Origin of the sequence: Halobacteriovorax sp. RZ-2, assembly GCF_043196685.1 — a bacterium.
In the GTDB taxonomy this organism is placed as follows: Bacteria; Bdellovibrionota; Bacteriovoracia; order Bacteriovoracales; family Bacteriovoracaceae; genus Halobacteriovorax_A.
Genome location: NZ_JBEBMR010000004.1, coordinates 287,896 through 344,869 on the forward strand (window position 1 = coordinate 287,896; position 56,974 = coordinate 344,869).

63 protein-coding genes and 2 tRNA genes (2 of these 65 running past the window's edge) are annotated in these 56,974 nt (G+C 35.9%); 34 read left to right on the plus strand and 31 right to left on the minus strand.

From position 1 onward, the window contains the following. Positions 1–1,195 carry the 3' portion of a hypothetical protein gene (locus ABMA78_RS15730; protein ID WP_392861446.1) on the plus strand. It extends 773 nt beyond the left edge of the window, so 1,195 of the gene's 1,968 nt are visible here — the last part of the coding sequence; the start codon falls outside the window, past its left edge; its stop codon occupies positions 1,193–1,195. Positions 1,196–1,229: 34 nt separating this feature from the next. Here ABMA78_RS15730 and ABMA78_RS15735 read toward each other — a convergent pair whose 3' ends face one another. Continuing rightward, positions 1,230–2,690: a hypothetical protein gene (locus ABMA78_RS15735; RefSeq protein WP_392861448.1), complete on the minus strand. Its 1,461-nt coding sequence runs from the start codon at positions 2,688–2,690 to the stop codon at positions 1,230–1,232. A 127-nt stretch (positions 2,691–2,817) separates the two neighbouring features. Between ABMA78_RS15735 and ABMA78_RS15740 the strand changes: the two genes are divergently transcribed. The 5 genes from ABMA78_RS15740 to ychF all read left to right on the plus strand — a co-directional run bounded on the left by ABMA78_RS15740 (position 2,818) and on the right by ychF (position 7,463). Further along, a complete protein-coding gene (locus ABMA78_RS15740; RefSeq protein WP_392861449.1) occupies positions 2,818–4,620 on the plus strand; it encodes a transglycosylase domain-containing protein in 1,803 nt (600 codons plus the stop codon). 71 nt (positions 4,621–4,691) lie between these two features. Next, positions 4,692–4,767: transfer RNA gene (locus tag ABMA78_RS15745), tRNA-Gln, on the plus strand. A 29-nt stretch (positions 4,768–4,796) separates the two neighbouring features. Continuing rightward, complete coding sequence (locus ABMA78_RS15750; RefSeq protein ID WP_392861450.1) at positions 4,797–5,744, plus strand: ribose-phosphate diphosphokinase; 948 nt, start codon at positions 4,797–4,799, stop codon at positions 5,742–5,744. 11 nt (positions 5,745–5,755) lie between these two features. Beyond that, positions 5,756–6,337, plus strand: coding sequence for an aminoacyl-tRNA hydrolase (gene pth / locus ABMA78_RS15755; protein ID WP_392861451.1), 582 nt, complete (start codon positions 5,756–5,758; stop codon positions 6,335–6,337). Positions 6,338–6,353: 16 nt separating this feature from the next. Next, positions 6,354–7,463: a redox-regulated ATPase YchF gene (ychF, locus tag ABMA78_RS15760; protein ID WP_392861453.1), complete on the plus strand. Its 1,110-nt coding sequence runs from the start codon at positions 6,354–6,356 to the stop codon at positions 7,461–7,463. 40 nt (positions 7,464–7,503) lie between these two features. Here ychF and ABMA78_RS15765 read toward each other — a convergent pair whose 3' ends face one another. Together ABMA78_RS15765 and ABMA78_RS15770 are read right to left on the minus strand one after the other, a co-directional pair. Beyond that, positions 7,504–9,555: a lytic transglycosylase domain-containing protein gene (locus ABMA78_RS15765; protein WP_392861455.1), complete on the minus strand. Its 2,052-nt coding sequence runs from the start codon at positions 9,553–9,555 to the stop codon at positions 7,504–7,506. After that, entirely contained in the window at positions 9,539–10,102 is a 564-nt protein-coding gene (locus tag ABMA78_RS15770; protein WP_392861456.1) for a hypothetical protein, read from the minus strand. Before ABMA78_RS15770 ends, ABMA78_RS15765 begins: the two co-directional genes overlap by 17 nt. Before the next feature lie 149 nt (positions 10,103–10,251). Here ABMA78_RS15770 and ABMA78_RS15775 point away from each other — a divergent pair, with 149 nt between their 5' ends. From ABMA78_RS15775 to ABMA78_RS15790, 4 genes are all read left to right on the plus strand, one after another. Then, positions 10,252–11,394 (plus strand): Mrp/NBP35 family ATP-binding protein, encoded by a 1,143-nt coding sequence (locus tag ABMA78_RS15775; protein ID WP_392861458.1) that lies wholly within the window; start codon positions 10,252–10,254, stop codon positions 11,392–11,394. Between the two features lie 3 nt (positions 11,395–11,397). Further along, a complete protein-coding gene (locus tag ABMA78_RS15780; RefSeq protein ID WP_021267528.1) occupies positions 11,398–11,931 on the plus strand; it encodes a hypothetical protein in 534 nt (177 codons plus the stop codon). 9 nt (positions 11,932–11,940) lie between these two features. Further along, the gene (locus ABMA78_RS15785; RefSeq protein WP_392861460.1) at positions 11,941–12,132 is read left to right on the plus strand and encodes a hypothetical protein; all 192 of its coding nucleotides are present in this window, start codon (positions 11,941–11,943) and stop codon (positions 12,130–12,132) included. A 203-nt stretch (positions 12,133–12,335) separates the two neighbouring features. Beyond that, entirely contained in the window at positions 12,336–13,514 is a 1,179-nt protein-coding gene (locus ABMA78_RS15790; RefSeq protein ID WP_392861462.1) for a hypothetical protein, read from the plus strand. 75 nt (positions 13,515–13,589) lie between these two features. On the opposite strand, the gene ABMA78_RS15795 is transcribed toward ABMA78_RS15790, so the two are convergent. The 6 genes from ABMA78_RS15795 to ABMA78_RS15820 form a co-directional block, all read right to left on the minus strand. Continuing rightward, entirely contained in the window at positions 13,590–14,543 is a 954-nt protein-coding gene (locus ABMA78_RS15795; RefSeq protein WP_392861463.1) for an electron transfer flavoprotein subunit alpha/FixB family protein, read from the minus strand. Between the two features lie 14 nt (positions 14,544–14,557). Then, positions 14,558–15,346 (minus strand): electron transfer flavoprotein subunit beta/FixA family protein, encoded by a 789-nt coding sequence (locus tag ABMA78_RS15800; protein ID WP_392861464.1) that lies wholly within the window; start codon positions 15,344–15,346, stop codon positions 14,558–14,560. 2 nt (positions 15,347–15,348) lie between these two features. Beyond that, complete coding sequence (locus ABMA78_RS15805; protein WP_392861554.1) at positions 15,349–16,491, minus strand: acyl-CoA dehydrogenase family protein; 1,143 nt, start codon at positions 16,489–16,491, stop codon at positions 15,349–15,351. Positions 16,492–16,602: 111 nt separating this feature from the next. Beyond that, on the minus strand, positions 16,603–17,070 hold the full coding sequence (gene folK, locus ABMA78_RS15810) for a 2-amino-4-hydroxy-6-hydroxymethyldihydropteridine diphosphokinase (protein ID WP_392861466.1): 468 nt from the start codon (positions 17,068–17,070) through the stop codon (positions 16,603–16,605). Then, entirely contained in the window at positions 17,070–17,270 is a 201-nt protein-coding gene (locus ABMA78_RS15815) for a hypothetical protein (RefSeq protein ID WP_392861467.1), read from the minus strand. Before ABMA78_RS15815 ends, folK begins: the two co-directional genes overlap by 1 nt. Further along, positions 17,260–18,207, minus strand: a complete 948-nt coding sequence (locus ABMA78_RS15820; protein WP_392861468.1) for a hypothetical protein — start codon at positions 18,205–18,207, stop codon at positions 17,260–17,262. Before ABMA78_RS15820 ends, ABMA78_RS15815 begins: the two co-directional genes overlap by 11 nt. 120 nt (positions 18,208–18,327) lie before the next feature. Between ABMA78_RS15820 and ABMA78_RS15825 the strand changes: the two genes are divergently transcribed. From ABMA78_RS15825 to ABMA78_RS15840, 4 genes are all read left to right on the plus strand, one after another. Further along, entirely contained in the window at positions 18,328–18,990 is a 663-nt protein-coding gene (locus tag ABMA78_RS15825; RefSeq protein ID WP_392861469.1) for a LysM peptidoglycan-binding domain-containing protein, read from the plus strand. 67 nt (positions 18,991–19,057) lie between these two features. Continuing rightward, positions 19,058–19,813, plus strand: a complete 756-nt coding sequence (locus tag ABMA78_RS15830) for a hypothetical protein (RefSeq protein ID WP_392861471.1) — start codon at positions 19,058–19,060, stop codon at positions 19,811–19,813. Between the two features lie 12 nt (positions 19,814–19,825). Further along, positions 19,826–20,767: a phosphotransferase gene (locus ABMA78_RS15835; protein WP_392861473.1), complete on the plus strand. Its 942-nt coding sequence runs from the start codon at positions 19,826–19,828 to the stop codon at positions 20,765–20,767. Beyond that, complete coding sequence (locus tag ABMA78_RS15840) at positions 20,760–21,587, plus strand: NDP-sugar synthase (RefSeq protein WP_392861475.1); 828 nt, start codon at positions 20,760–20,762, stop codon at positions 21,585–21,587. The genes ABMA78_RS15835 and ABMA78_RS15840 overlap by 8 nt, the downstream gene beginning before the upstream one ends. Here ABMA78_RS15840 and ABMA78_RS15845 read toward each other — a convergent pair. Continuing rightward, positions 21,575–21,763, minus strand: coding sequence for a DUF362 domain-containing protein (locus ABMA78_RS15845; RefSeq protein WP_084710518.1), 189 nt, complete (start codon positions 21,761–21,763; stop codon positions 21,575–21,577). The genes ABMA78_RS15840 and ABMA78_RS15845 overlap by 13 nt on opposite strands. Positions 21,764–21,849: 86 nt before the next feature. On the opposite strand from ABMA78_RS15845, the gene ABMA78_RS15850 reads away from it, so the two are divergent. From ABMA78_RS15850 to ABMA78_RS15860, 3 genes are read left to right on the plus strand one after another with little or no spacing between them, the layout of a single operon-like run. Next, a complete protein-coding gene (locus tag ABMA78_RS15850) occupies positions 21,850–22,506 on the plus strand; it encodes a hypothetical protein (protein ID WP_392861476.1) in 657 nt (218 codons plus the stop codon). An 18-nt stretch (positions 22,507–22,524) separates the two neighbouring features. Further along, on the plus strand, positions 22,525–22,962 hold the full coding sequence (locus ABMA78_RS15855; protein WP_392861477.1) for a hypothetical protein: 438 nt from the start codon (positions 22,525–22,527) through the stop codon (positions 22,960–22,962). A gap of 31 nt (positions 22,963–22,993) precedes the next feature. Beyond that, entirely contained in the window at positions 22,994–23,338 is a 345-nt protein-coding gene (locus tag ABMA78_RS15860) for a hypothetical protein (protein WP_392861478.1), read from the plus strand. A 12-nt stretch (positions 23,339–23,350) separates the two neighbouring features. Here the strand turns inward: ABMA78_RS15860 and ABMA78_RS15865 are convergent, their stop codons facing one another. After that, a complete protein-coding gene (locus tag ABMA78_RS15865; protein ID WP_392861480.1) occupies positions 23,351–24,184 on the minus strand; it encodes a TIM barrel protein in 834 nt (277 codons plus the stop codon). A 208-nt stretch (positions 24,185–24,392) separates the two neighbouring features. Between ABMA78_RS15865 and ABMA78_RS15870 the strand changes: the two genes are divergently transcribed. From ABMA78_RS15870 to lspA, 4 genes are read left to right on the plus strand one after another with little or no spacing between them, the layout of a single operon-like run. Continuing rightward, positions 24,393–25,151: a hypothetical protein gene (locus ABMA78_RS15870; protein WP_392861482.1), complete on the plus strand. Its 759-nt coding sequence runs from the start codon at positions 24,393–24,395 to the stop codon at positions 25,149–25,151. After that, positions 25,148–27,025, plus strand: coding sequence for an ATP-binding protein (locus ABMA78_RS15875; RefSeq protein WP_392861484.1), 1,878 nt, complete (start codon positions 25,148–25,150; stop codon positions 27,023–27,025). The genes ABMA78_RS15870 and ABMA78_RS15875 overlap by 4 nt, the downstream gene beginning before the upstream one ends. 11 nt (positions 27,026–27,036) lie before the next feature. After that, entirely contained in the window at positions 27,037–28,539 is a 1,503-nt protein-coding gene (locus ABMA78_RS15880; RefSeq protein ID WP_392861486.1) for a sigma-54-dependent transcriptional regulator, read from the plus strand. Further along, entirely contained in the window at positions 28,536–29,036 is a 501-nt protein-coding gene (gene lspA, locus ABMA78_RS15885) for a signal peptidase II (protein ID WP_392861487.1), read from the plus strand. The genes ABMA78_RS15880 and lspA overlap by 4 nt, the downstream gene beginning before the upstream one ends. A 2-nt stretch (positions 29,037–29,038) precedes the next feature. On the opposite strand, the gene ABMA78_RS15890 is transcribed toward lspA, so the two are convergent. After that, a complete protein-coding gene (locus tag ABMA78_RS15890) occupies positions 29,039–29,479 on the minus strand; it encodes a 4Fe-4S dicluster domain-containing protein (RefSeq protein ID WP_021267740.1) in 441 nt (146 codons plus the stop codon). Between the two features lie 171 nt (positions 29,480–29,650). Between ABMA78_RS15890 and icmF the strand changes: the two genes are divergently transcribed. Together icmF and ABMA78_RS15900 are read left to right on the plus strand one after the other, a co-directional pair. Then, on the plus strand, positions 29,651–32,800 hold the full coding sequence (icmF, locus tag ABMA78_RS15895) for a fused isobutyryl-CoA mutase/GTPase IcmF (RefSeq protein WP_392861489.1): 3,150 nt from the start codon (positions 29,651–29,653) through the stop codon (positions 32,798–32,800). Beyond that, complete coding sequence (locus tag ABMA78_RS15900; protein WP_392861491.1) at positions 32,800–33,354, plus strand: cob(I)yrinic acid a,c-diamide adenosyltransferase; 555 nt, start codon at positions 32,800–32,802, stop codon at positions 33,352–33,354. Before icmF ends, ABMA78_RS15900 begins: the two co-directional genes overlap by 1 nt. Before the next feature lie 7 nt (positions 33,355–33,361). Here ABMA78_RS15900 and ABMA78_RS15905 read toward each other — a convergent pair whose 3' ends face one another. Then, entirely contained in the window at positions 33,362–33,916 is a 555-nt protein-coding gene (locus ABMA78_RS15905) for an FHA domain-containing protein (RefSeq protein WP_392861493.1), read from the minus strand. Positions 33,917–34,003: 87 nt separating this feature from the next. On the opposite strand from ABMA78_RS15905, the gene ABMA78_RS15910 reads away from it, so the two are divergent. Then, positions 34,004–34,339 carry an iron-sulfur cluster assembly accessory protein gene (locus ABMA78_RS15910; RefSeq protein ID WP_021267694.1) on the plus strand — a complete coding sequence of 112 codons (336 nt, stop codon included), beginning with the start codon at positions 34,004–34,006 and terminating at the stop codon, positions 34,337–34,339. Here ABMA78_RS15910 and ABMA78_RS15915 read toward each other — a convergent pair. Continuing rightward, a complete protein-coding gene (locus ABMA78_RS15915) occupies positions 34,336–34,785 on the minus strand; it encodes an FHA domain-containing protein (RefSeq protein WP_392861495.1) in 450 nt (149 codons plus the stop codon). The two genes, ABMA78_RS15910 and ABMA78_RS15915, sit on opposite strands and share 4 nt — an antisense overlap. Positions 34,786–34,938: 153 nt before the next feature. Here ABMA78_RS15915 and ABMA78_RS15920 point away from each other — a divergent pair, with 153 nt between their 5' ends. Then, entirely contained in the window at positions 34,939–36,462 is a 1,524-nt protein-coding gene (locus ABMA78_RS15920) for a CDC27 family protein (protein WP_392861497.1), read from the plus strand. Here ABMA78_RS15920 and ABMA78_RS15925 read toward each other — a convergent pair whose 3' ends face one another. Both ABMA78_RS15925 and ABMA78_RS15930 read right to left on the minus strand, forming a co-directional pair. Next, the gene (locus tag ABMA78_RS15925) at positions 36,463–37,767 is read right to left on the minus strand and encodes an aKG-HExxH-type peptide beta-hydroxylase (RefSeq protein WP_392861498.1); all 1,305 of its coding nucleotides are present in this window, start codon (positions 37,765–37,767) and stop codon (positions 36,463–36,465) included. Positions 37,768–37,887: 120 nt separating this feature from the next. Beyond that, positions 37,888–37,962, minus strand: a tRNA-Asn gene (locus ABMA78_RS15930). Between the two features lie 179 nt (positions 37,963–38,141). On the opposite strand from ABMA78_RS15930, the gene ABMA78_RS15935 reads away from it, so the two are divergent. After that, positions 38,142–38,660: a hypothetical protein gene (locus tag ABMA78_RS15935; RefSeq protein ID WP_392861499.1), complete on the plus strand. Its 519-nt coding sequence runs from the start codon at positions 38,142–38,144 to the stop codon at positions 38,658–38,660. On the opposite strand, the gene ABMA78_RS15940 is transcribed toward ABMA78_RS15935, so the two are convergent. From ABMA78_RS15940 to ABMA78_RS15950, 3 genes are read right to left on the minus strand one after another with little or no spacing between them, the layout of a single operon-like run. Continuing rightward, on the minus strand, positions 38,657–40,168 hold the full coding sequence (locus ABMA78_RS15940) for an aldehyde dehydrogenase family protein (RefSeq protein WP_392861500.1): 1,512 nt from the start codon (positions 40,166–40,168) through the stop codon (positions 38,657–38,659). The two genes, ABMA78_RS15935 and ABMA78_RS15940, sit on opposite strands and share 4 nt — an antisense overlap. A gap of 9 nt (positions 40,169–40,177) precedes the next feature. Further along, positions 40,178–41,179, minus strand: a complete 1,002-nt coding sequence (locus ABMA78_RS15945; RefSeq protein WP_392861501.1) for an arginine N-succinyltransferase — start codon at positions 41,177–41,179, stop codon at positions 40,178–40,180. A 19-nt stretch (positions 41,180–41,198) separates the two neighbouring features. After that, positions 41,199–42,566, minus strand: a complete 1,368-nt coding sequence (locus ABMA78_RS15950) for an aminotransferase class III-fold pyridoxal phosphate-dependent enzyme (RefSeq protein WP_392861503.1) — start codon at positions 42,564–42,566, stop codon at positions 41,199–41,201. A 72-nt stretch (positions 42,567–42,638) separates the two neighbouring features. Here ABMA78_RS15950 and ABMA78_RS15955 point away from each other — a divergent pair, with 72 nt between their 5' ends. The 5 genes from ABMA78_RS15955 to ABMA78_RS15975 are packed head-to-tail and all read left to right on the plus strand — an operon-like array spanning position 42,639 to position 46,452. Continuing rightward, on the plus strand, positions 42,639–43,286 hold the full coding sequence (locus ABMA78_RS15955; protein ID WP_392861504.1) for a tetratricopeptide repeat protein: 648 nt from the start codon (positions 42,639–42,641) through the stop codon (positions 43,284–43,286). A gap of 9 nt (positions 43,287–43,295) precedes the next feature. Next, positions 43,296–43,895, plus strand: a complete 600-nt coding sequence (locus tag ABMA78_RS15960) for a cyclic nucleotide-binding domain-containing protein (RefSeq protein ID WP_392861505.1) — start codon at positions 43,296–43,298, stop codon at positions 43,893–43,895. Next, positions 43,888–44,919 (plus strand): AI-2E family transporter, encoded by a 1,032-nt coding sequence (locus tag ABMA78_RS15965; protein WP_392861507.1) that lies wholly within the window; start codon positions 43,888–43,890, stop codon positions 44,917–44,919. The genes ABMA78_RS15960 and ABMA78_RS15965 overlap by 8 nt, the downstream gene beginning before the upstream one ends. A gap of 51 nt (positions 44,920–44,970) precedes the next feature. After that, positions 44,971–45,708 carry an outer membrane protein assembly factor BamD gene (gene bamD / locus ABMA78_RS15970; RefSeq protein ID WP_392861508.1) on the plus strand — a complete coding sequence of 246 codons (738 nt, stop codon included), beginning with the start codon at positions 44,971–44,973 and terminating at the stop codon, positions 45,706–45,708. A 12-nt stretch (positions 45,709–45,720) separates the two neighbouring features. Continuing rightward, positions 45,721–46,452, plus strand: coding sequence for a lipopolysaccharide assembly protein LapB (locus ABMA78_RS15975; protein WP_103218681.1), 732 nt, complete (start codon positions 45,721–45,723; stop codon positions 46,450–46,452). A 77-nt stretch (positions 46,453–46,529) separates the two neighbouring features. Here the strand turns inward: ABMA78_RS15975 and fliW are convergent, their stop codons facing one another. From fliW to flgF, 12 genes are all read right to left on the minus strand, one after another. Continuing rightward, entirely contained in the window at positions 46,530–47,084 is a 555-nt protein-coding gene (gene fliW / locus ABMA78_RS15980) for a flagellar assembly protein FliW (protein ID WP_392861510.1), read from the minus strand. Between the two features lie 77 nt (positions 47,085–47,161). Further along, positions 47,162–47,395: a carbon storage regulator CsrA gene (csrA, locus tag ABMA78_RS15985; protein WP_021267493.1), complete on the minus strand. Its 234-nt coding sequence runs from the start codon at positions 47,393–47,395 to the stop codon at positions 47,162–47,164. Between the two features lie 116 nt (positions 47,396–47,511). After that, positions 47,512–48,549, minus strand: a complete 1,038-nt coding sequence (flgL, locus tag ABMA78_RS15990) for a flagellar hook-associated protein FlgL (protein WP_392861512.1) — start codon at positions 48,547–48,549, stop codon at positions 47,512–47,514. A gap of 16 nt (positions 48,550–48,565) precedes the next feature. Further along, positions 48,566–50,032 (minus strand): flagellar hook-associated protein FlgK, encoded by a 1,467-nt coding sequence (gene flgK / locus ABMA78_RS15995; protein WP_392861514.1) that lies wholly within the window; start codon positions 50,030–50,032, stop codon positions 48,566–48,568. Between the two features lie 11 nt (positions 50,033–50,043). Beyond that, entirely contained in the window at positions 50,044–50,547 is a 504-nt protein-coding gene (locus tag ABMA78_RS16000; RefSeq protein ID WP_392861515.1) for a flagellar protein FlgN, read from the minus strand. Then, positions 50,547–50,879: a flagellar biosynthesis anti-sigma factor FlgM gene (gene flgM, locus ABMA78_RS16005; RefSeq protein ID WP_392861516.1), complete on the minus strand. Its 333-nt coding sequence runs from the start codon at positions 50,877–50,879 to the stop codon at positions 50,547–50,549. The genes ABMA78_RS16000 and flgM overlap by 1 nt, the downstream gene beginning before the upstream one ends. Next, entirely contained in the window at positions 50,872–51,315 is a 444-nt protein-coding gene (locus tag ABMA78_RS16010) for a hypothetical protein (RefSeq protein ID WP_392861517.1), read from the minus strand. Before ABMA78_RS16010 ends, flgM begins: the two co-directional genes overlap by 8 nt. A 129-nt stretch (positions 51,316–51,444) precedes the next feature. Beyond that, positions 51,445–52,449: a flagellar basal body P-ring protein FlgI gene (locus ABMA78_RS16015; RefSeq protein ID WP_392861519.1), complete on the minus strand. Its 1,005-nt coding sequence runs from the start codon at positions 52,447–52,449 to the stop codon at positions 51,445–51,447. 3 nt (positions 52,450–52,452) lie between these two features. Then, positions 52,453–53,226 (minus strand): flagellar basal body L-ring protein FlgH, encoded by a 774-nt coding sequence (locus ABMA78_RS16020; RefSeq protein ID WP_392861520.1) that lies wholly within the window; start codon positions 53,224–53,226, stop codon positions 52,453–52,455. Continuing rightward, positions 53,223–54,065 (minus strand): flagellar basal body P-ring formation chaperone FlgA, encoded by an 843-nt coding sequence (flgA, locus tag ABMA78_RS16025; RefSeq protein WP_392861522.1) that lies wholly within the window; start codon positions 54,063–54,065, stop codon positions 53,223–53,225. The genes ABMA78_RS16020 and flgA overlap by 4 nt, the downstream gene beginning before the upstream one ends. 17 nt (positions 54,066–54,082) lie before the next feature. After that, positions 54,083–54,928 carry a flagellar basal-body rod protein FlgG gene (gene flgG / locus ABMA78_RS16030; protein WP_392861524.1) on the minus strand — a complete coding sequence of 282 codons (846 nt, stop codon included), beginning with the start codon at positions 54,926–54,928 and terminating at the stop codon, positions 54,083–54,085. A 6-nt stretch (positions 54,929–54,934) separates the two neighbouring features. Then, the gene (gene flgF, locus ABMA78_RS16035; RefSeq protein WP_392861526.1) at positions 54,935–55,720 is read right to left on the minus strand and encodes a flagellar basal-body rod protein FlgF; all 786 of its coding nucleotides are present in this window, start codon (positions 55,718–55,720) and stop codon (positions 54,935–54,937) included. A gap of 182 nt (positions 55,721–55,902) precedes the next feature. Between flgF and xseB the strand changes: the two genes are divergently transcribed. The 3 genes in view from xseB to ABMA78_RS16050 are tightly spaced (at most 37 nt apart) and all read left to right on the plus strand, a layout consistent with a single transcriptional unit that may run on beyond the window. Beyond that, positions 55,903–56,112 carry an exodeoxyribonuclease VII small subunit gene (gene xseB, locus ABMA78_RS16040; protein ID WP_199177562.1) on the plus strand — a complete coding sequence of 70 codons (210 nt, stop codon included), beginning with the start codon at positions 55,903–55,905 and terminating at the stop codon, positions 56,110–56,112. Between the two features lie 37 nt (positions 56,113–56,149). After that, the gene (locus tag ABMA78_RS16045) at positions 56,150–56,884 is read left to right on the plus strand and encodes a hypothetical protein (protein WP_392861528.1); all 735 of its coding nucleotides are present in this window, start codon (positions 56,150–56,152) and stop codon (positions 56,882–56,884) included. Beyond that, positions 56,881–56,974: the beginning of a penicillin-binding protein 1A gene (locus ABMA78_RS16050; protein ID WP_392861529.1), read on the plus strand. 2,648 nt of this gene lie beyond the right edge of the window; 94 of the gene's 2,742 nt are visible here — the first part of the coding sequence; the start codon lies at positions 56,881–56,883; its stop codon lies beyond the right edge, outside the window. Before ABMA78_RS16045 ends, ABMA78_RS16050 begins: the two co-directional genes overlap by 4 nt.

Sequence of the window (56,974 nt, forward strand, 5' to 3'; positions counted from 1 at the left end):
TGAAAGTCTTAAAAATCTAAGAAGTGATTCAGGTGGAAATTATGATGACCTAACGAGAATTCTTTCTGGAATTCAACATCAACTAATTGATGAGGAAGTAAATCAAATGGTTGCAAGAATGGAGCAGATTGAAAGTGATATTTCTCCATCAGTTGAAGATGTAAAAGAAGGTGATAAGTTTGGTGTTAGTAAAGAAGCTAGAAAAAAACTACTTCAAGAATACGCAAGTCACATGAATAAATTTTCTAAGGAATTACTTCCTGCGATGAAGGCCGAGCTAGAGCACTTAATGAAAGAGTATGCAGATCTAGGTGATAGCGAAGCAGATGAGAGACGTAAAGATCAAATCAATGAATCGATTGAGAAAATTAATGATGTAATTGCTAAATTTAATCGTCAAAATGAAAATGGTGCTGAATATAAGAAAGTTGTTGAAGCACTTCGCGAAGGTAATATGCAAACTTCAGGTAGAAAAATTCTATCAGGAATTATTCTTGCTCAAGAATTTTCACACGTAAAACTTGAAGGAACTAATAAGAGAAATGTAGAAGAAGCAGAAAATAATAGTGAAAGAAGTATCACACGTCTTAAGCAGGGAACACTTGCTGACTGGGGTGATGAGGCCCTAATTAGAGCAGGTGATAATTCTCCAATTAAGAGACGTCAGCAAATTCTAAAAGGTATTCAGCAAAGAGCTTCTAAAGATCGTAAAAACTATATGACGAAGCTTAATGCTTATGATGACTATATTCAACAATATGCTCAAGACCTTGCAAGTAGTTACTGTACATCAGGTGGTAGTTATGAAGATTGTATGACTGTTAGAAGTACTTATCTTCCATATATCTATAACCAGTATAGCTCTTGGAAACAAAACTCTTATCAGGATTATAATCAATCATATAATGCAAAATATGGTGCTGCTTATAATGAACAAAAGAGTATCTTAAGTCGCTTTAATGGCCTTTATAGTAATTACAAGTTAAATGCTATGCAAAGTCAGTTAGCTGGAGCAACAGCTAGTAGTCCATTTGATCTTTGGACTGGTGCGGATACTTCTTATTCTTCTGGTATACCAGGGTTAAATTTTGATCTTTCAGGTGCTGGAAATGCTAACTTTAATAATAATTTTAACTTAATGCAACCGCAGCAAAGAACACCAAGTAGTTCAACATGGAGTAATCCATATCGATAAAAAAAGGCTTCCAAATGGAAGCCTTTTTTATTTCTTAAAACTTAATGTCTGCACCAAGATAAATTAGGTAAGTATCATTTGTTTCGTTAGGAGTCGCTGCATTTGAGAATGCGTAGTAGTCTCCAACAAAGAAGTAACCTAGATTTGCATTTAGAGTTACTGAAGTATTCCACTTATAAGAAAAGTTTGAGTCAATTTCAAAACCAAGATCATCTGCTTGATCTGCATTTGCAGTGAATCTCTTATTCTTTTCGTGGTTAATAGCATCTGAACCAGCTTTTGCAACTTGATCAGCTTTTGCCCAAACAACAGAGTTAGTCCAAGACCAAGTTCCTGAATCATAACGATGCGCAAATTTTGCATAAGTTGCGTTTGCAATTCCAGAATTAAATACATTTAAGTCTGTATTAGCAATGGCCGCAAGGTTGTAACGGAACATGATATTTGCAACTTGAAAGTTTGGATTTAAATACATCGCCCCGTAAGTTTGGTTGTCAGCATCTGAACCAGAAACCATACCAAAGTCAAAGTGGAATGAGTGATTTGTATTTAATTTGTAAGTGTTATTAAGTAGGAATGCCTTTGCATCAACTTCTGTATCTGTCACACCTGGATAGATTTCACCCATATCACCAGTCATGAGAGGAACTTCTGCTTCAACTGTGTACTTACCAAAAGTCTTCTTTAAGTAAAGGTCAATCATTGTCACACTAGTTGAACCAAGATCCGTTGGGTTTGTGTCACCATCAACATCTGTTTGAATTCCTGTTGCTGATCCAGAAGTGTTCTTATTGTAAAGAGCACCAAATGTGAATTCCTTATCTAGGTTTTCATATAGAAGAGAAATTCCCATCTCTTTTACACGACCAGTTTTTGTCAGGTTATTTGCCTTAATCTTTGAGTAGTAAGGTGAGAATTTGAAGTTTCCAATTTTGAAATCAATTGTGATCCCATCTCTCATTGAAGCAAATCTTGAACCTGGAGCATTTCCATCATTATAGATTGCACCCATACCCCAGTTAAACTTTTGACGTCCAACTGTATATGTTGCTGTATCAGAATAAAATACTGCATTGGCCTGAGTTAGGTTAACAGGATTACTTGTTACTGTATTGAAAGAGTAGCGAGCATTTGCATAAGAGTTTAATGGATTTTGAGTTTTAGTTCTTCCATCATTTGAAGAGTCACCAAAATTTCCACCGTAACCATAGCCCGAAGTTAGCTCAGCATTAATCGTTGTTGAATCATTAACGATAATTGTTGGTTGTAGCTTAAAGATATATGTTTGGAAATTAGATGAATCTGGATCTGCATCTGACATATCAAATGCTTGGTCACCATTATCAAGTGGTCCAGCACCTTGTTGAACTGAACGATTATAATCACCTAGTGAGTGTAGGTCTGTTTGTAGTTCACCATGCCAATCAATTGGAAGTGCCAGTGTCGAAGTTGCTAACGTGGCAAGAATTGCGGCCTTATTTAAGTTCTTTAACATAAGTTGTTATTCCTTTTATAATTTAACAAAATTGTACTGAAATAATATAAGATGACTTTATATAACGTCAAAAAAATAGGTGTATTCAAAGGTGTTTAAAAAACGATTAAAGATATTATTATTCTTGATGATTGGATTAATTGGCCTGTGTGTCATGTATTCGATCAAGACTATAAATGACGCAGACTTAACACGTATTATTTCACCTAAGGCACCTGATGCAAATACTAAGACTGTTCTCTTTGAGGAAGGAAGCTTTGTAAAAAAGCGTGATTTTCTCTTTTTTAAAGCAAATTCTAGAGACGAGCGTTTTAATTCTGTCTTTCTTGAGAAGTTTGATGATCCTAAGAAATCAATATTAAGTGTAAAAGAAAGTTTTGAATTAAATTCAGTTCGTAATAATGATTGTAATTACAATCGTTGCCTTCAGTACAAAATTAATTTCTACAATATCCCAATCATTCTTTCTAAAGGGCTTATTGGGATTGAAGATTTCCGCTTTCTTGAGCATATAGGAATTGATTATATATCGATTATTCGTGCAATTATTGCAGATATTAAGGCCGGGGCCCTCGTTCAAGGTGGTTCAACTCTAACTCAACAATTAGTTAAGAATATCTATTTTACTAATGAAAAGTCATTTAGCAGAAAAATTAAAGAAGCTATTCTAGCAGTTTATATTGATTTTAAATTTGATAAGTCTTCGATTCTTGAAGCCTACTTCAATGAAGTATTTTGGGGAAGTCTTGGTGGTATCAGGATTAAGGGTGTAAACACTGCGGCCGTTCTCTACTTTAACAAACCAATTTCTGAACTTGACCCGTATGAGTCTGCTATCTTAGTTTCGATGCTAAAAGGACCTAGCTATTATCATCCAATCTATCGTACAGATAGACTGAGAGGTCGCGCAGACTTTATCTTCAATAAATTACAAAGCCTAGATCTCTTTGATAAGAACAATGATTATCAATGGTCAGATGAGAAGTGGCAAAGTTGGCAGAAGCAATTAGTTGCTTTTCAAAATGATTCTTTCTATGAGGCGATCTATTTAACAACAACTCGAATTAACAAAGACCCAAAATTGAGTGAATATCGTTTTTTTAAAACGGTAATGGCATCAAAGAATCTCTTACGTGATTTAAAGGGAATTGAAGAGAACCTTGCTGTAAAGATAGCCTTTGGTGGAGCAAAGCATAAGAGTTTCTACTATTCAAAATTTGAACGAAATGTTGAAAAGGCCTTTAATGATGAACGCCACAGTGTTGGTTCAACACTTAAGCCAGTACTCTTTCAGATTTATTTAGAGCAAGGTTATAAGATCGACGACTTGGTTTCAACCAAACCAATCACTTTAGATCTTATCAGTGGTAAGTGGACTCCTTCTGAGTCACATACGCCTTCTGCGAGTGAATATCCAATTTCTCAAGCTTTACAGGAATCCTTAAATAATCCTGTAGTAAGACTTGCGCACGATATTGGCTTTGATAAAGTAGAGGCGATTCTAAAGAAGAAAATTTCTCATTTAAAAACTCCGTTAGCAGAATATCCAGCACAGCTTTTAGGTGCAATTGAATTGTCAGTGGCCGAATTATTCAAGTTATATGAAGACTTTATGGCCGCTCAGTGCAGTGTCGGATCTGGCGTCTATGAATCACTTGCAGACCCAAGTCAAACAACAATTCGACGAATGGTTAAGCCAGCTCTGAGACAGCAGCACTTCTTTGGTAAAACGGGAACTTCAAATAATGGTTTTGATAACCTCTTTGTGGGCTATGACGGCCATGACCTTTTTACGATCTGGGTCGGGTATGAAGGTGTTCGAACAAATAAGAAAGGTTTAAGACTTTACGGAAGTACGACCGCTTTTAAGCTATATCAGGAGATAATTCTATATTCTGGCCAACGAATCGCGTCTTTGGCCTGTGAATAACTAGGCAAAATTAAAAATTTCTTGTCAAAAATAAGAAACTAGCTTATATATTACATACAAATCTACATTGCTGGGGTATCGACAAGTGGCTAAGTCAGCAGATTTTGATTCTGCCATTCGAAGGTTCGAGTCCTTCTACCCCAGCCATTTTCTCACGGATAAGAGAAAGGAATAAGGTGATGAAAAGGATCGTACTCGTATCAGGCACGTCAAATCCAAAACTTTCTTCCGATATCTCCAAAATCTTAGATGTACCCTTAGTAGACCCCCAAGTTATTAAATTTGCCAATGGTGAAACTTTTTGTGAAATCGAACAAAATGTTCGTGGTGCTGATGTTTTCATTATTCAGTCAACGTGTGCGCCAGTAAATGATAACTTAATGGAGCTACTAATTATGATTGATGCTCTTAAGAGAGCGTCGGCAGCTTCGATAACGGCAGTTATTCCACACTATGGATATTGCCGCCAAGATAGAAAGGCATCGCCTAGAACTCCAATCTCGGCAAAGCTTGTGGCCGATCTAATCACGGTAGCAGGTGCAAATCGTGTGATTACAATGGATCTTCACTCAGGACAAGTTCAGGGATTCTTTAATATTCCTTTCGATAATATTTTTGCTTCGCCGGTACTTCTAAGCCATATCAAAAGAGAATTAGTTACTGAGAATACAATCTTTGTTTCGCCAGATGCTGGTGGAGTTGAGCGTGCTCGTCATTATGCTAAGAAGTGTAAGTGTGACATTGCCATGATCGATAAGCGTCGAACAGGTAAGAATGTTGCAAAGGCCATGAATATCGTTGGTGATGTAAATGGTAAGGACTGCATTATTCTGGATGATATGATCGATACGGCGGGAACTTTGATTGAGGCCTGTAATGCACTTAAAGATAATGGCGCTAGAAGTGTTGTTGCCTGTGCTACTCATCCAATCTTTTCTGGACCTGCAATTGAAAGAATTAATAACGCAGAATCTTTAAATAAGGTTCTTGTGACAAATACGATTCCTCTGAGCAAAGAGGCACGTGAGAGCGGTAAGATTATATCTGTTTCGGCCGCTGAAATATTGGCCAAATCGATTCATCGCACGTTTAATAACGACTCTGTTAGTTCATTATTTTTATAAACGGATAACCTATGAATTATTTAATTGTTGGACTCGGCAATCCGGGTTCAGAGTATAAAGGTACCAGACATAATATTGGCTGGGATGTTATGAATTTCATTAAGCCTATTAAAGACTTACCATTTAAAGAGAAGTTTAAAGGTATTTGGTCTTCATTTGAAACTGATGAAGATAAATTCTATGTTCTCATGCCTCAAACATATATGAACCTAAGTGGTGAAAGTGTTATTCCATTTGCTCAATACTTTAAGATTGATCCAGAAAATATTTTAGTTATCCACGATGAATTAGATTTAGCGTGGGGAACAATTGCATTTAAAGATGGTGGCGGTCTTGCGGGACACAACGGCCTGAAGTCTATTGCCGGGCAATTGGGGCACAATAATTTTAAACGTTTACGTATGGGGATTGGACGCCCTCAACACGGAAGTGTTTCTGACTGGGTACTTGGCCGTTATTTTGGTGCTGAGGCCGACTTTATTGACGATTACTTAGAAAAAGCTTCAAAAGCCGTTGAATGTTATGTAAAAAATGGCTTTAAAACAGCTATTCAAAGATATAAAAAGAAACAATTATTAGATTTAAGTAAATAAATATCAGGAGAAAATAATGGCCCTAAATTGTGGGATTGTAGGACTTCCAAACGTTGGTAAATCAACGATTTTTCAAGCTCTAACTTCGGCTCCAGCTGAAGCTGCTAACTTTCCATTTTGTACAATTGAACCAAATATTGGAATTGTAAATGTTGGTGATATCCGCATGCAAAGAATTGCAGAAATCATTGGGCCACAAAAAGTAATTCCAACAATTGTAGAATTTGTTGATATCGCAGGTCTTGTTAAGGGTGCATCAAAAGGTGAAGGACTTGGAAACCAATTCCTTGGGAATATTCGTCAGGTAAATGCAATCGTTCATGTTGTTCGTTGTTTTGATGATCCAAATGTTGTTCACGTTCACGGTGAAGTAAACCCTGTTGATGATATTGAAACAATTAATATGGAACTTGCTCTTGCGGACCTTGAAGTTGCGCAAAGAAAGCAAACAAACCTTCCAAAGCTTATGAAGAATCAAAATAAAGAAATCTCTTCAAAAGCAAAGATGTTAGTTCCTGTTCTTGAAAAATTAGTTGCTCACTTAGAGCAAGGTTTAGCAGCTCGTATTCTTGAGCTAGATAAGGAAGATCTTGAACTTATTCGTGATCTAAACCTAATCACTCTTAAACCAACTCTTTATCTATGTAACGTAGATGAAGATAGTGTTGGTGAGGATAACGACTATGTTAAGGCCGTAAAAGAATTTGCTGAGAAAGAAGGTTCTCGTGCAATCAAAATTTGTGGAAAGCTAGAGTCTGAAATTGCTGCTCTTGAAGATGAGGCAGATAAGAAAGACTTTATGGAAGCTGCTGGAATTGAGATCTCTGGTTTAGAGACTCTAACTCACGAAGCTTATAATATGCTAGGTCTTCGTACATACTTCACTGCAGGTGTTAAAGAAGTTCGTGCATGGACTTTCAAAGATGGTGCTAAGGCCCCAGAAGCAGCAGGTGTTATTCACTCTGACTTTGAAAGAGGTTTCATTAAGGCAGAGATCTATCACTACGATGATCTAATTGCTAATGGATCTGAAGCCAAAGTTAAGGAAGCCGGAAAGCTTCGTATGGAAGGTAAAGAGTACGTCGTAAAAGATGGTGATATTATCCACTTCCGTTTCAACGTGTAGAATATAAAAAAAGGCTTCCAACTGGAAGCCTTTTTTATTTCTATAACTGAGATGAAATTGCGCGTTTGGCTTCCTTCTTAGGAAAGGCATTAAAGGTCGATGCCACACTCTTTTCTAAGATGTAATTATCCTTCATAAGATTATAGAAGAAGAAATTACGATAGATGAGTTTTACGTATAGCCTTGTTTCCTTATATGGAATTTGTTCAATTTGAAAGATAGGATCTTCTACATCCATTAGGTCTTGTGCCCATCTTGTAACTTTGGTTGGCCCAGCATTATAAGATGAAAGTGCATAAATGATATTGCCATCGAATTTATTTAAGAGCTGTTTAAAGTATCTCACTCCAGCATCGATATTCTTGTGTGGCTTAAGTAATTCATCAGTCTTTCTGAATGTTGTCATCTGCCTTGCTGTTGCAGGCATTAGCTGCATTAACCCTAGCGCTCCAACTGCTGATTTTGCATTTGGATTGAATGCACTTTCTTGTCTAATGATAGATAAGACTAGAAGAGGATCAATATCAGCATTAACACCTTCGATCTTATCTAAGTGAAGAACAGGAAAGAGTGTTGTGATATCAATTTTTGATGGCCTAATAAGATTTAGATCAATAGTTCTCGAGACCAGTTTGAAACTCGATAAGAAATCTCCGCTTTCTTTAAAGTGATGTAAAAAGTAATTAAAGATTGCTACTCGTTGTTCTTCAATTGGAAGAGTATCAATCTTAATTCTATTTTTAATATCAGTTTCTGGATTAAAGCGAATAAACTCATAAATTAGTTTATCGACTTTCCCGACGAATTTTAATTCGTGCCATATATTTGATTCACGAATATTTCTTTGTTTTGCCTTCGTAAAGTCTGCTAATTCAAGCTTAGGAAGGTTAACCGTGTTCTTATGAAAGTATAATGATTTTACGTAATTCTTATCAAACTCAGGAAGGTAGTCCTGGGCGATAATAGAGTAGAAACTCAGCGGATTACTGTTTATCATCAGCTTGAATAAGTGTTTAGCAAGGGACTCATTGCCATCTTTCATATAGCTATACGCAATCCAAAATTTTGTCTTAGTATAGAGATTAGAGAAATCATCAATTAGTTTATAATTTTGTACTGTTACAATACTCTCTTTGTAGTTTTCATGCTTAATTGAATTCCAAAGAAGAAGGAATAAAGACTCGTTTTTTGATTCGTCGTTGTAGCTAATTTCGTAAGAGCGGGCAAAGTAGCGATTAGCATTTTTAATATCATTATTATTTAATAATAATTTTCCAACATAGCGAACACGCTTCCACGATGACTTCTTATAAATATAATCTTCGTTTGCTTTTTCGAAAGTTAAAAACTTTGTTAACTGTGAATTGATATCTGCTTTTTTAGTAGCATTGTCTTTAACAAGTTTTTTGATGCCTCTATATTGCTTAATAAATTCATTTGTAATCGTAAGCTTATTCTTCTTTATTCGATGGAGGTTATTCTGAAAGAGAAGAGTAATATCTTTGTCAAAATCGATATGTGAATAAAGTCTAGCATCGATCTTTAGGCCATTGATTAGTGTGATTTCAATTAATTGTTTCTTAATGTGTTGATAAATCTTTGAATCTTTATCAACTTCTTCTAGCTTCTTAATAAAAAGAGTGTTTCGTGAAGTTGCTAGATACTGAATGGCCTTAGCAAAGTTCTCTTCATCTTTGGCGATATCATTAAAGTATTTATCGTTAATAAGATAGTTTACGGTATGGAAACAGTAGTTTTTAATATTGCGAACAAAATCGTCTTCAACACGATTCGTTTTATTACTTTTGATATTGCAAGAAAAGTATCGATCTTTCTTGAGTGATGTTTTTAATTCACTTAAAAACTCTAGGTGAGTTAGATAGTTCTCGAAAATTCCACCGTCTTTGATAGACCTAATGGCACTGGATATTTTATGATTGGGTAGCTTCTTTCTTTTGAGAATGCGTTCAATCTCAGAAATATGGCGAGCAGCTTTAAGCTCTCTATCCTTGAGAGATTCTTTCGCAATACTTGTAAAAGACAAGCTAGCGGTAATTGAAAAAAGAAAAAACTTTTTACCCAATAAACTCATTGAAACGACCTTCCATACTTTTTAACTTAGTGACTACATCACTTAAGATTAATTTCTTATCGTCAGGTACAACTTGTTGTAGGTTCTTTAAGTAGTTACAGATTTCATCAATATAGACAGTGTCTTCCTTAAAATGAGTTTGGAAGTACTCTACTGTTAAATTAACTTCATCTGCGACATCTTGAAAATAATCGCCTTCTCTAAATGAAAGCTTTCTTTCAAACCCTGTGTGTCTTAGTCCAGCAAGATATTGTTTTAACTTATAAAGCGGGCCTGCAACTTTGTGAGTAAAGAAAACACATACTACAAAGATGAGGATCCCAAAAAATGCTTGGCATAAAATGAGGAAGTTTAAAAGATCACTCTTCATTGTTGCAATATGCTCAGCAGATTGTGGAAATTTTTCTGAAATATTGGTTAATACCTGATAAATCACAAGTGGGTAGAACGCACTAAGAACTAAGATTACGATACAAATTAATGCACTGAACCTCAGCTGAAATTTAGAGTCGACTATGATTATTGAACGCTTATATGGCTTAGACACAATTTCTCCAAACTTTAATTTAGTTTCTTTAATAATTATAACATCTTATGAATTTTGTTGTAGGGCAAAAATTTGCTTTACTCGTTGAATAAGTGCCCAATATTTAATAGAATCCTCGCATAAAACGTTAAAAAACTGAGAGAATTAGTATGCTAAATATTGAAGTAGTTAAAGGTAAATTAGTTGAGGTTAGTAACCCAAACACTGGAAAGTCTTTATTAGATGAGAATCGTTATAAAGATATTGCAATTGATGATAAGAAAGTAACAATTGTCTATAATCGCGATGGTATCACTCCTGCACAAAAACGTGAGATTGAAGATGCTATTGTTAATTCATTATCAACAGTGGTTAGTGAAGATGATCTTTTCATTAAAACTATTTCAACTCAGGAAGCTCCAGCTCAACAACAGCAAAAGCCTCAGCAAGGCGCAAAGCTTGAAGTTGGCCACGCTAAGGCAGCACCTCAAAAACGTGATATTCCGGGCGTTAAGAAGATTATTGCTGTTTCGTCTGGTAAAGGTGGAGTAGGGAAAAGTACAGTATCTGTAAACCTGGCCTTGGCCCTTAAGAATCAAGGTAAGAAGGTTGGTCTTTTAGATGCCGATATTTATGGGCCTTCGATTCCAATGCTACTTGGACAAAGAAATGCAAAGCCTCTTGCAACAGATGATAAGAAAATTGCCCCTATAGAAGCACATGGACTTAAGTTCATTAGCTTTGGACTATTTATCGAAGAAAAAGACGCCGTAATTTGGCGTGGCCCAATGCTTGGCGGTGTTCTAAATCAATTCCTTTTTGATGTTGATTGGGGAGAGCTTGATTATCTTGTTCTGGACCTTCCTCCAGGAACGGGAGATGTACAGTTATCAATTGCCCAGACATTAAACTTAAGTGGAATCGTAGGTGTATCAACTCCACAAGATGTTGCTCTTCTTGATTCAAGAAAGGGCTTCAATATGTTTGAACAAGTTAATATCCCTGTTCTAGGGCTTATTGAAAATATGAGCTACTTTGCTCCAGATGATATGCCAGAGAAGAAGTACTATATCTTTGGTGAGAAAGGTGGGGCGGACATTGCTAATGAACTAGGCTATCCATTTCTAGGTGAGGTTCCGATCGAAATCGCACTTCGTGAATCTTGTGATAAGGGAATTCCTTATATGTCTAATAATTCATACGAAAATAGACCAGTATGGAAAGCATATTCCGGTATTGCAAAAAAGATCATTGAAATAGAAAATAATGATGGTGAGGGAAAAGGTTTTTTCTCAAAAATTTTCAAAAGGTAGTAAATGTCCATCATACAGAAAATTGAAGAGCAGTGCTCTTTTAATTTCACTGGCAGAATTAATATTTTAAAAAGAGCCGATCGACAGTTCTTAGGCGTTATTTATATTAGCGAGGGGATTGTTGTTGCGGCTCAATTCTCTAAGAAGACAGGACTTAAGGCCCTTTACTCTCTTGTTATTTTTGAAATGGATCATATTGAAGAATTCACTCTTGTGGCCGAGCCGGAAGTTGTTTCTGAAAGTGATTATGAATTCAAACTAAAATTTAGTGAGTTGAAAAGCAATATAGAAAACGCCTACTCACAGCACTTAAAGGCGAAGTCGCTTCGTCCACCAGAAAATATTCACATTTTGATCAATTCCGCGTTTATAAAAAATGGAAAAAAGACTGGTGCAAATGAATTTTTACTATTAAAAACTATAGCTGAATACAGCAAGGTTAAAGATATTTACAGCAATTGCGAATTATTTGATTTTGAAGTTACCCAAGCATTGGTAAATCTAAGAAAAATGGGTGCCTTGAAGGTCGTAAAGTAGGAGTTTTAAATGAAAGATCAATTACATAACACAGGCAATCTTAAAGAGCTAAAAGTTATGATCGAAGAAAACGTTGTTACATCTTTTGAGCAGATGTCTGAGAATACAGGCATTGAGCTTGAAGAGCTTATTGTTGTCGCTCTAAAGCGCTTTAGAGCTTCTCATAGTGACTATGAGAAGAAGACTTTCCAAGTTGATTAATTATTATTCATATTAGAGTAGACACACCTTCTGGTGTGTTTACTTTTTCTACAGTGTTAAAAATTTAACAGTCTTATTCCTAAACAATTAAATAAAATTCATTAAATTCGAACGTGTTTTCGTATAGTTAGCAGATATACGTATTTGTTCAATTTGGCACGAGTGTTGCTTCTATATACGCATATAGGTTTTAGGAGCACTGTATGAAAGCAACAGCTATTTACAAGAAATTCATTATCGCATCAGTACTATCAGGGTCATTCCTTGTATTCGGTGGAATCTACCAAGGAATTTCAGTAACTGATAACTCATTTATGCAACAGAAAGATATCTCTTTTGAGAAGAGAGTAGATGAGAGTGTTGATCGTATCGTTGCTTCTTCTGATCGTGAGAAGATTTCAGTTCAATACCTACCGGTTGCAGAATATGCACAAATTATTGATGGCCAGTGGGAAATTGTTAGAGTTGAAAATCACGAAGGAAATGAAATCTTTAATGAAAGAAATGCTAACTCTAAAAGACTAGTAGATATGAAGTTAATTGGTACAGGTCTTGTTCAGCTTAATGAAAGTGATGAGTATACATTTGATGTTTCTTTCCTTCATGAAAATAATAAGAATATCTCTATCTTTAGAGCTTACGAGGATGGATTTGAATTAATTGAAGCTAGAAAAGTTATTGAAGAGAAGAAAGAAGAGTCTTTAGAAGTTAATGTTGATAAAGCTCTTGAAGAAGTTGCAGTTATTAACGAGAACGATAGAAAAGAACTAGTTATTGAAAGAGTTGTTCTTCCACAACTTAATAACAAGCTAATTCGTGGTGAAGATAAAATTGAAGGAAGTGTAACTGTTGGTCCAAATGGTGTTCAAGGTCTATACTTCAATGTATTTGATAAAGATATCAACGAAGTTCTTGGTGACATCAAGCTTAAAGATGGAAACTCTTTTGAAGTTGAACTTCAGGGACAACTATCTCACGGTGTATTTGCTAGAAATGGTGAAAATGGTTACCGTCTAAGATTTACTACTGGTCCATATGCTGGTGGTCTTATTAACTATGTAACTTATGATGAACTAGAAAGAGTAAATGCTGAATTTGAAAATATGGAAAGAGCAAAAGAAGAGTCACGTTTTGAAAGATCTCTAACTGAAGAAGGATCTTTTGAAAATGATATCAACTTAGCTCAAGGTAATGCAAACCCAGTATCTTTTGAGAAACAAAACGAAGAGCAAGCTGAAGAAGAAAGATTCGAGGAAAGATACGAAGACGAGCAATATGAGGAAGAAGCTTTAATTGATGATCCAGCAGCTAGATTTGAAGAGCAACAAGAGCTTGAGTATGAAAGACAAGAAGAATTAGACAGACAAGGTTACGGATTCTAATCCTAAAATATAAAGAGAGAAGAGAAGAAAAACAAAGGCCCTCAAAATTGAGGGCCTCTTTTTATTTTTTAAAGGCTACAAAACCTTCTTAAGTTCTTCTTGAAGAAGAGGTACGATTTGGAAAAGATCTCCAACAATACCGTAGTCAGCTTTAGTAAAGATTGGCGCATCTGGGTCAGTGTTGATTGCAACGATAACCTTAGATGTTCTCATCCCTGCTAAGTGCTGAATTGCACCTGAGATACCACAAGCGATATAAAGTGATGGAGCAACAGTTTTACCTGTCTGACCAACTTGCATTGCGTGTGGAGCATATCCTGAGTCAACAGCTGCACGTGAAGCACCAACAGTTGCACCAAGAACTTCTGCTAGGTCTTCAAGAATCTTGAAGTTCTCAGCAGACTTCATCGCACGACCACCAGAAACGATGATATTCGCTTCAGTTAGGTCAAGCTTCTCAGAAGCACCTTTAACGATTTCTTTGATAACAGCTTTGATATCACCTGCGTTAGCAGCAACTTCATTAGTTGCACCAGCACCTGCCGTTGGAGCGTCTGGCATACCAAGAGCGTTTGGTCTTACTGTAATGAAACCTGGCTTAGGTCCATCAAGTTCAACTTTTGCTAGAACCTTACCTGCAAATAGTGGTCTTGTTCCTGCGAAGTTGTCACCATCCATTACAAAATTTGTAACTTCTGAGGCCATCCCTGCGTCGAACATACCTGCTAGTCTTGGCATAAGGTCTTTTGCAAGAGAAGTTGCACCAGCAAATACGTAATCGTAGTTTGAACCGATGAACTCTTTAAGTGCGTTAGCGTAACCTTCTGGTGAATACTGATCTAAGTTTGCACCTTTTAGGTTGTGTACGTTTGCAGCACCATATTTTGCTAGGTCAGCAGCAGCGTTTGCGCCCATGTCACCAACAACTGCAACGTCAACAGTGTGACCAGCAAGCTTTCCTAGGATTTCAAATGTAACAGACTTAACTGTTTCACCACTTGTTTCTGAAAATACTAATACTTTTGCCATTTTAATAATCTCCCTTAGATAACCTTAGCTTCTTCTCTTAAAAGCTTAACAACTTCAGCAACAACACCTGCTTGAGCAGCTTCATCCATTGCTTCAAATTTTTTACCAGCTGGTTTCTCTGGTGGAAGTTGGAAACCTGAATACTTAACACGACGATCATCAGCAGATACACCTACATCTGATAGTGAGTGTTGAGCAAGAGGCTTTCTCTTAGCTTTCATAATACCTGGAAGAGAAGCGTAACGTGGGCTGTTTAGACCTTTGTTAGCAGCGATAACAGCTGGAGAAGTAACTTCGTAAACTTCTAGTGCTCCACCTTCGATTTCTCTTTTTAGAGTGTATTTCCCACCTGCTTCTTCGCAACCATCAACAACAGTTACAGAAGGCATTCCTAGCATTTGTGCTAGAAGTTGTGGAACTTGAAGACAATCGTCATCAATAGCTTGTTTTCCAGTGAAAATTACATCTGGATTTTTACCTGACTTCTCGATTGCACCCTTAAGTGCCTTAGCAGTCATGTAAGAGTCTAAGTTGTCATCTGCTTCAACTAGGATTGCATCATCTGCACCCATAGCAAGAGCAGTTCTTAGTGCTTCAGTGTCCTTAACACCACCAACTCTAACAACTGTAACAGTTGAACCACTATTAGCAGCTTTAGTAAGTAGAGCTTGCTCTACCGCAAATTCATCATATGGATTCATGATCCACTTAATCGAAGAAGTTTCGATATAAGATCCATCACCATTTGGAGTAATTTTAGTTTCCGTGTCTGGAACTTGTTTAATACATACAAAAATGTTCAATTTTAGCTCCTTGTAAAAATTTCTTTAGCAATAACTAATCTTTGTATTTGTGAAGTGCCTTCATATATTTGAATGAGTTTGGCGTCTCTCATTATTTTTTCAACTGGGTACTCTTTGCTATAACCATAGCCTCCGAATACTTGTACCGCATCTGTCGCTACCTTCATGAACATATCAGCGGCCTTAGCTTTTGAATATGAAGAAAGTTCTGGATTTGGTTTTCCATTATCAATTGACCATGCTGCTTTTTGAACAAGTAGGCGTGCAGCTTCAATCTCGATTCCCATATCGGCAATCATCATTTGAATCGCTTGATGACGAGAAAGGGGTACTCCAAATTGTACTCTTTCACCTGCATACTTAACTGCATGGTCCATGGCGCATTGAGCTCCACCTACTGCTGAGCTAGCTACCATTGGTCTTGAGTGATTTAAAGTGGCCATTGCAATTGGCCAACCTTGACCTGGCCCACCCAAGATATTTTCTTTGGGAACTTTTACATTTGTAAATGTCACTGCTCTTGTATCAGAACAACGATGTCCCATTTTATTTTCTTTTTCACCAAGTTCTATGCCCTCGGCTTTGCCATCAATAACAAGTGCCGTGATACCTTTGTGCTTTAGTGCCGTGTCTGTTGTTGCATAAACGACAAAAAGATCTGCATAGCCTGCATTTGTAATCCACATCTTATTTCCATTCAATAAGTAGTGATCACCATTATCTTTGATTGTTGTTTTGATACCTGCTGCATCAGATCCGTAACCTGGTTCTGTTAAACAGAAGGCCGCAATTTTGTAATCTTCTGTAAAAGGAGTTAAGAATTTTTTCTTTTGCTCGTCATTACCACCGATAACTATTGGAAGGAGGGCCAGATCATTTGCCATGATCGCTGTATTCATTCCTAGACAACCGTAAGCTAGTGCTTCTGTTATAATCATTGAATCAATAGTTGAAAAGCCTGCACCGCCGTATTCTGCAGGAATACATGTGTTAACTAGTCCTAGCTCCCATGCTTTGCGAAGAATCTCAAGAGGCATTTGGGCCTTCTCATCATATTCGCCAGCTTTTGGCATCATCTCATTCTTTGCAAATTTCATTGCAAGGTCTCGAATTTCTTTTTGCTCGGAAGTTAATTCAAAGTTGATCATGATGGAACCTATTGTTCGAAAGATAATGTGACATTATTATAGATATGTTTTCAGTATTTAGTAAATAGGTAATAAAGGCTTAAGATACCGTAATAAAACACGATGGTACTATTTGAGTGGTGTTGCATCATTATGGTCTAGATCAACAATTTTATAATATGATTTATAGTCACTGTAGCTTGGAAGATCTTTTAATGGTTCGAGAACAAAACTTCTTTTTCTAAATTCTTTATGGGGAATAGTTAAGTTCTCTGAGTGATAATTTAATTTATCAATAAAAATAATATCGATATCAATTTCTCTGGGGCCCCAGTGGTAGCGGTGTTTGCGTCCTAGTTTCTCTTCAATTTCTTTTGCAATGTGCAAAATTTTTTCTGGGCCAATTTCTTGAGCTGTCTCAATCTCTATAGCGATATTATAAAAATTTGGTTGATCTTGTGGCCCATAGGGTGGCGTTTCAAAAATACGACTTGTGTATGCCTTGGCATTTAGGGCCAATTCGATTTCTTTAGTTGCGCTAAGAAGCATCTCTGCTTTGTTGTCTAAATTTGAACCGAGGCTAAAGATGATATTCATTAATTAGAATTTGATTGTTTAGAAGACTTCTTAGTTTCTTCTTTTTTGTCATCAATCTTGGTTTGTGACTTAGGTCTTAGTACTTTTTTATTTTGTTCAATAAATGAAGGAAAGTTGTCGTTCTTAGGTTTTGGGGGAGCTTTAACTCCACATGAGACTACGACAAAACAAATGAAAGTGAAAAATATTTTAGAACTCAAGTGCAAGTCCGACTCCCATTACATCTGTTCCAATGTCTACACGTAAAAACCAACCAGGAACAAGTCTTTTGAATCCTGTCGCTCCAAAGACAAACTCATCTTGTTCAACACTTGCTACAAGGTCAAGTTCTCTTTGAGCTTGATCACTACCAACTTTAGATACGTCTCCTGCACCAGGGCTGTCAGCTGTTGCAAATTTATAGCCTACATATGGCATAAAGATAGTGTATAAAGGCCCTTCAAAAGCGTACTTTGCTCTGAAGATATATTGGTTTACGGCCGTATCGATATCTTCGGCAGGAAAGGCACGTATTAAGTGTCTTCCAATAAAGCCTTCTACCCAAATATTCTTTTCAACTTGAAATGACCAAGAGGCATTATATTGAGTATTTGTATCTTGTTTCCCTGCTGTATTAAAGCCATCAACAAGCCCAATACCTACGGATGCAATATTATCATTTTTGATAACACCTGTTTGTTGGTTATCATCACCATACAGGTCTTCTTCTAGTAAAGTGGTATCGTCGTATAGTGATTCACTATCTGTAATTTTAAATTGATCTTCCGCATTTTCAGCAGGCTTACCGTAAGCAGAGTCATCACCACGTAAGATTTGAACGTCTTGATTAACAAAGAAGTTCTTGAATAAGTCTTCATCGTAAATTTTTGTGATTTTTACGGCCGCTTGGTTTTCTTCTTGTTTTGGAACAACTCCACGTGCAACGGGAACCTTATTAATAAGGATAGTAATATAGTCACCTTTAGCGAAGCTATCCTGACTATTACTAACAAGAATAATTCTTCTTGTTCCTGAAATTCTTAATAGCTTTTCATTAGCTAAGTCATAGTTAGCGGAGTTTGAGAAATCATTTACTGCACTTTGAGAAAAAGCAGTAGTTGATAAAAATAGTAAGAATAGGATCAATATATTCTTCATACGGAAAAATTGTACATTGCATGAAGAAATTAGTCTAGGCGGTTAATATTTAAATATCTATTTAAAAGTAACCGAAGGGAATTACATATAATTGTTACTATTAAAAAGGGGTAATATACCATGAAAAAGATATCTTTATTGTTTTTAGTCTCATCTTTAACGTTCACTTCATGTTCGTTCTTCAAGAATAAAGAAGGGGATGTAGCTGTTGCTGAGCAAACTGAGGAGATCTCTATTGATGATTCTGACTTTGTTGTTGATGCAAATGAAGACTTAGATCAATTAGAAGAAACTTCAGCAATGTCGTCATCTGATGAATCAGTTGCCGTTCTTGGAAGCGAGCCTGTTTCTCCAACAGATGAAATCCTATTAGAGGAAAGTGTTGCTTTAGAGAAAGATGTAGTCGTTACAGCTTCAGATTATTATGAAGTTCAAAAAGGTGAAACACTTATGTGGATTGCTTTTAAACTATATGGTGACTATAGAAAGTGGAGAGATATTCAAGCGATGAACCAAGAAGCTCTAGCTGATGGCCTACAAGCTGGTGATAAAATTAAATATCAAAGTGGACAGTTTAATTGGAATCCAGTTGGACTACCTCACCTAATTAGAAGAGGTGAAACACTAGGTGTTATTTCACAAGATAAATACGGAACTCCTGCGAAGTGGAGATCTATTTGGGATAATAATAGAGATATGATTAAAGACCCTAACTTAATTTTTGCTGGTTTTACTCTTTATTATGTTCCAGAGGAAAGAGATGTTGCTTCCGAGTCTATGTAATTCATGTATAATAGATTAGTTATATAAAGCTCTCATTATGAGAGCTTTTTTATTTTTTACTTTATAGATGATGAGAATTTTAATCTTTTTAACAATATTTACTTTAACGTCATGTACTTATCTTTATAAGAACGATAACGATTATCCTTATAACTACCAAGATACATTCACGTCGCAGGACTACTTGAATCATCTTGAAGGTATCGCTAACTTATTCATCGAAAATAATAAAGTAAAAAAACCGAATCAAAGATCACGTCGATATTTAAATAAAATTGCAAAAGAACTCTACCTTAATAACCAAGGTCTTTTTCAAAAAGATGACTTCGGAATCAATTTCTATATCGTTGAAGATAGTCGAAATTTTTATTTCTCCCTTCCTAAAAATAATGTCTTTATGTCTAGGGGCCTTCTAAGAAACTATATGAATAGTGAAAACATCTTTGTCGCTGTTTTGCTTGGTGAGCTTATTAGAAGTAAAATAGGAATTTACGAAAAGAAGAAGCTTATTCCTCTTAACTCATACACGATAGACGACATGATTCGTATCAATAATCTAAATTTAAATGCTAAACGTGACTTAAATAATTTAGTGTACGAAGTTTTAATAAAGTCAGGATATGATCCTGAAGCACGTCTTCTATGGTTGCAAACTCTAAACCGACAATCAATCAGCTTTAGCGTGCAGGGAGTTCACTCTCACGAATTATCAAAAGAAGAATTCTTACTGAAAAACTATATGGTGAATAGTGGTGAAGATGAAAATTTAATTTTCGAAAAAAATTCATCGCGACAATTTTACTATTTTAAAGAAAGTATCTAATGAGTATTTAAGATGAATAAAGAATCAATCACACAAAAGCTGGAAGAAGCTGGTTTCTATAATGATAAGAGTACACTGGAGAAACTCTCTGGAGATGCCTCTAGTCGAGAGTATTATCGACTAACAAATGACTCCCAGTCTTTTGTCGTATGTGTTGAGTCATCTAATGGCCAGCAAAGTTGTGACTTTCATAAGGTCACCAATAATATTTTAGATAATATCAAAACTCCTGAAATTTTTTATTATGATCCGCAGTTCTCAATTCTTGTTTTAGAAGATATTGGCAGTGTTTCACTGAAAGATTTCTATGAAGCCTCAGGGATAGGCAAGCATATCCAAGCAGTAGAAGATATTAAAAAATATCAAAAGATGCCTTTAGAATTTTGTATGAATCGAATCTTTGACAGAGAAAAAATTGGATTTGAGTTTGATCTCGCTTGTAATTTTTTCTTGAATCAATACCTAGGTGTTAGTTTAAATACACAAGAGACTGGCATTGTTAAAGAAGTTCGAGAATTCATTATTGATTACTATGAAGCTCATAGGGATGTTGTCTGTCACCGCGATTATCATTCGAATAATTTATACGTGAAAGATAATACTTTGTTTCACATCGATTATCAGGATATGAGAGTTGGCCCAAAAATGTATGACTTGGTCTCACTTGTTGACGACTGTTATATTGATTTTTCTGATGAAGAAAAAAAGAAATTACTTCTTACTTATGATGAGAAGTTCTATGAAAAGTATGGCCATGATTATCATATCGTCCAAGTTCAGCGAACATTTAAGGCCCTTGGTAGTTTTGCATACTTAAAAATTGATAAGAACAAAGAAGGTTATCTTCAGTTCATTCCAACAAATTTGCATAAGCTAATTAGTATTTGTGAGAAGAGTTCAATTGAGGTGTTTAGATCTTTTTCTGATATTTTAAAAAGAGGTTTAGATGATTAAGACTTGTTTCATCGCGAGTGCTGGCTTTGGTACTAGAATGGGAAACTTAGGAAAGATTATCCCTAAGCCTCTATGGCCCTTCTTCAACCTTAGGTTATTAGATCTACAAGTTGCATATGCCAAAATGTTGGGTTGTGAAAAAATATATATTAACTCGCATCACTGCCATGATGAAATGAAGAACTGGGCACAAGGCAAAGATGTTGTCTTGCTTCATGAACCGTCGATTCTTGGAAGCGGGGGATGTATCCATAATTTAAAGAATTATGTTGATGATGAGATCATTTTCATTATTAATTCTGATCAGTTTTATTTTTTCGATTTTTCTCAAATTAGTGAAGATATTAAACGAATGGTTGAAGATGATGCTATTGCACACTTGTATGCAATTGAAGTTGATCGTGATGCTACTTATAATGAGACAAAAGTTATTGATGGGAGTTTAACGAGTATTGCTCCTCATGAGGGTACTAGTAGTTATTTAACTTACTCAGGGGTTGGGATTTTAGACTTAGCTAAGATTCCTCAAGTCGAAGGCGAGTCTTCTTTTTTCAAAACAGTGGCCGATTTCAAAAATAAAAATGTTCACATGAGTTTACCTAAGGAGCCAATCTTCTTAGATCTAGGAACTCTCGATAAGTATATTGAGGTCATCTCCGAGCTTGAAAAGCTTCCTGCTGTTATTAAGAAGTTTGTTGCGGCAATCGAAGAATTAGACGGCGTGGATTTCAAGTCAACTGCTACTATGGAGTGGGCAGGGGTTACATTTAACTTTGATACACGTACTATTTCTTATGAGGGTAAAGATTATTCTTTTTGAGTAACTTCTTTAATACAGTCTACCGGACAGACGAGAGTGCACGCATTACACAAAGTACATGCCCATGGTTCAATTGTATATTTACCCTTGTCCATAAAAATGGCCTTTTCTGGGCAAATGAGCCTGCAGTTATCACACTCTATACAACGTGAAGAAATTTCGAGATAATAATCCATATATTAATTATAACAAACTTTGAAATTTAAGGTAACAATTGCACAATACTGACACTCTAACATTCAAATTGCTAAATATTCTGTTTGTGGTATTTTCACTGTTCTTTCTGCACACATGTTACTCACTTGATGCAGATGTTTCAGCAATTGACTTAAATCGTTTCATTGGAATTCTTACAACATATAAAATAACAACGGCATTAGCAGTTTTTTTACTCTTTAAGATTCTATTTATGGGAGAGCTTACCATAGTGATCTTGTCGGTTTTTGTGCTTAATATCTTTTATAAGGTTTTTTCCTTATTCCTGGTTGAGTACGACAAAATTATTCTTCTTATGGCCGTTATCTTCTTATTGGTTTCATATAATATGATCCTGTTATTAAAAGAAGAATTAGCTCAAGCTATATTTAAACCAATCTTTACGAAAGAGAATTTCAACTTTGATGGCTTCTGCTCTCTTGAAGGGAATGTCTACTTATCTTCTGGTTCTTGTTTACCCGTTAAAGTTTCTAACTGTGATGATAAGGGTATCGTAATCTACACGAGTGAAAAAATATCTAAGGGTGAAAAAGTTGAATTTGAGTTAGAATATGAAGGTAAGAAATTTATTGATAATTTTTGTGTCGAATTAGTTTACCCAAATGGATATGGGTTAAAGTTATTATCAAGTGTTGAAGATAATAGTTATAACTGGATTACACTTTATAATATTTTGAAACGTCGAGGAATTGTTTCATTATAGTCTAGGAAGGATCATTTAATGTTTAAGTATTTAATCATCTTATTAGTTTTTATTTCATGTAACTCTAACAAGTCTCCAGAAGGTGTCCTAAGAGGCTTTATTGAAAAAAGGTTAAATGATGAAATTAAGGTCGATGATTTAGAGGACTACTTAACAGGAAGTCTACTTGAGGAATATACTCAAGCATTAACAGATGATCCAAAGAAGCTTAATGAGATGTCAAAATACGAGAAGTCTCGCTTGTCTATCGTATATAAGAATTGTTCAGGAGATGAGTGTTCAATCACTTATTCTGTTTCTTATGATGACGAGGCCACTGATGGCAAAACAAAACAAGATGTTTCAATTTCAGTTAAGAAAATAGCTCTTATCATCAAGAAAGATGATAAGTGGTTAATATCAGATATTAGTGATGTGAAGTCATTTTACGAATTTAAAGAGACTGACGTCCGTTAAGATATCTTCATTTCTTACCGATAAGTAAGGCGTGAAAAGCGGTAAAATTTTAGATCTTTCATTTGAGAAATTAGTTGGTGAGACTTTCAATTTAACAGAAAGTGCCAACTCTAATGCTCATCAACTAAATTATATTTCAGAAATTAAGTCATATCGACTTTGGATAGGTGGTACGTTTATCGACTTCCCTCAAGGTCTCTCCTTTATCGATGACCTCAAAAAAACGAGCTTTATCGAGTTGAAGCTTTATGACAACGCCCTTAACGATGGCCTAAAAGAAGTTCTCAATACCCACGAGGACTTAGTTGTTTATATGATGGATGAGGATATTTTTATTGAAACTAAAGAATATGAAGAAATAAAAAAAGCGGCTTAAAGCCGCTTTTTTTTATAGTGTATTGTAGTAATTTTTTAGCATTAATGCGTCATCTTCTAGGTTTGGTGAGTTACAAATCATGTATCCACCACAACCATTTTTCTTAAGTGACTTAAGAAGATCTTTCCAGTTAAAGTCAGACTTCTCAAGGTTAAGGTGCTTTAGATCACCTTTAGAATTAGTGCTGATTCCTGAAATATGGATGTGCATATTTTTAACTGATTCTTCACCTAGTTCTTCTTTAAGCTTAGCAATTACTTCATCAAACTCTTCTTCAGAGTTGTACTGATTAGTACGTGCATATAGGTGAGAGAAGTCCATACATGGGCGACAAGAGTCTACATTCTTAGTTAAGCTGATTAGCTCTTCTAGTGAACCAAACTGTGAAGTCTTCCCTGTTAGTTCTGGACGAAGCTCAATTTCAATATCAAGTCTGCTTAGTCTTTCTTCGATTACATTCATTGATTTTTCAACTAGGTCGAATACATCATATGGAGAATCTTTCATGTAGAAAGCTGCGTGGAAAGTCATTGATTCTGCACCACAAAGATCAGAAATCTTAGCAGTTTGGATAATTCTCTCAACAGAAGAATCAATTTTATCCTGCTCTCTAGCATTTAGGTTGATATAGTATGGGCCGTGTGAAGTTAATGGAACGCCTAGCTCATATGATACTTTTCTTAGATTTGAAGAAACTTCTTCCTTCATTCTTACGCCGTGTGCAAACTCAAGTTGCATACAATCAAGTCCAAGTTCGTGAATTCTTTTAACACCTTCTACTGGATTGTTCTTTTTAACTGTAGAATTAGGAACACCTGCTGTACCAAAAAGTAGCTTAGTATGCATTCAAAATACCCCTTCTGCTTATATTTAAAACGTTAATGCCTTGTGTATCACAATTACGGAATCCACAATAGTCGCGCTGCGAAATCTCGCGTCGAGCGCTTCATATATATGCGCTTTTGTCTATCTGTGATTCAGATGACTTATAGCCGGATTTTGGATTTGGGTCTATAATTAGAGAATATCTTGTAAAAAAAATAGGGACAAAAATTTGTTTAGTGTATTAATTTCATATTTATTAAGTCTTTTCATCGTCTTTATTCAGGTATTTTTCCTGGCCGGAGGCTTCATTGTATTTAGCACGAACCTGCATATTTCGAGTTCGGTGACGCTTGCTACATTAATTTATGTAATTTCATTTACTTACATTATTCCTTCTATTGTTTTATCTAGGCTAAACCCAATTCGATTAGACAAGAAAGAACACGTGGCCATTTTTAATAAAATAAATGGACTTCACTTTAGAGGAAATAAGGGAAGGCTGAAATTCTTTGAGAGTAAGAATGCTCCATTTTTCGTTATGGGAAGCCTCCTGGGTTCGGGTTATGTCATCATCAACTCTGCTGTTATAGAGAGTCTGAGCCCCTCTGAGATGGATAAATACTTAGAGGCAGAACTTAGCTTTAACGAAACGATAAATGCAAAAGTGTTAACTCATATTCTAATCGTCCTGCTATTTTGGCGTGGCATTTTTAATTGGGTCTTTAAGCTTGCTAGAGCGGAAGCCGTTTTTCGCTATATGTTTGCAGTTCCTAGGCGATTATTTAACCGACTCTCAAATAGCTTCAAAAGTTACCATTTCAAGAAACATGAGAGTGTGGATATGAGAGGTGTTGCTCAAAAAGTTATCTACTTAGAAAATGCAAAGATTAATGATGTTCATTTTAATGTGGCCTCGACAACAATGTGGTCAATTCTTCGTTCTCCAGATGCAATGGATGAAAGATTTCATCAAAGTGAGTTGCTATGAAGAACTTTTTTAAGTACTTCAGAGATTTAGATTTTACCAAATACTACCCAGCGCTTTTTACAGTCGTCTTCTTATCTGTGCTTTTTCAGTACAAGTTTCAGTCCATTGAAGCGATCTTCTATGACTTAAGACTTAAGTTAGACATGACTCTTGTTCATGATGACAATATCGTTCTCATTAAAATTGATGAAGAAAGTGATGAGTTCTTAGGTGAGAGTTATCCATATACTTATACAACTTATTTAAAACTATTTAGAAAAGTCTTAAAAGATAAGCCGGCCATTATTAATTTCTTTGGTGATTTGTCTGCTCCTTTAAATGAGAGAGAGGCGGCTTCCTTACAATTACTCCACGATGAAATTAAGGCCTATATGAAACAAGGTGGGCTCTATCGCTATGGAACAGAACTAGACTCTTGGGGCGAGCGTCTTCCGCCACAAGAATTGAGAGATCTCGGTTATTCACCGGCCGTGGTGAATATTGATAGTAAGTTATTTGCCAAAGATGATGTTGTCAGAAGAATGGTTTTAAATATTTCGGGAGAAGAGACTCTCGACTTTTGGACGGCCAACGAATGGCGAATTATTAATAATGAAGAACCATTAGTTCTTAATAAGCTAAAGAGTGCTTATTATATGCCCGAAGCCGATGCGAGCTTTAGCTTATTTCGCTATCCTCTTAGGTCACTTGAACATCTTGAAAAATTACCCGTCCACCGTGTTGTCGTAGGTAATATTCCTAGTGGGTATTTTAATGGCAAGGTTGTTCTTATTGGACCTGCCTATATTTCGAACCTAAGACATTACGCAAAAACACCATTTGATAAAGATCAAAAAAGAACATCAAAATTAGAAATTCATGCCAATATGACAAAGGCATTAATGGAGAATCAGTTAATCTACTCAATACCTCTTTGGGTAACGAAATTGCTTTCAATGCTAATTGGTGTGGTCTTATCAATCGTTATTTCTAGGATTCAACCTGCAAAGGGTCTACTCATTACTTTTGGGATCATTGTAGGAACAGTTCTATTTTCATATTTAATCTTTCTGCTCTTTGGTCTCTGGCTTTATATCACCCACATCTTGTTAACAGTCTTTGTGGTTTATTATATTTGGGTTCCTTTCAGGGCCATCGGTGAGTATCAAAGACGCTATAAAATTCAAGAAGAGACAAAACTTTTAAAAAGAGTTGAAAACCTAAAGCAAAACTTTATCTCTTTAATGAGTCACGACTTAAAAACACCCGTCGCAAAAATAGCTGGAGTTGCAGACAATATGTTGCAACGTAATCGTGGAGGGGAAACCTATATGCACGATGGCCTAAAGACTATTATTGATTCGACAAAGGAACTTAATAATTTCATTACTTCGATCTTAGATTTAACTAAGGTAGAGTCGCGAAATATTTCTCTTAATTTACAAAGTAAAGACGTCAATAAGATCATCGAAGACTGCGTGAATAGTTTAACTTATCTCGCTCGTTCTAAAGAGATGACTATTGAGACTGAGTTAGGTCCGTTATTTCCCATCGAAATCGATGTTAGCTTGGTTAATCGAATTGTTTCCAATATTGTGGAAAACTCGATTAAATATGCTGGTGAAGGAAAGGCAATTAATATTAAGACTTGGGATGATGATACTTGGGTCTATATTGAGATATCTGATAATGGTGTTGGTATGGGCCAAGACGATGTCGATAATATATTTGAGAAGTTTTATCGGGTTAAAAATGATGCGTCCCATATTATTAAGGGAAGCGGTCTAGGTCTTTATCTGGTAAAATACTTCGTAGAACTTCATGGGGGTGAGATTTCTGTAACATCATCACCTGGAGAGGGAACTAGTTTTCTAATTAAATTTTTGAATAAATAAATGGAGTGCATATGCATAAGGTTTTAGTTGTCGATGATGATAAAGTTTTACAAACCTCAGTAAGAGAGGCCCTTGAATTTCATCACTTTGCAGTAGATGTTGCTGACAACGGAAAAGAGGCGTTAAGTGCTGTTTATAAGACTAAGTATGACTTAGTTGTTATGGACGTGAACATGCCTGAAATGGATGGTATTGAAGCATTAACAGAAATCAAAAAACATGACCCTTCTGTTATCGTTATTATTTTAACAGCTTATTCAAATGTTACGGATGCTGTTAAGGTCGTAAAGGAAGGTGCTTATAACTATTTAGAAAAGCCTATTAGTTCTGATAACTTAGTCTCTTTAATCAAGCGTGCCCTTAAGGCCCGCTCATTAGTTGAAACGGTTGGTTTCTCTGCACCAGTTCTTTCACTTGGTGATACAAAGAATAAATTTGTTGGTGAATCAGATGTTATGCAAAAGGTTTTCAATGTTATTGGAAAGCTAGCGCAAGTTAATACACCTGTCTTAATTCGTGGTGAGTCTGGTACTGGTAAAGAGCTAGTTGCTCGTGCAATTCACTATAATGGGCCAAGAAAAGATGAGAAATTTGTAACGATTAACTTAGCGGCCATTCCTGAAAACTTAATTGAGTCTGAATTATTTGGTCACGAAAAAGGTGCTTTTACTGGCGCTAATGAAAGAAAGATCGGTAAGTTTCAATTTGCAGATGGTGGAACACTATTCTTAGATGAAATTGGTGATGTCTCTCCAACAATGCAGGTAAAGCTACTTAGAGTTCTTCAAGAAGGAACATTTACTCCAGTAGGATCGAATAGAGAAATCAAAGCAGATGTTCGTGTTATTGCAGCTTCTCACAAACCATTTGAAAAAATGATTGAAGAAGGAACATTTAGAGAAGATTTATTCTACCGCTTAAATGTACTTCCTGTTTATCTTCCTCCTTTAAGAGAAAGAAATTCTGATATCCCACACCTTGTTGATTACTATGTTAAGTATTTTAACAATGTTCATAACCTAGAGATTAGTGGGCTTGACGATGAGGCGATGAAAATTATGCAAGGTCATGATTGGCCAGGAAATATTCGTGAGCTTAGAAATGTTATCGAACACGCTTTCATCATTGAAAGTGGTGATATTATCAAAGCAACATCTCTTCCGGATAAAATAAGAAAGTCAGTTACGGTAGAAAATGTTGTCGAAGAATCTCAGGCAATTATTGATTATGATGAAATCAAAGACTCTGTACTAACTGATGCCGGTCAAGATGAACAACTTATTGCAAGTGCTCAGGGCTATCAATTTGTTTTTGCAACTAGTGAAGTTGACGGTGAGCTGAGATTAAATTTTTCTCAAGCTAAGGATATCTTTGAAAAAGAATTTATCATTCAGGCCTTAAAGATTAATCATGGTAAAATTAATCAAACAGCATTAAAGGCAAATATTCCAAAGAAGACTCTTCTTAGAAAAATTGAAAAGTACGAAATTAACCCTAAGGAATTTTATAAATGAATCGAATTTGGCAAATGACATTACTGATAGTTGGAATTCTTTTCTTGGATCAATTCTCTAAGGGGGCCATTCAATCTAGTTTTAAATTAGGGGAGACACTTACTGTTATCCCTGGTTTTTTTAACCTAACATATGTGAAAAATCCTGGTGTCGCATTTGGAATGGGAAGTGAATTTCCAGATGTCATCAGAATGATTCTTTTTAAAATCCTGCCTGTAATCGCATGTTTCTGGTTTGTTTATCTAATTTGGGATTCAAGAAGAAAGAGTTATATGCTCTGTCTTGCTTACTCTATGATCTTTGCAGGAGCAGTGGGAAATCTTATTGATCGCATCTCTTTAGATTACGTGGTTGATATGTTCGATTTCTACTATAAAGGATGGCACTTTGCTGCATTCAATGTAGCGGATGCATCAATATCTGTTGCGGCAGGTATTTATATTATTGATTATTTTCTAACTGAAGTTCGTGGAAATAAGAAGAGTGCTCAAGCCTAGGCTTAAGCGCTCTCTTCTTCTGTATTTGATTCTTCGCTTGGTTTTTCTTTTGTGATTCCGAATTCGTTGTGTAACTCATTAAGTGACTCTTCTGAGACATAAAGTTCTGACTTAAGAGTTTCACGTCCCCAAATAGCAAAAGCATCATTGTGCTCATACATTGTAATCGTTTCCCAAGGACAGTCTTGAGAACAGTTTTGACAACCGATACATCTAGCAAGATCGATTTCAACTGTTTGATTAAATTGTGGGTTCGTTGGATTAGGGCCTGGAACTAGTTCAATTGAGTCAACCGGACAACCTTGAATACAGATCTCACAACCTGTACAACCTGACTGGTGAACAACAGCTAGTAGCTTTGGACCTTTTTTACCCTTACGTGCTGGCTTAAAACGTGCCGAGTGGTAAGGATTCTCCACTAAAAATTTAACATCTTCGCTCATTAGCAATTCCTAATACTAAGTTAATTAGCAGTATTTTAGCGTATATCAACGCATCATAAAAGGGATTTTTGCCTGATTAAAATACATTAGGTATAGTCCTTTAGCAATATTGAAAGATAAAAAGCTTGGGTAAATAATTGTTTTTACTTAACGTGATATCAGAGGTTTACAGTGAGAAAATTAAGATTTGTCACAGCGGCCAGTTTATTTGACGGCCATGATGTATCAATAAATATTATGAGAAGACTTCTTCAGTCTAAGGGTGTTGAAGTTATTCACCTAGGACACAATCGTTCTGCCCAAGAGGTAGTCGATGCTGTTTTACATGAAGATGCAAATGCAGTTGCCATGAGTTCTTATCAGGGTGGACACAATGAATACTTTGCTTATGTTCGTGAGCTACTTGATCAGGCCGGAGCGACAAATGTTCGTATCTTCGGTGGTGGAGGTGGTGTAATCACTCCTAAGGAGATTAAGGCACTTCACGATAAAGGCATTACTAGAATTTATTCTCCAGAAGATGGAATGAAATTAGGTCTTGAGGGAATCATTGATGACATGATTGAGAGAGCAACTCATTCAACTCTTGATGGATTCAAATTAGATGCTAAGGCAAAAGATCTTCCAAAGACTCAACTTGCAAAAGTTATTACGGCCATTGAAGATGGTGCTGAAATTGAGATCTCTTCTTCGGAAAAAAATATTCCAGTACTTGGTATCACAGGAACTGGTGGTGCAGGTAAGTCATCTTTAATTGATGAAACTCTTTTAAGATTTCACCGTTTCTATCCTGAAAAGAAAGTTGCACTAATTTCAGTTGATCCAACAAAGAAGAAAACACAAGGTGCGCTTTTAGGTGACCGTATTAGATTAGGTTCTGCAAACTTTGAAAACTTTTATATCAGATCACTTGCAACTCGTGATTCTGGAACAGAGCTTTCTCCACAAATTAAAAAGACAGTTAACTTCTTAAAGGAGCAAGACTTCGATTTAATTATTGTTGAGACTTCTGGTATTGGTCAGGCTTCAGATGAAATTACAAAAATTTCTGATAAGTGTGTTTATGTTATGACTCCTGAATATGGAGCTGCAACACAACTTGAAAAAATTGAAATGCTTGAGCAGGCGGACTTTGTTGTTCTTAATAAATTTGAAAAGCCTCGCTCTGAAGATTCAATGCGAGATATTAGAAAGCAATATAGAAGAAATCATAATCTATTTGCTGGACACCCAGGTTCTCCAACAGATGAAGAACTTCCAATTTTTGGAACAATGGCATCGAAGTTTAATGATGTCGGTGTAAACGCTTTATTCCAAGCTATTGCACAGACTTTTGATTTTGATCAGGCTCCACTTGAGGGAATTATTGCAAATCGTGCAAGTAATGATAAGACAAGAATCATTCCTGCTGAAAGATCACTTTACTTAAGAGAGATTGCAAAAGCTTCGCGTGACTATAATCATGAAACTGAAATGAGAATGGAAAAGCTTCGCGATATCGAGGCCCTTGAGATCACAAGTAAGATTGTTCCAAGTAATGAAGTTGATGCAAAACTTGCTCAACTAAAATCAGAACTTGGCGAAGATGTTGAAAAAGAAATCGAACAATTCCAATCAGTCGTTAAACAATACCAAGACGGAACTTTCACATACCACGTACGTGATCGTGAGTTTAAAGTAGCGACAAAATACACTTCTCTTTCTGGACTAGATGTTCAAAAGGTAGGAACACCAAGATTTTCTTCTAAGGTGGATCAGTACCGTTTTATTAGAACTGTTAATATGCCAGGGTTCTTTCCATTTGGTGCAGGGATTTTTCCATTCAAGCGTACAGATGAAGATCCAAAGAGAATGTTTGCTGGAGAAGGTGGTCCAGCAAGAACTAATAAGCGCTTCCACTACTTATCAAAAGATGACAAAGCAAAACGTTTATCAACTGCTTTTGACTCAGTAACTCTTTATGGAGAGGATCCAGATCTTCGTCCAGATATTTTTGGAAAAATTGGAGAAGCTGGAGTTTCGATCGCAACAGTTGAAGATATGGAGTTATTATTTGATGGTTTCGATCTTTCTGATCCATACACGTCAGTTTCGATGACGATCAATGGGCCGGCTCCGATCATGTTAGCTTTTTACCTAAACACTGCTTTAAGACAAAAGCTTAAAGGTGATGACTACTACGATACTGAAAAGCGCCTAGCTATTCTTCAACAAATTCGTGGGACAGTTCAGGCCGATATCTTAAAAGAAGATCAAGCTCAAAATACTTGTATCTTCTCTCTTGAGTTTGCACTTAAGATGATGGGAGATGTACAAGAATACTTCTGTCAGCAAAAGATCAAGAATTACTATACAGTTTCAATCTCTGGTTACCATATTGCTGAAGCTGGGGCGAACCCGATTACTCAAGTTGCTTTCACACTTGCAAACGGTTTCACATTTGTTGAATACTATCTTGCCCGTGGATTAAATATTGATGAATTCTCACAGAACTTATCTTTCTTCTTCTCAAACGGACTTGATCCTGAGTACTCAGTAATTGGACGTGTTGCTAGAAAGATTTGGGCAATCACTATGCGCAATAAGTATGGTGCAGATGAGAAGTCTCAAAAATTTAAGTATCATATTCAAACATCTGGACGTTCTCTACACGCTCAAGAAATTGACTTCAACGATATTAGAACAACACTTCAGGCTTACTTAGCACTTTCAGATAATTGTAACTCTCTTCATACAAATGCTTATGATGAAGCGATTACAACACCAACTGAAGAGTCTGTAAGGCGTGCTATGGCAATTCAGATGATTATTAATCGCGAGTTCGGTTTAAATAAATCTGATAATCCAATGCAAGGTGCATATGTAATTGAAGAATTAGCTGACCTTGTTGAAGAAGCAATCCTAGCTGAGTTTGAAAGAATTTCTGATAAGGGTGGAGTTCTTGGTGCAATGGAAAGTATGTACCAGAGATCAAAAATCCAAGAAGAGTCTCTCTACTATGAGACACTAAAAGATTCAGGAGAGCTTCCTATCATTGGTGTTAATACTTATATTGCAGACAATATTGATGAACAGCTAAATCAAGAAATTGAACTTTCTCGTTGTAGTGACGAAGAAAAGAAAGGACAAATTTCTCGCTTAAATGATTTCAAAGACAGAAATGCTAATAAATCAGATGAAGCCTTAGATAAGCTTAGAGCTGTGGCCCTTTCTGGTGGAAATATTTTTGCAGAGCTTATTGAAACAGTTAACTATTGTTCTCTTGGACAGATTACTAATCTTCTTTATGAGATTGGTGGGAAGTACAGAAGGAATATGTAATGAAGAAGTCAAAGATCTACACTCGTACAGGTGATAAAGGTGAAACAAGCCTTGTTGGTGGACAACGTGTCTCAAAGGCCAGCGCTCGTATTAATCTTTATGGAAACTTAGATGAACTTAATAGTTTTGTAGGTCTTTCACTTTGTCATATTGATGTTTCAAGAGTTAAAAATACTTTTAAATCAATTCAAGAAAATCTTTTTGTTCTCGGTTCTAACTTCGCAACTCTTAGAGAGGACCGAGACAATTTCAAATTACCTAAATTAAACATTGAAGACATCCTTCATCTCGAAGGTGAGATTGATTACTTTGACTCAGTTGTTGATCCCCTTAAATACTTTATCCTTCCTGGTGGAAGTGTTGCGGCCGCTAATGTTCATATTTGTCGAACTAAAACAAGACAAGTTGAAAGGGAAGCTGTGGAGCTAGGGGATGTTGATCCAATTGATTTAGAGTATTTAAATCGACTTTCAGATTATTTCTTTATCGTAGCGCGATTCTTGAATAAGCATGAGAATATTCAGGATATTCCATGGGTTCCGAAGAAGGATTAGATTAAGTTTACTTAAAGAATTTTAAGATTTTCGTCATGACAGTTTTATCTTCTGGTTCAACTTTCTTCTTTTTGGCGACTTTCTTTTTTGTTCTTTGTATTGGTCTTTTTTTACTTATTTCGGCTTTTACTTTTTGTCTTTCTAGCGAAAGATTATTTAAGGCCAAAAAGCCTGTTTGGTCAGCAAGGGCCGTTGAAGTTTGTGTGTTTTCTTGAGCATCTACATTTGGATCGATTGGTCGAGTTAAAAATTTATACTCAATATCTGTGAGATCATTTAAATCGATACAAATAATACAATTACCAATACGAATAGTTTCATAAATATAAAGACGTTGATCACTTGTGACTTTCTTATTGTTAATATAAGTACCGTTAGTTGAACCTAGGTCCTTAACAACAATTTCCTTATCTTTATAAGTAATTTCGAGATGTTTAGATGAAATTTTTGAGTCATCGATTGAAATATCAACTGACGACTTAGAGCGTCCAAAGCTTAATTTAGGTTTAATAAGAACCTTAGCTTTATTTTCACCGCTCTTAATAATCAATGAGATAGACATTGTTTCTTGCTCCTATATAAAGTATATCATCAATATGATATAATTTAGGTATTGGTCATTATTACCTACGTAATATTAGAGGTTTATATGAACGAGTTATTAAATGTGACGCCAAAAGCAGTTGCGCAAATAAAAAATATTTTCACGAGTGAAGATCGCTCAACTGAGGACTTCGGTCTACGCCTAGGTGTAATTGGTGGTGGTTGTTCAGGTCTTTCTTACAATATCGATTTTGATGCTCCAAAAGATTCAGATAATATTATCGAATTAGAGGGTATTAAGATTCTTGTGGATCCAAAATCATCAATTTACTTAAGTGGTATTACTTTAGACTTTAAAGACGGCCTTAATGGAAAAGGTTTTGTTTTTGAAAACCCAAATGCAAAAAATACTTGTGGTTGTGGCGAAAGCTTTAGTGTTTAGGCCTTACTTTTAACTTTGGTTCTTTTCTTTAATTGTACTTTTCTTTTTTCCTCTTCAAGGGTGAAGCGAAGGGTCTTATGAATATTGGAAATATTCTCTCCCCAAGCATTAGGTTCGTCCTGTCGAGAAAATTTAGAAAGCTCTAAGTTATTTAAAGATTTTTGATCTAGTCTGATACTAAAATTCCCAGCTGTAATTACATCGTATGTATATAAAGTGATTTCTTCCTCGATGCGTCTTCCATTAATATGGGTGCCATTCTTTGAGCCTAGGTCTTTGACTAGAATTTCATCACCATCGAATAATATTTGAAAATGGACTGAAGATACTTTTGAGTCATTTAAGAAAATATCAGCATCTTCTTTGCTTCGGCCAAATGTTAAATTTGGTTTTAAAATTACAATATATGATTCTTGCTTTGATTGTATTTTCAGTTTAACGGCCATCTTATATCCCTTTTTTGAAATTATATCACTTAATGTAATTAAATTATATTTAATATTGTTTACCCCCCTATGATTAATGACTTGTGTTGTGGAGCGGTAAAAAATGTTGGCAAGGGTCTAGTAATTAGAAAAGCTGTGAAGTAAATTATTGATATGATGATTGATGATACATATGTAAAAGAACAGGTTTATGAATTCTTCTTCAGTGAGAATACTTTCTCATTAAATGGACATAGTGTTTATAAATTCATCGGTGATGAAACAAGAGACTATTTACAAAGGCAGATTACTGCAGATGTCGACAAGTTAGAGAATGGTGGGACTCTTGCATGTCGTTTGGATCGAAATGGTCGGGTGTTTTCTTTTTTCTATCTTGTGAATATTGATCAGGCTTTCTATATTATCGTCGATTCGAAAATTGCAGATGAAACAGTTAATGAGTTAGAGAAGTTCATCATTATGGAAGATATCACGATTAAACATACTCAATTAATTGCTGCACTATCGTCACGTTCTAGTGAAGGTTTTGTTCCAATTAGTATTTTTGATAATGAAGGTTATATTGGATTTATAAGTGAACAGTTGCCAATAACAGATTTTCATAATCAGCTATGCGTCTTAACTGGATGGCCGCAGCTAGATGTTACAGTTGAGCGCACTAACTTAATCAATGAAACAAGATTAAATGAATTTGCTATCAGTTATAATAAAGGGTGTTTTCTAGGGCAAGAAACAGCTTCTAAAATTGAAAGTCGCAGAGGAGCTGCTCGTTATCCAGTCCTATTAATCTCCAAGAATCAAATAGAAGAGGAAACTATTTTAAAGGATAAGAAGGTAAAGGTCCTTAATTCTGTTAAGACTGATGATTTTTACTTATCTGTGGTAAGAGTCCCTCGAGATTTATTGATTAATGGTTTAGAAATAGAATATGACGGAGGCACAGTTCGTGTACTTACATATCCAATTATTAAAGAAGATAAATTGGAAATAAGTGAGCACTATTTTAATAAAGCCGTTAAGCGATTTCATCAGGGTGAAGTAAATGAGGCCATCATGCTCTTAGATCAAGTGATTTCTTTTAACCCTCATTATGCAGATGCTTACGAGTCAAAAGGTGTTATCCTAGGAAATAATGGTGATCATCAAAAGGCCATTGATGTTATGGATGAGCTCTTAAAAGTTGATGAAAACTCTGTGATGGCCCATACGAATAAGTCTCTCTACCTTATGAAATTGGGTAAAATCGAAGAAGCTGAAGAGGAGAAGTCGCTAGCGACTGTTGCTTCATTTAAGCGCTTTGGAGATGAAGCTAAGTTCAAAAAAGAACAAGAAGAACGAGAGCGTGCCGAAAAAGAAGACCGTGCTCGTCGTTTTGATATGTTTAATAAAGTATTGGCCATTGATGAAAATGATGTTGTTGCCAATTATGGCCTAGCTGATATTCACTTTAGTAATGATAAATTTGATAAGGCCATGGGCCATATTGAAATCGTTCTTAAAGAAAACCCTAAGTACTCAGTTGCTTACCTTCTTAAGTCGAAGATCTTATTTAAGCAAAAAAAGTATGACGATTGCCTAAGCATTATTGAAGAGGGAATGCCGATTGCCACTTCCCAAGGTGAGTTAATGCCCGCAAATGAAATGCAGGCATTAAAATCTAAAATCTCAAAATTATAATTAATAATATTCGTTACGTGCCGCTAGAAGTTCATTTTTCAGTTCTTCTACGGCATTAGAATTTAAATGCTTTTCAAGTGCAAAAATATGCTCTCGATGTGAGTCCACCATGGCCTTGAATTGTAGATATACTTCATATCCTTCAGCAGAAACGATTTCTTCTTTATATGCCTTTTCTAAATCTAGTTCACAGAATTGCAACATATAATACTCTTCGATAGCACGTTCTTGAATCTTTCTAAATTCAGAATCCGTGAAATCGTGCTCCTCTAGTCGAGAAAGTGAAGAGAATAGTTCGAGTGCCCAGTAAAACGTCATATAAGCGTGGTAAATACCTCTAATTGGCCTTAAAGCTCGCCTCCATGGACTGTAGTATATTTTTTCTTCAAGCTCCTCTAAGAGCTCTTCTTGATTCAAGTAGCTATTTAGAACATGGTGACCATTTTCATGAAGCAGATCATCCATTAAGTCCATATCATCTCTATCGTATGTATTAATAGATGAGTACCCTGGAAGAGTTTGCATTGAGTAGCTAACGATTCCTTTTTCATTAATTGGAATGATATTTTGTGTAAATTCCTTAAAAATCATGAAAAGTTCAGGAGTATATTTTCCAAGTCGGCGATAGGCCTTTTCAATCTTTGCTGTCATCTCTTTTGACGTGTTTTCGAGTTCAGAGTAGAAGATAATTTTAAGCTCATCAATATTTGAAACAACGGCCGCTCTCTTTTGTGATTTTTCACTAAGCTTAGCTAAAACTTTGTCTTCTAGATTATTAAAGATAATTCGTTGGCCATTTTGATAAGCAGATAAATTATCATCTCCAAGTTCTGGAACATTCAAATACGTAAGATCGCTAGTGACTTCTTCTTTAATGTGAATATTGAAAAACGCGATAATATTGTCTTCTAAAACAGTAACAAGTTTTTTTGATTCAGCTAAAAGATCTTTTGATTCATTAAGCGAGTTTAAGAACACCTTTGCTAAATTACTGTCATGCCAGAAGTTAAAGATGGCATCTTCTGATTCACTCATCTCAAAGTCTTCACCAACTTCAAATTCACTATGATACGAAATGATCTCTATAAGGGCCTCAATAAGATTGAACCAATAGAAGTTAAGGTTGGAATAAGTATCAAGTTTTTTAGAGAAGATAGCTTCTTTATAAAAGCCCTGAAACTTTTGAGAGAGAAGTTCGTTCTCATCTTCATTTGCCTGCGCATCTTCACGATAAAGGGCCAAGCCTTCAAGGTATGATTCTTTAAATGCGTGATTGTTTTGAATGAAGTGATTAAAGTTATTCATAAGATATCCATAAGTAAAAATTCATTACAGATATAACACTATAACAAGATAAGATAAATTCTTATGATGCTTATTAGTTAATATGAATGTTTGGGGGATTTAAAAGCGGATACAAAAGAATGGCTGGGATGGCGAGATTCGAACTCGCGACCAATAGATTAACAGTCTACTGCGCTACCGCTGCGCCACATCCCAGCAATCTTAAGTAGTTAATTTTATAAACTCGTTTTTTCAAATTGTAAATATTTTCTTTTATGGGAAAAATATTTAGTTTTATCTAACTTGTTGAATTTATTGAAGCTCAATTAAAATTACTAAATTTTTTTTTTCAAAAACCGATAAATATACTCAGATACTGAGGTAAAATAACGACTATGATGACTCAAAGTAACCTAATTCGTAATTTATTAAGGGTGTTAACACCAGAGGAAGTCTCTGATTTAACAACTCTTGGTGATGCTTCTGCAAAAGATGCACTTACGGATTTATTACTTGCTCAAAATCGCGGTGATAAGATTTCTTATTCACCACATGGCCTTGCTAAGGTCATACCATTTCCAGATCGTTTTGAAGCTTCACAGGCGCATGTATTAAACCCTGATGAGGAGATTGTGACTGGGCCTAGGGTCGATCAATTCATTAATCAATTTGTCACAAAAGTTAAATTTGAATCAGGTAAAGTTCATCCAGGTGCAAAGCCTGTTGAAACAAGTACTTTCATTTTAAATGAAAAAGAGAAATTTAAAGCGGTTTACACTCGTTTAAAGAGTCGTGAAGTTTTAGATTTGTATGCAAAGAATTCGGTTGTTGATCTTGAACAAGAAAGAAAGAACCGAAGAGACCTGTCAAAGAATTCTTCGACAGGCGTCCTCGTTAATAAGAAACATTATTAATCTGCTAATCCTTTAATATTTCCACTTGCACTTGGAGAATCAATCTCAAGTGTTGCAAGTTGATAAACACAGTGATCAACAGTAGCAACAGCTGCTGGACGATAGTTTCCAGAATTCTTAACACCACCAAATGGTAATTTAGAATGTGCTCCAACAGTTGCGCGGTTTAAGTTTACTAAACCAGCATCAATATTATTCACAGCGTGCTTAAAGCGTGCGTGATCTTTTGTGAAGACAGAAGCAGCTAGGCCGTATTCAGTTGAGTTTGCAATATTAATTGCTTCATCAAAGTCGCTATAGCCAACAAATGTAACGTTAGGGCCAAAGATTTCATTTGCAAGGAAGTGACTCTTTGGAATTAACTTATCGGCATAGTGAATCGAAGGAGAAACATAGTAACCTGGAGTTTCTCTCTCTAATTGCTTTCCACGCATAACTTCGTGTAGTCCTTCTCTTTTGGCCATGCCCATGAATAGAAGGTACTGGTCAAGGGAAGCTTGATCAATTAATGGCCCCATAAAAGGCTCTACTTTGTGATCAATTGGATGATCCACAATAATTCTCTTCGCTAGATCGTGAAAACGAGAAATGAATTCATCTTTAATAGAATCATGAATAGCAACTAGACCAGTTGAAGTACAACGCTGACCAGCTGTTAGGTATGAACCTGTTAAAAGTTCTTCAATTGCATAATCAAGATCAGCTGTCTCATCGATGATTGATGTGTTTTTTCCTCCTAGCTCTAACGAAACTAGTTTTGAAAGATCTGTATGCGTTGTTTCTAGAATCTTTTGTCCTACTTCTTTTGATCCAGTAAAGAAGATACCTTTGATTCTCTTATCTTTAATAATTCTTCTTGCTACTTCTCCATCTCCTTGAACAAGGTTAACAACACCCATTGGAAATTTTGCTTCAGCAAGACATTCAAACATTAACTGTGCCGAGTAACATGTCTTTTCACTTGGTTTGAAAATGATTGAGTTACCAGAGATTAAGTTTGCTGTAATTTGTCCATTTGCTAAGTGGCAAGGAAAGTTAAATGGCCCAATGATAAAACTTGGCCCAACTGGTTTATAGTAAATATGAGCATTGGTACCTGGAGCGATACCTTCCATATTCTTCGTTTCAATTCTTGGTAGAGATGCCGCAATCGTTACATCTACTTTTGCAATTAATGCTGCCGCTTCTGTGCGAGCTTCCCAGAGAGGCTTACCTACTTCAAGAGCAATCGCTGTTGCAATCTGATCTTGCTTTGTCTTAAGTACTTCTTGATATCTTCTTAAGGCCTCAATCCTTTCTTCGATTGAAGTATTTCGCCATGTTTGAAAACCCTTGTGGGCAGAATCGATTAGTTCTTCTATATGCGCGTAATTTACGTTTAGATTCCAAAGTGTCTTTGTCGTATCACTTGGACACTCGCGAGTAATAGTTCTGTCATTTCTTAGATTTGCTGAATCATCAAATGCGATAAATTCATTATTATAAAATGATCCTTTTAGTTGAAACATATCTTCTCCTTAGATCGCCATTATTATTTTAACTGCACCATCATCTAATCCAAATGATGATGGCTCATCTACAGTTAGTATATCATTGTTTAAATTACCTTTTAGACAAACAATTTCAAATTCTTCATTGTCAGTAACGACTAGATAGAATTTAGGTGAACTTGTTTTACCTTTCTTTATCTGTGCTTGTTGAATTGTCTTAACAGGCTTAATATCATCGAGTTGACAACGATAGTGAGGGCCACCATCAAAAGGGTCAACTTCGTGAGTATATTTGAATCCAATAGACTCAAGCATTCTCTTAACAGGTTCAGTATCGGCACCAACTTTTCCAACTGCATCTCTAGCTTCTATTGGAAGTAGAGTTTCGTAAATTGTTCCTGAAGGAAAGAGGCTAAGAATGAATTCCTTATTCTTACGACTCAGGACATCGGCATCATGATATTCCATATTTAAGAATCGACGACCGATAGCTTCCCAAAGAGGGGATTTCCCGTCGGCATCAAATGGAGGCATAAGCTCTGAGTGAATTGTTTCTTTAAATCGATCTCTATTTAGTCCCATATAGAGAAAACGTGAAAATGATAAGACTTTTCCAAGCTTAAATGGATTACCTCGATATGTAGGGTCGAGGATAAGGCCACCGATTTCGGTTGGGCCGTCTGTATCATAGCCAAGCTTTAGCGTGCCGTGGATGAAGCCAGTATTAATTGATTCTGAAAATTTATTTTCTTGTCCTACCTTTAAATAAAAGTGAGGTTCTTCTTCATCGCCATGTCTAGCGTGAATCATTGAGCAGCCAATGACTCGAGAAGATTCAAGATCTTCCAGAACAAAAATGTAATGATCATTTGAAAGATTATCACTTTTTTGTTTGAAAGATCTTAGAGAGCTTTCTATTTTTGAGCTAATTAGCTCTTTGTCTGGGGGAAGGTTAATAAATGTATAGAGACCTGAAAGGTCATACAAGTCTTCTAAGTCATCTGCTCTTACGGGTCTTATCTTAAACATCTAGTCTTCCTATTTAATTCTATTTAATTTGTTCAAGTACGGTTTTTTCGATAATTGAGATAATGTCATCAATATGTTCATCAGTCATTGCTAGAGGCAATAGGAGACGAACTCTCGTCGGCTCTTTCCCCGCCATAAAGGCAATAATTCCATTATCGAACAGGCTCTTCACAAAACTCGATACAGTTTCAGTTGTAGAATCTCCAACTTCAAATGCAATCATTGTTCCGATTCCTCCAACATAAGTAATCTTATCTTGGCAAGAATTCTTCATAAGATGTGTAAGCCTTGAAATAAACTTATCTTCTAGCTCTTTAATTCTTCCATTTTCACCATAGAAGTTTCCTTCCGTTAGGTATTTAACAAGCTTGCTACCTGTTGATAGTGCAGAAACTGAACCATTGAATGTTCCAGCAATAAGTCCTGGTTTAGGGTTTAGTTCTTCGCTAAATAGAACACCACATACTTGTAGCGCCTTTCCAACTGAAACGATATCGACGTACTTATCGAGACCCATTGTTTGGAATGCAAATAGTTCTCTTGTGCGTCCAAAAGTTTGAACTTCATCAACCCAAATATAGATACCTTTCTTCTTTGCCCACTTAAAGATTTCTTCATAGTACTCTTTTGGACCAAAAATAAAGCCACCTTCTCCTTGAATAATTTCAAGCATAAGTGCGCAATGCTGATTCGGGTACTTTGAAGTTACTTCTTCAAGTGCTGCTAATGTATTCTTTAACGATTCTTCTGGATTATTTTGATCAAAGTGCGGAACGTGATCAACATCCAGAGACTTTGGCATACCTTGGCGGTAGTTTGCATTATGTGTAATGTCTTGAGTTGCTACTGAGCGACCTGCGAAAGCCTTTTGAAAAGCGATTACGCGGTAAGCAGGATCTTTCTTTTGCCAAACAAGCTTAAGTGCCAGGTCATTTGCGAAACTTCCTGATCCCGTAAACCAAAAGTGCTTCAGGTTACTTGTTTCAACGGCCTTAAGTAGATTACTTGTTAATTCAATGGCCTGTGGGTACGGTTGTAGGTTTCCACACATTACCGTATCACCTAGAGCTGCTTCAAGGTGTGACTTAATATATATAGGGTGAGAGTGACCAAGTAGGTTAGGTCCAATACCACCAATTAGATCGTATTTCACTGATCCATCAATAAGTTCAGTAAAAGGCCCATGACCACGTCCTGAAGAAACGTAATTGAAGTAAATTCCCTTTCCTCTTTCTTGGTTATATTTCTTTAAAGTGTCTTCAACTAAGTGCTTCTTTTCTTCCAGAGGGCCACGAACTTCCATGAAATTCTTTTGCTCCTTAAGAATCGAAGAAAATAGTTTATCAAACTGATCATTTATTTCGTTATTTCTTACACCGTATTCCATATCCAACCTCTTTTTATGTGGTAGAATTATCACTCACTTGCAAACGCTACAAGCCAAATAGATAATAAATTTATGTCAGATACTAACACAGGAAATCCACTAAAAGAATTAGAAGACCTTTATAAAAATAAAGATTATGAGGGCTATAAGAATCTCTTGATTAAGAATAAAGATTTGTTCGTCGACGCGCAGTATTTCTATAATTTGGGCACTGCGTATCTCAAGTTAGAGGACATTGGTGCTGCCCGATTAAACTTAGAGAAGTCTTATCAGTTAGGGCAACAAGACAAGCTTGTTACTAATAATATCAACTATATTAAATCGCACTATGACCTTGTGAGTCAGGATGTGAACTTCGTTGCTAAAGCAATGGATATTCCAGCTGTTTACTTTACTAGCTTTTCACTGATTCTTTTAATCATTACATTAATTTTGAATTTGAAGACAAAGCTGCACAAGGCCATTATTTTCACTTTCTTTCTGATCTCTTTGACGCCGCTCATTTTTAGCAATGTCTATTTGAAAGGTAGTTACAAAAATGCCATTGTTATGAAGAATGCTGATATTTTTGAAGGACCTTCATCAATTTTTGAACACAATCAAATTGCTAAAGAAGGCCTAAGAGTTATCACTTCTAAGAAAAACGATAATTGGTTCTTTATCTATTGGCCTAGCGAAGCTAAGGGATGGGTAAAAGCTGAAAATATTGAATTCTATTAAAGGCCAAGTATGACTGAAAAGTATTCAAAAGAAGATCGCATTGACATTAATTTGATAAAATTTTTGTGGTCTATCAATCCTCTCGTTAAAAGTAATAAGGTAACAATTCCGTACTTACTGAGGGATACCGTAATTCTAAGAAGCTTAGGGGAGTTTGAGCTCTTTCAGTTATCAAAATACTTTCATAAAAGAACCTATGAAAAAGGTGAAGTCATTTTCAAAGAAGGTGATTTTGGTATTGGTTTCTATATTATTGTTTCTGGTCGAGTTGAGCTTTCAACGGAGAGAAACGGAAAGAAATTTCATGTAACAAATCTTGATCGCAAGGACTACATGGGAGAAATTGGTCTTTTAGAAGACGGTCACAAGAGATCAGTGACAGCAACTGCTGCTGAACCACTGGAACTTCTTGGGATCTTCAAACCAGATGTACAATTAATGATCTCAGAAAGGCCGGCCCTTTCTTCAAAATTTTTACAGGCCATGAGTGAACTTGTTGTAAAGAAACTTCATATTCTAGCTCGTGAAATTAGAAAGCTTAAGGTTGAAAACTCTCACTTGAAAGATGAAGTTGTTAACTTAAAAGAAGAGATTGCTAAGAATGACTAGTAATGATCGCCTCAGGGCCATTATCTTCGGATTATTTATCGTCTCTTCGATGTTGTTATTTTTCGTTTTTCCACGAGTCGCAACACCGTTACTAATTTGTTATGTACTAACACTTATTCTAAATCCACTTCTCTTATTTTTTGAGAGGTTTGGAATTAACCGTACCGCTTCATCAGCACTAGTTGTAACACTTCTACTCTTTTTAACGATCTATCCTATCGTAAAGGTAACACCTTTAATGGTTAGTGAAGTTAATAACCTCGAAGTCTATATTCCAAAAGTTGAAAGCTTTCTTAAGTCTGTATATGCACAATTGCAGGCCTTTGTAGCTGAACGTACTGGTTACCACTTAAGTAGTGGCTACCTCCTACAGTCAATGAATTTTATTAAAGATGAATTTAGTGCATTTGTTCTTTTAGTTCCAAAGTATCTAGGTTCTGCACTTGAGCTTTTCTTTATTGTGCCACTTTTCTTATTCTTTACTTTAAAAGATATGCGAAATTTCAGAGAGCGTGTCACAAGACTTCTTCCAAATAAGTATTTTGAAAAACTTTACCATCTCTCATTTCAATTTAATCGCCAGATTGGTGACTATATTCTAGCGAAAGTAATTGAGGCCAGTATTTTAGGAATCATTATTTTTACAGGACTATTTTTTCTCGATATTAGATTCTCTCTTCTTTTTGGCCTCCTTGCAGCAGTGACAAATATTATTCCTTACCTGGGTCCAGTATTTGGTGCAATTCCTGCATTTATTTTTATTGCGGCAGAATATGGTATGGGAACTCACTTTGGTGGGGCCCTAATTCTCTACTTAGTTGCAAACGTAATTGATATCGCAATCGTCTTTCCACTGCTTGTTTCTAAGATTGTTGACCTTCACCCTGTGCTTGTTGTGGTGAGTGTTATCCTTGGATCACAGCTTCTAGGAATCACTGGAATGATCATTTCAATTCCACTTGCAGCAGCCGCTAAACTTCTTATAAACCAGATGCTTAAGGACGTATACGAAGAGCGTTATTAGCTTTGACGGGCCTTGCTAGAAAGTGCTAGAATTGCCTCTATAGGGGGCAATGTGCACAAACTTATATCTATCATTTTCATTCTACTAATGACGTCATGCGCAGTTAATCGTCCGCAAGGAAGTACTGAAGCTGAGGTACTATTTAAAGAAGCTGAAAGACTAGTTAAATCTGAACGCTATATTATGGCGCTTGAAAAACTTAATAAAATTAAATCTCAATATCCATATAGTTACTACGCAACATCTGCTGAACTTATGCAGGCCGATATTCTTTATAAGCAAGAAAACTATGAAGAAGCCGCTGCTGCATACTTACTATTTAAGGACTTTCACCCAAAGCATCCTAAAATGGATTATGTTACTTTCAAGATCGCTGAAGCTTACTACAAGCAAAAGCCTTCGACATTTGATCGTGATCTAACACCTGCCAAGCAGGCCATCAAGTACTTCAATGAACTTAGAAGTCTATATCCTCAGTCTGAATATCTTAAAGATGCCAGAGAGAAAATTGATGAGTGCTATAAGATGATTAAAGATAAGGAGTTATATATTGCTAACTTCTACTTTAGAACAAAGGATTGGCAATCGGCTTCATTTCGTTATGAACAGCTTCTAGCTCAATTTAGTGATGATACTGTTAAAAAGTTAGCAAGTGATCGCCTTGTTCACATTGGTTTAAAAAGTGCTAGACCTGAATTATGTGAATTGGTTTTTAAAAACTATCGCTACTTATACAAAGATAAAGATCTTTCTAACTTAAAGAAAGACGTTAAAAAGTGTATGGAATAGGGGACTTTGACTATGATGAAATCTTTTGAACAAGAAAAATTATCAAAGAAGGCCAAAGTTGCTTTTGAAAATCGTGAGTATAATAAAGCGATCTCAATCTATAATGAGCTTTTAGAGATTGATGCTAAAGATGCTGATGCTCTTTTTAATATTGCTAATATCTTTCATTTAACAGGAGAGATCTCAAAAGCAATTAAGGCATTTAAAAAAGTATTAGAGGTAAGACCAGATCATACGGATGCAGCAGTTAGTCTATCAGTTCTTTATAATGATATTGGTCAATACGAAGAAGCGAGTAAGATTTTTCAAATCGCGTCTCAAAAAGTTAAAGTGAACTCAAAGAGCGCTGAACTTAATGATAATCACATCGATAGAAAATTTGCGATCAAGCACTATGAATTAGCTGATCTATACCTAACATATAATCGTTATGATGAAGCCTTATTTGAATATGGAAAAGTTTTAAAGCTTGATCCGTCTAATCTAGAAGCAAGAGTAAAGATGGCCAAGGTTTATGCAAAGAAAGGTTTTGTGAATAAGTCTTTTGAAGAACTATCTAATTTAAAAAATGAAAGGCCCGATTACCTCCCGGGAAGAATTGCTCTAGGTGTTCTACACTATGGTAAAGGTGATATCTTAAGTGCGACTAGCGAGTGGGAAAAAGTTATCTCTGTTGATCCACTTAATAGTGAAGCTCAGATGTATTTGAATTTTGCAAAGAATGCGACTGAAACAACTCTTTAAAAATATCTAAAATTTGAAAATAAAAAAGCACCATTACTGGTGCTTTTCTTTTATATGATTTCTTTTGGGAAATTGAATTAAGCTTCTGCTGAATGATCAACTGAAGTTTCTGTTGAAGATGATTGCTCAACAACAGTTGGCTCTGTAACAACACTTACATTCGTACGAACTGAATCATCAGAGTGGAAATTCATGATCGACTTTTTAAGTGCATTATACATTTCAAATTTTACTTCTAGCTTATTGTCTTGAAGAACAATTTGACGAGCTTTGTGTGAATCATTGTTAATAATGATTGGTGCCTTTAGGTTTGCAGACATTTGAGTTACATCCGTTGGAATAGTTAGGATTGTATAAACGCTTGCATTAGAAAGATTTTCTAGTTTCAGGCTATTAAGTTCAGCCGGTAGTAGGCTGATTGAATAATCTTCTTTAAAAATTTTTGGCTCAATGATTGGGAATGCTGTTGCACCGTCATCTGTTGATTGTAGCCATAGGATTAGAGTCTGATCACCTGGATCAACAACAAAGAAGTCCTTAAGGTTCTCAAAACCAAGAATACCTTCTTCGAACCTGATGATATCTTTATTGTTAACTTCTAATTCCCCAAATCGTGTTGTGCTTACTTTCACTGTCGTTCCTCCGAATTCAAGTTTAAGAACTTGATAACAGATTTTAACAGCCGTAGGGGCAAAAGAGCAAGCGGAATTTATTTCTTATTGCGCAACGCATCCGTTAAGTCAGATAGACTTTCTGGGCCAGCTTGGGAAGCTTCGTAATTTTGTTCCTGGATAGCTTTATAGACTTCTTCGCGGTGAATTTTTGTTTCTTTTGGGGCCTTAATACCAAGACGAACTTGTTTGCCTTTAATTTGCACAACGACAATCTTAATATGATCGTCGATCGCTATACTTTCCCCTAGCTTCCTTGTTAAAACCAGCATTTCACATCCTCAATTTTGAACCGTCCTGATTCATCAGGTAATGGTTCATATATTATCCATAACTTTAAAAATCAAGTAAAAAATCAACTAAATAAAAAAAAAGTAGCAGCAGCGTGTTAGCGTAGAAAGTCCAATAGGTTCTTGTTTAAAAGGCCTTCAGAAGTTTTGTACGCAGTTTTCAAGATCTCTTGCTGACGCGTGATGTCTGAGAATAATTCAGTAACATCTGCATCGACGAGCTTGCTCTTTCTCTCCATATTGTCGATATTATTTGCATCAATCGTGTTCACATTTGTCATAACTGAACTTGCGACTGATCCTACACGTGTTCGTAATGTAACGAGACGTGTTACTGCTGTATCAAATTTTTCTAAAAGATTTTGAATTTGATCAGCGTCATTATTTTCTAAAGAGATTGCAAGTGAATCAAGAAGACCAAAAAGGTTAGCTGACTCTTTATACTTGCCGGCATCTTCCCCAATTTGAGTTGATGCGATCTCTCGATTGTTTTCTTCGGACATAATCTCGCGATTTTTACTTTTTTCTCGCGAATCCGCCATTTCTGGAAATTTTTCTAGGGGGTGGTTAACTTGTGAATCTGTTTCAGATTCGGCCATGAATACTTCTTTACCGTGCAGGTTAACCTGAACAAAGAAGTCTTTTCCAACTTCAAGAGTTATATGGCCATTGTCACCCTGGTACTCACCATTTTCATTAAACGGAGTATCAAGCGTTTTAAAACCTGAGAAAATATAGCGTTGTCCAACACGTTTATTTGCAATTGAAAGGGCCAGATTCTTTAGTTGATGTACTTCGTTTGCAACGTTATTTCTAACATCTTCATTGTAGATATCTGAAGACTGCGCAATAGCAATCTCTTTGGCTTTACCCATAATATCCGTTAGGTTTTCAAGAGCTTTCTCTGTGATATTTAATTGAAGAAGTGCGAAGTCTGCATTTCTTTTAAATTGTGAATTATCTTTGGTTACACTAGAAATTTGTAGTGCTTCAATATTTGCTGCAGGATTATCTGAAGGTTTACGCATACTCTTAAGAGTCGTACCCTTCATTTGCAGGTCTTCCATCTTAGACTTGTGCTTGTTAAGCGTATGCCTAATTGAAAGAGTCGTTGAATTTTCTGACACTCTAGTCATTTTTCAATAATCCTATTTACTGCTTAATTGATAAGACAGTATCAAACATCTCGTTTGCAGTTTTCATTACTTTAGCAGCAGCTTCATATGCGTGCTGGTACTTAATCATATTTGCCGCTTCCTCATCGATCGAAACACCACTAATTCTTTCTCGAATTGAGTTTGCTTGTGCTAGAAGACCTTCTGATTGTTCAGCGTCTAGCTTGGCCTTACCTGTTTCAAGTCCAACATTACCTACTGTTTTAAGGTAGTCCTCTTCTAGAGTTGCTGTACCACCTGACATTAGCCTTTCATGCTGTAGCTTAGAGATTGCAATAGCAACTCGGTTATCCCCGGGACTATTTGGAGATAGTGCAGTAGCAATATTCGAAATATCTGATTTGATTGCATCACTTAGGTCAATATTAAGTGCTGCTCCCTCTACTTGCATTGGGGTAGAGAAGAAGTTATTTCCTGTTGTTGGACCTTTATTATCCATTGCAACAGGATTACCATTAGCATCTGTTTGAATCTCACGGTTAACATATCCTCTTCTGTGGATAGCGTTTACGTAATTCATAAATTCAAATGCTGTTTGGTCTAATTTTTCTTTCAGTTGTTTAATGTCGTTATTTCTAACTTTAATTACAGCACCTAGTGAGCCACCTTGGAATTTTTCTGTAATTTGCTGACCTGAGCGGCTTGCCCAGAAAATCTCCATTGAACCATCTTGGCCATTCGTCGATTCATCTTTTCCAAATACATATGTTCCAAGCTTTTGTGCTTGAGCTGCTGTAACAAGTGTACCAACCCCAGGGGATTGAACGTTATAATTTCCACGCTCATCTTGATATGTGTGAATTTTTATAATTTTTGATAATTCTTTTACTGATAGATCTCGTTGATCTCGAAGATCTCCGGTTTCATCACCAGTTGCTTCAAGCTCGCGAATTTTTCTGTTTAAAGTCGCAATAGAGTCGATATGCTGATTGGCATCTTTAACAGAGATCATAATCTTGTCATCAATGCTTTTTGAGATCTCGTCTAGAGTCTCTGCGATTCTTCTAAAGTCTTTTACAATTAATTGTGCTTTATCACGCACAACTGAACGTACTGTTTCGTTCTCTGGTTGATTTGCAAGATCACGAAACGAGTTAAAGAAATTATTGAGAATTTGATTGAGTCCTTCGTTGTCGATTTCATTAAAGATATCTTCAACACGACTCATTTGTTCTGCTCTATTATTGTAGTAGGATTCACTACTTTGACTGTCACGTAATTTTCTTTCTACAAATTTATCGTGAACACGATTGATACTTTTAATTCTTGTACCACTACCAGTTATTAAACCATCTTTGATAAGTGGCATATTTGATTGCTGGTGAACACGCTGACGAGAATACCCTTCTGTATTCGCATTGGAAATATTATGTGACGTCACCTCTAGTGATTTCTTAGAGGCGTTGAGTCCTGTATTCGCAATGTTTAACAGACGTGTAGACAAATAATCTCCAATTAAGGATTTCGCTCAAGCGATCGTTGCTGAGTGATACCTTTGGCGTTATATGTAGATACTGTCTTAGTACCCATTGCACTTTCTCTGATCTCACGAAGAGAGTTTAGCGCTTTGTTAATAAATAGTTGGTTCTTCTTATTCTGTGTTTGAATCTTTTCAATAATATCTACCAAAAGACTATTAAATCTAAATAAGTGTTTTCCTTCTTTTTCTGCTTCAAACTTAGAGAAAAAATCAACAAGGTCATTGATTGAATTAATCTTTAACTCTTTGTAATCCTTTTGGATATTTGCAAGAATTTGGTTTCTTGCTTTTTCATTTACTTCTATTTTCGAAATGATTTCTGACTTTTCAGAAACCTTTTCTTCTAGCTCATCAATTTTACTGTCAAGTAGGAGAGCGTACTCATCACAAGTTAAGTCAAATAACTTATAGTGAAGCTCACACTGTGACTTCCAGATATCTGTGATTTGAAAGTAATATGTTGCTAGTTGTGTTTTCATTATACTCCGAACTCTTCCCCAAGAATTTTATCTGCCATTTTGTCATAATCCATTTTGTATGTTCCACCTTGGATTTGTGCTTTAAGTGCAGCAATCTTTGCAGAGTTATCAACTTCTGGTGCAGCATCAACTGCTTTTTTGATATGTGCAAAATCTTTTACTGCTTCTGGTATTGAAACTCTGGCATCATTTCTTGTTTGACTATCAATATAAGCTTTCTGAGCAATCGTGTTTCTCTTAATTGGAGCTTGCTTCTGGATCTCTTGTGATCTATCGGCCGTAGTTTTAGCATTTGGAAAGAAACTTGATCTCGTATTTGTTACACTACTCATACTTTACTCCAATTTGTTTTGCCTGCTTCATTGCTATTGATTGAGAAGGTTGAGTTGGTCCTTCTTCAATTCGAATTTGGTTCTGTGCATATTTATTTTTATTGTCCAAATAGTTTTGATAATTTTGTTCATTCCTCATATGCTTTGGATAAATCTCATTCAAAATCATCTTCTGTATTTGGCTATCTTCTTTGACAAGTGCTTTAGCACGCTCACTTGTCATAAGACCGTTATAGAAATTACCAGCTGTACTTTGCACGCCACTGTTTAGCGACTTAGTCATTTCTTTAACCATTAACTCGTTAAATTGTGCTTCTAGCCCTTGGGCTGCACCTTTGATCTCTTCAGGAATATATTTGTCAGAATTTGCAGGACGAACAGAATTTTGTGCATTTCTGTTTTGAATTTGTGGTCTATGAATTTTGATTTCATTCATAATACTCATCCTGAGTTTCTGGCCGTTCAATCCTTGAAAAGCCCATTATCATTAATATTTTAACATTTTTTTTAGTTTTTTTATACCTAGCTCTAAAAAATGGTAAAAAATGCTATTTGACATTGAAAGTTAAATTAGCTCAATTTCTCCAACTAAAGCACCGTTTCTCTTAAGTGCTTGAAAAATCGAAATTAAATCTTCCGGTGTCGCACCTAGTGCATTAAGGCTTTTAACCAGATCATTTAGTGTAGTTGTCTTGTCAACTAAGCGAACATTTCCTTCGCCACCATCTTTCTTCTTGTCATTCACTTGGATATTAAGTCCACCATGTGAGATCGCTACCGCTTTAACTGTAATGTCTCCACCAGCAACAATAGTACCCGTTCGTTCATTGATGATAATTTTAGCAATGCGATCTGTGTGAACTTTGAAATTTTCGATGATCGCTAAAAGTTGGACGATTTTTCTTTGGTACTGTATTGGTACAATAATATCAACAGTGTTTGAGTCTTTTGCTATGGCATACTTTCCACCTAGCTCTTGATTGATTGTTTTCTCAATTCTGGCAGCTGTTGTGAAGTCAGGACTCTTAAGTGCTAGTCTCAATGATTTTTTCTTATCAAAGTCTAATTGTAATTCTCTTTCAACAATTGCTCCCTGTGGGATAAGTCCTGTTGTCGCAAATTTCTTACCATTTTCTAGGCCACCAATTGAAATTGAACCATTTGCTACGGCATATACATTTCCGTCACCACCTTTAAGTGGAGTGATAAGAAGAGTACCTCCAGCAAGTGATGAAGCATCACCAATCGATGAAACTTTTACATCCATTTTTTGCCCAACTCGACTAAAAGATGGAAGTTCTGCTGTCACAATTACGGCCGCAACGTTCTTTGAACTAATTTCATTTTGTGGATTAAGTCCAAGCTTTTGAAACATACGTTTAAGTGAAGTATTTGTTACTTCTCCACCACCATCACCAGTTCCATTTAGTCCAACAACTAAACCATAACCAACGATAGGGTTTTTACGAACGCCCTTAACATCAACTAGGTCTTTCAAACGACTCATCTTTGCCTCAATATGAGTTCCAAAAGATAAAAGGATAAGACCGAAAATTAACTTTTTAAACATTAATTACCTCAATACCGTTACAGAGCTTTCTAAAAATTTTGTCGAATCAATTGTATCGTCTTCATTAATATCTTTGCGTGAGATTAATGCTTGTAATTCAACTAGGTGTTTACGATTTTTAAAGAGAACATTTTTTTGTCCTCGTACAAGTAGGTGATCACGACTGATCTCTTCAACAATAACACCCGATATTTTGTCATGAACTTTATTTGATGCACTTGTGTCTTCACCCTCTTCAGCTCCGGCTCCTGCAGGTGCTTGTGCCTGACCTGGTGTAGTCGCTGCTGTCGTGCTTTCAGGATTTTGCCCGGCAAGTGTTGGCATCGGTGGGAAGGCCCTTTTGAGCTCCATTGTAATATCATTCTTAAGTCGAGTCTGAACGTTTACTAGAATAATATCGCCGTTTCTCTTCCATTTATTTTTTGTAAATAGGTAGTTCTCATTCCCATTACCGGCCCAAAGGCTGCCTGTGTTTCCATGATCATGGAAATTATTTGCAGTTACTCTTTTTGGTTGTTGTTGCTGTTGTTGACGTTGAGATAATTGATTATTGTTATATCTTCTTTGCACCTGTGGTGCCATGTTTGGAGTATTTGCCGAAGTCTGTCTTCTATCCCCATAAGAGTTACGATATTGATCGAATGTATTATCAACGTTTGCTCTTTTTTGTTCGAGCTCTCTTTGGTTAACACCATCCAGTTCATTATACATTTTGTTAATGTAGTTAGCACAAGATGTCGTTAGTAGTGCTAGTGTTAAAAATAAAATTTTTCTCATAAATCTACCTTCACTTCATTGAGTCCAATTACTTTCGCTGTGAATACCTTGTTAGTTTTTACATTCTTCACTTTTATGAAATCTTGTAACTTGCCTGTCGACATTGGTAGCGCTTGGCCAGTTAGTTTAATTCCATTGCTATTAAGGATTACTTTTACCGGAACACCAAATGTCACTAGATTAATAGGGGAGATGTCTCTTTTATTAATCGTCTCACCTGGCGAGATAACTTTATTTGATTTGTAGAAAGCAATTTCATCTAGATTCTTAAAAACGGCCTTCTCATCTGTTGTATAAATTGTCTTTTCTTCGACATTATTTGTGTTGATCGACTTAAAGCTAAGGCCAATTTCATTCTTGGCAACAACCGCCTTAACTGGCTTTTGAACAACGATATCAAACCACTTCGTCATACCATCTAATGAAATCTTTAGTTTGTTGTGACCAAGCTTATTACAGTCATTACACATCAGCTCGAGTGTTGTTAAATTATCAGTTGTTATTGATTTAATTGGTGTTCTCGATTTGAATGAAATTTTCCAATCATCTTGAATTGTAAATTGTGTTTTGATTGTCTCATCTAAATTGATGATTACTGCATCTTTAGTTAGAAAATTAATATCATTCTCTTTTAAGTCTCGGCTGTGATTTAAATAGAAATTACCACGTGCTGAAATAAGAATTTCATTAAGAATTTCAAGTTGAGAACGATTACAATTTTCAGACTTGTAAGTAATTTCAGAATTCTCGATACGATAGTTTTTTTGCGCCATCGATACTTCACAATTACTTGCAAAAGAAAGGCCTGTAATAAATGTTAAAAGAATTAGTTTAAACACTCTCTCTCTTCTTCCTATTATCTTGTAATATTGTTAACAGTTTGTAGCATTTGATCCGCTACTCCCATTACCTTAGAGTTCATCTCATAGGCCCTTTGCGCCTTAATAAGATCCGTCATTTCATTCATAAGACTTACATTGGCCATTTCAAGAGCTCCTTGTTGCATCGAACCTGTATTATTCGTTCCCGCAATACCTTGAATTGGTTGGCCACTTGCAGTTGTTTGACGATAGAAGTTACCTCCATCGTTATGAAGACCTGGGTTATTAACAAATGTGAATACTGGGATTTGTCCAACGACTTGCGGCTCTACTTGTCCATTAAAGTAGGCTTCAACTGTTCCATCATTACCAATGCTAACCGTTGCAACACCTGGTGGGAATGTTATCCCTGGAAAGATTTGGTAGCCTTGCTTTGAAACAAGTTGACCTTGAGCATTTACATTAAATGCACCATCTCTTGTATAAACGATTTGTCCATTTGGTTTAATGATTCCAAAGAAACCGTCACCATTAATCATTAGATCAAATGGGTTATTTGTTACTTTAGGTGCACCTGCTGAAAAGACTTTTCTTACACCACTGATTTTCGACCCTGAACCAACTTGTACACCAACAGTGTAATTTGAGTTTGCATCTGAGCGTGAGCCAGCTTCAGTGATTGTTTCATACATAAGATCTTCTGATTCAGCTCTTTGCTTTTTATATCCGATGGTATTTAAGTTAGCGACGTTATTTGAGATCGTGTTAACGTGCATCTCTTGTGTCGCCATCCCTGTTGCTGCAATATTTAGGGCCTTCATCATTCCAAATGAATAGCGGGCCATGAGTAGGAATGTAATAAATAGAATAATATTTTTCATACTACCTCAAAATTTGATCATTTCATTAACTGACTTAGAGCTAATTTGATCATAAGTTTTAATTGCTTTTTGTATTGATTCAAAATGACGGTGAGCTTTGATTAACTCTGACATTTCTGAAACGGCGTTAACATTAGATTGCTCGATGAAACCTTGGTGAACGGAAGTATTAATCTGTTCTTTAAGGTTGCCTTCATTATTATTGATATACAGTGAGTTGCCCTCTTTTCTTAAGGCGTGCATATCGTTAAATTCAGTAATATTTAGAGCTCCAACTTGGTTGTTATTTGCATAGACTGCACCATCAAGAGCGAAGGTGATATTTCTCGTACCTGGTGGAACTGAAATTGGTTGGTTATCTTCTCTATTAAGAACTGGATATCCCTGTTGTGTTGTAATTACACCATCTTGACGAAGAGAAAGCGTTCCACGTCTTGTGTAGCGCACACCCTTTGGTGTTTCTACTGCCAAGAATCCATTTCCGCGCAGACCAATATCAAGTGGGTTACTCGTTGGAGAGAGTGTTCCTTGAGTAAAATTTGTGAATGATCCATCGACCTTTACCATCGCGTGTTCAGCTCCATAGCTACGATAGAAGTCTTCTGGTGCCCATTCTTTATTTGGTAAATCAATATCTTCAACACCTTTATCTAGTGCTGTTAAATACTCTTTAAATGCGAGTTGATCTTTCTTAAATCCAGGCGTGTTGGCATTTGCAACATTATTGGCAATTGTATCAACTTTCTGTTGTTGTGCGATTGCACCGGATAGCGGTACCCATAGTTCTTTCATCTGCCCTCCTGGCAAATTCTTCTTTAACTATACCAACCAGGGTGCCAAATTACCTACATAGGTAAAAATGACCCACGATGTAAGTAGTGATTATCACACCTTTTTATTTAAAGAACATGCAAAGTATGGGAATATTAGTCCATATAGGATTTAATAACGTTAAGAAAATGACACGGTGAAATATGGCCAAGAAAATTGATATTGAACAGAACTTAAAAAGATTAGAAGAACTAGTTCATGGACTTGAATCAGGTGAACTTACTCTTGATGACAGTCTAAAAAACTTCGAAGAAGGTGTGAAGCTATATACTGATAGCAAGGGCTACCTTGAAAAAGTGGAAAAGAAAGTTTTAGAACTTACAGATAAATTAGAAGAAAAAGAAATTGAATAAGTTAAACTTCATTCTTATATTTTTAGTTTTCGTTTTTTTGAGCAACACTTGTCAGACTCAACCAGAAGAAGAGCAAAGAGTGGTGACAATCTCAGTTGATGCTGAAGAGACAAATGTCATACCTTCAGTCGATGAAAAATCGTCATATACTGAGTATGGACCTGGACAAGTTAGTGGTGGTACACATCAAAGCTTAAAAAGTGAACGTATTAATACAGTGGGTATTATTATTGGTGCCAGTGAAAATTTTAATACTGATGTAATGGATTATGTTTCATGTCTTATGAAGAATGATGTGAAAATTAATTTTGTTGCGGGTATTGGAAGTTCTTCTGCGATTGCGGCCATGCTTTCACAAACAAAAAAGCCTGAACTTGTTAAGTGGAAATTTTTTAGATTAAAAGAACGAAATGATGCGAATGAAGTAATTGAAAATCTAAAGATCAACGCTAGGGCAATCAAGAAATCTAGCATTGCCTATTATCTTACAAATGTTGCAGCAAATGGAAATATTACCTTCAATACGAAAGGTAATATTATTGATGGTGTAAAAAATAATATTGAAAATAATAAGAAAGTGCTCTCCGCTCAAATTGAAATTACTTCAGAAGACATCTCTCGTCTAATTGCCCAGAGAGTGTTCGTCTTTGCATATGATAAAAACTTATCGGTTTCTAAAAATCAGATAAATGGTAAAATGATTCAAATCAATATGCCTAAGCAGAATTATAGCTTAATGAAGAAGTGTGAAATTATAAAAGAGAATTTATGAAACATTTAAAAAGATTATTAGTATTAACGTCCTTCTTGGTTTTATTTGGAGGATTATTTGTCTTCTCGATACTAGTATATTTTTCTTTTA

Bases quoted from the DNA above. Each gene is read 5' to 3' on its own strand.
- ABMA78_RS15775 (WP_392861458.1), top strand. From the start codon at position 10,252: ATGCTAAATATTGAAGTAGTTAAAGGTAAATTAGTTGAGGTTAGTAAC.
- ABMA78_RS15900 (WP_392861491.1), top strand. From the start codon at position 32,800: ATGAAGAAGTCAAAGATCTACACTCGTACAGGTGATAAAGGTGAAACA.
- xseB (WP_199177562.1), top strand. From the start codon at position 55,903: ATGGCCAAGAAAATTGATATTGAACAGAACTTAAAAAGATTAGAAGAA.
- ABMA78_RS15905 (WP_392861493.1), bottom strand. From the start codon at position 33,916: ATGTCTATCTCATTGATTATTAAGAGCGGTGAAAATAAAGCTAAGGTT.
- ABMA78_RS15925 (WP_392861498.1), bottom strand. From the start codon at position 37,767: ATGAATAACTTTAATCACTTCATTCAAAACAATCACGCATTTAAAGAA.
- pth (WP_392861451.1), top strand. From the start codon at position 5,756: ATGAATTATTTAATTGTTGGACTCGGCAATCCGGGTTCAGAGTATAAA.
- ABMA78_RS15780 (WP_021267528.1), top strand. From the start codon at position 11,398: ATGTCCATCATACAGAAAATTGAAGAGCAGTGCTCTTTTAATTTCACT.
- ABMA78_RS15840 (WP_392861475.1), top strand. From the start codon at position 20,760: ATGATTAAGACTTGTTTCATCGCGAGTGCTGGCTTTGGTACTAGAATG.
- lspA (WP_392861487.1), top strand. From the start codon at position 28,536: ATGAATCGAATTTGGCAAATGACATTACTGATAGTTGGAATTCTTTTC.
- ABMA78_RS15740 (WP_392861449.1), top strand. From the start codon at position 2,818: ATGATTGGATTAATTGGCCTGTGTGTCATGTATTCGATCAAGACTATA.
- ABMA78_RS15880 (WP_392861486.1), top strand. From the start codon at position 27,037: ATGCATAAGGTTTTAGTTGTCGATGATGATAAAGTTTTACAAACCTCA.
- ABMA78_RS15795 (WP_392861463.1), bottom strand. From the start codon at position 14,543: ATGGCAAAAGTATTAGTATTTTCAGAAACAAGTGGTGAAACAGTTAAG.
- flgL (WP_392861512.1), bottom strand. From the start codon at position 48,549: ATGACTAGAGTGTCAGAAAATTCAACGACTCTTTCAATTAGGCATACG.
- flgG (WP_392861524.1), bottom strand. From the start codon at position 54,928: ATGAAAAATATTATTCTATTTATTACATTCCTACTCATGGCCCGCTAT.
- ABMA78_RS15950 (WP_392861503.1), bottom strand. From the start codon at position 42,566: ATGGAATACGGTGTAAGAAATAACGAAATAAATGATCAGTTTGATAAA.
- ABMA78_RS15785 (WP_392861460.1), top strand. From the start codon at position 11,941: ATGAAAGATCAATTACATAACACAGGCAATCTTAAAGAGCTAAAAGTT.
- ychF (WP_392861453.1), top strand. From the start codon at position 6,354: ATGGCCCTAAATTGTGGGATTGTAGGACTTCCAAACGTTGGTAAATCA.
- ABMA78_RS15855 (WP_392861477.1), top strand. From the start codon at position 22,525: ATGTTTAAGTATTTAATCATCTTATTAGTTTTTATTTCATGTAACTCT.
- ABMA78_RS16010 (WP_392861517.1), bottom strand. From the start codon at position 51,315: ATGAATGAAATCAAAATTCATAGACCACAAATTCAAAACAGAAATGCA.
- ABMA78_RS15765 (WP_392861455.1), bottom strand. From the start codon at position 9,555: ATGAGTTTATTGGGTAAAAAGTTTTTTCTTTTTTCAATTACCGCTAGC.
- ABMA78_RS15960 (WP_392861505.1), top strand. From the start codon at position 43,296: ATGACTGAAAAGTATTCAAAAGAAGATCGCATTGACATTAATTTGATA.
- flgM (WP_392861516.1), bottom strand. From the start codon at position 50,879: ATGAGTAGTGTAACAAATACGAGATCAAGTTTCTTTCCAAATGCTAAA.
- ABMA78_RS15945 (WP_392861501.1), bottom strand. From the start codon at position 41,179: ATGTTTAAGATAAGACCCGTAAGAGCAGATGACTTAGAAGACTTGTAT.
- ABMA78_RS16015 (WP_392861519.1), bottom strand. From the start codon at position 52,449: ATGTTTAAAAAGTTAATTTTCGGTCTTATCCTTTTATCTTTTGGAACT.
- flgF (WP_392861526.1), bottom strand. From the start codon at position 55,720: ATGAAAGAACTATGGGTACCGCTATCCGGTGCAATCGCACAACAACAG.
- folK (WP_392861466.1), bottom strand. From the start codon at position 17,070: ATGAATATCATCTTTAGCCTCGGTTCAAATTTAGACAACAAAGCAGAG.
- ABMA78_RS15910 (WP_021267694.1), top strand. From the start codon at position 34,004: ATGAACGAGTTATTAAATGTGACGCCAAAAGCAGTTGCGCAAATAAAA.
- ABMA78_RS15940 (WP_392861500.1), bottom strand. From the start codon at position 40,168: ATGTTTCAACTAAAAGGATCATTTTATAATAATGAATTTATCGCATTT.
- ABMA78_RS15875 (WP_392861484.1), top strand. From the start codon at position 25,148: ATGAAGAACTTTTTTAAGTACTTCAGAGATTTAGATTTTACCAAATAC.
- ABMA78_RS15920 (WP_392861497.1), top strand. From the start codon at position 34,939: ATGATGATTGATGATACATATGTAAAAGAACAGGTTTATGAATTCTTC.
- ABMA78_RS16020 (WP_392861520.1), bottom strand. From the start codon at position 53,226: ATGAGAAAAATTTTATTTTTAACACTAGCACTACTAACGACATCTTGT.
- ABMA78_RS15790 (WP_392861462.1), top strand. From the start codon at position 12,336: ATGAAAGCAACAGCTATTTACAAGAAATTCATTATCGCATCAGTACTA.
- ABMA78_RS15935 (WP_392861499.1), top strand. From the start codon at position 38,142: ATGATGACTCAAAGTAACCTAATTCGTAATTTATTAAGGGTGTTAACA.
- ABMA78_RS15845 (WP_084710518.1), bottom strand. From the start codon at position 21,763: ATGGATTATTATCTCGAAATTTCTTCACGTTGTATAGAGTGTGATAAC.
- ABMA78_RS15735 (WP_392861448.1), bottom strand. From the start codon at position 2,690: ATGTTAAAGAACTTAAATAAGGCCGCAATTCTTGCCACGTTAGCAACT.
- ABMA78_RS15915 (WP_392861495.1), bottom strand. From the start codon at position 34,785: ATGGCCGTTAAACTGAAAATACAATCAAAGCAAGAATCATATATTGTA.
- ABMA78_RS15955 (WP_392861504.1), top strand. From the start codon at position 42,639: ATGTCAGATACTAACACAGGAAATCCACTAAAAGAATTAGAAGACCTT.
- ABMA78_RS15890 (WP_021267740.1), bottom strand. From the start codon at position 29,479: ATGAGCGAAGATGTTAAATTTTTAGTGGAGAATCCTTACCACTCGGCA.
- ABMA78_RS15975 (WP_103218681.1), top strand. From the start codon at position 45,721: ATGATGAAATCTTTTGAACAAGAAAAATTATCAAAGAAGGCCAAAGTT.
- ABMA78_RS15820 (WP_392861468.1), bottom strand. From the start codon at position 18,207: ATGAAGAATATATTGATCCTATTCTTACTATTTTTATCAACTACTGCT.
- csrA (WP_021267493.1), bottom strand. From the start codon at position 47,395: ATGCTGGTTTTAACAAGGAAGCTAGGGGAAAGTATAGCGATCGACGAT.
- ABMA78_RS15865 (WP_392861480.1), bottom strand. From the start codon at position 24,184: ATGCATACTAAGCTACTTTTTGGTACAGCAGGTGTTCCTAATTCTACA.
- ABMA78_RS15965 (WP_392861507.1), top strand. From the start codon at position 43,888: ATGACTAGTAATGATCGCCTCAGGGCCATTATCTTCGGATTATTTATC.
- ABMA78_RS15825 (WP_392861469.1), top strand. From the start codon at position 18,328: ATGAAAAAGATATCTTTATTGTTTTTAGTCTCATCTTTAACGTTCACT.
- ABMA78_RS16000 (WP_392861515.1), bottom strand. From the start codon at position 50,547: ATGAAAACACAACTAGCAACATATTACTTTCAAATCACAGATATCTGG.
- ABMA78_RS15830 (WP_392861471.1), top strand. From the start codon at position 19,058: ATGATGAGAATTTTAATCTTTTTAACAATATTTACTTTAACGTCATGT.
- ABMA78_RS15835 (WP_392861473.1), top strand. From the start codon at position 19,826: ATGAATAAAGAATCAATCACACAAAAGCTGGAAGAAGCTGGTTTCTAT.